This is a genomic window from Blastococcus sp. CT_GayMR16 (genome assembly GCF_004570875.1).
In the GTDB taxonomy this organism is placed as follows: domain Bacteria; phylum Actinomycetota; class Actinomycetes; order Mycobacteriales; family Geodermatophilaceae; genus Blastococcus_B.
Window position 1 is genome coordinate 109,669 of sequence record NZ_SPQK01000002.1, and the last position, 55,166, is coordinate 164,834.

Sequence of the window (55,166 nt, forward strand, 5' to 3'; positions counted from 1 at the left end):
AGAACCGGTACGTGTACATCGAGGTGCGACCCGACCATGCGGGCCATGCGATGCACACGGTCTTCGTCGACGACCTCGATGCCCGTCTCCAGGCGATGTCCGGTCGAGGGATGGAGCCCGCCGAGCAGGAGACCTATTCGAACGGCGTGCGGAAAGCCACGTACCGGGATCCGGACGGCAACGAGTTCGGCTTCGGTGGGGGCCCGGACGACGCGACCTGACGCTCGACCACTCAGCTCCGCTGGCGGAGCGCGTCGAACAGCACCGTCTGCAGGTCGTTCTCGTCGACAGCGGAGTAGGCGTCGCCACCGGTAGCGGCGGCGATCTGCTCGAGCGCGCCCATGTCGGCGTCCGGCCCCAGCGCGATGCCGATGACCTTCACCGGCCGGCTGGGGTCGACCTCGGCGCTGAGGGCCTGCACGAGCGCGTCGAGCCCGATGGTGTCCTCGTCCTCGTCCTTGCCGTCGGTGACGATGACGACGCTGGTGACGGCGGTCGGGTCGAAGTTCGCCCGGGCCGCGCGCACGGCGGCGAGCGTCGTGTCGTACAGACCCGTGCCGCCGGGTGAGAGCCGGTCCGGGATCGAGTCCAGCTGCTCGGTGAGGACGTCGCGCTGCGGACGTCCCCCGGCGTCGGCGGCCAAGGTGCGCGTCGGCACCAGCTCGACCCAGTCGGTGTCACTCCCCAGCCGCCGGGCGAAGGCCCACAGGCCGATGGCGGCGTTGTCCGGGAACAGGGCGAGGGCGCTCTTCGCGGCGTCCCGGGCGAGGGTGGCGCGCGTGCCGTCGCCGACCGGTGCCCTCATCGACGTCGAGACGTCGAAGACCGCCAGCAGCCGGGAGGGCTTGGCCAGGCTGGACAACCGCGCGAACAGTCCCTGCACCTCGGCGGGGTCCAGGGTCAGCGTCGCCGGGGCCGCCTCCTGGATGCCGGTCTGACCGCCGGCACCCGGCGGTGGCGCGCCGTCGCTGCCGCGGAAGCCGGCCTCCTGGACCAGCGTCAGCGCCCGGTCGGAGGTCAGGGTGCGGACGACGGCGTCGGCCGCGGCGCGCTCGGTGCCCGACCGCTCGCCCACGCGGAGCACGGGGTAGTCGAGGAACGGCGAGCCCTCCGCCGGATAGACCGCGATGAGCGAGGGGTTCTCGGTGCCCTGGTTGATCCGGAACACCTCCTGCTCGCTGACCGGCACCACCGGGGCGTCGTCGGCACCGGCGGCGCCGGCCGCGAGGGCGTCGGCGGGCGTGATCGGCGTCGCCCGGGCCGCGGCCAGGACCGCCTCCACGACGGCGTTGTCGGCGTCCTCACCCCCACCCAGGGACGACCGGACGGCGGCCAGCGCGGACAGTCCCTCGGCGCTGCTGGCCAGGTCCGGCACGGCCAGGGGCCGGTCGGTGGCCAGCGCCTGGCCCCAGCTCGGGACCTGCGCCGTCCAGCCGAGGGCGTCGCCCACCGCGCGGCTGGTCGCCAGCACGACGGGGGAGGAGCCCATGGAACCGGCGCCCTCCAGGGGTGCCTCGCCGGCGCGGCCGGCCCACAGCGAGGAGTCCGGCACCCAGACGCCGGGCAGCGCGTCGGCATCGAGCGCCCCGAGGTCACCGACGGTCTGCAGCGGCTCCTGGGCGGTCACGTCCGGGACGGCGCAGAGGCCGTCGTCCAGGACGATCGGGTCGGCGAGGAGCTTCCCGGCGACGTCGCCCAGCTCGGGAGCCACGGTCACCCCGACGATCTGCCGGGTCTCGCACTCCTCGCCGGAACCGGCGATCCACCAGACCAGGCCACCGGCCAGGAGGACGGCGACGATGCCGGCCGCGATCAGGACGACGGGCGCCGGACGGCGCGCGGGGGCAGTGGGATCGGCGTGGCGGCCCATGCTCTCTCTCTGTTGCTCGACTCGGGGGGTGGCGCGGCTCCCCCGAGCCCGCAGCGACAGAGTAGATGGCTGCCGGGTCCACCCCTGTCAGCCGGTTGTGGGCAGAACGGCGACGGGCCGCCGGCCTCCGCGAGGAGACCGGCGGCCCGCCGTCACTGCTGGGTCCTACCTCAGTTGAACGGCTCCTCGTCCGGGATGCCGCTCTCCGGCGGGGTCGCGTGCTCGGCCTCGGACTCCTCGATGTCGGCGTCACCGATGTCGGTCACCAGGATGCCGGTCTGCGGATCGGCAGCGGTGCCGGCCAGCTGGACGACCTGCATGCCCGAGATGCCCAGGTGGCTGTCCGTCGAGTAGCGGAACGGGGAGAACGCGGGGCCCTCCCAGTCGGCGCCGACGGTCTCGACGGCCTCGATCAGGTCGTCGCGGGTCGGGTTCTGGCCTGCAGCCTGCAACGCCTGCACCATCGTGTACGCCTGCGCCATGCCGTAGATCCGGTAGTTGGTGAGCTCACCCTCCTGGCCGGACTCGTCCCAGACCTTCTGCCACAGCTGAACCCACGGGTCCTCGGGTGCGTCGACGCCGGGCATGTACTCGGTGGTGATGACCCCGTCCAGCAGGCTGGCGTCGCTCACCGCGCCCTGCGAGAAGCGAGCCAGGAGTGAACCGACCAGCGCCGGGTCCGAGCCCACGTTGGAGTAGATCCACTGCGACGGCTTGAAGCCCAGCTGCAGCGCGGTCAGCTGCGTCAGGGCCGTGTAGCTGGGCGTGTTGAAGCCGACGACGACGTCGGCGCCGGAAGCCTGCAGAGCGGCCATCTGCGGAGCCACGTTGGTGTTGCCCGAGGTGTACCGCTGGGTCTCCACGACCTGGTCCTCGATGTACTGCATCAGGCCGGCCTCGCCGTCCTCGCCGAAGTCGTCGTCCTGGAGGAAGAGTCCGACCTTCGCATCGGGGAGGTTGTCGGCGATGTACTGGCCGATGACCTTCCCCTCGCTCTCGTAGTCGGTCTGCCAGCCGAAGGAGTACGGGTTGGTGTCCGGGTCCTCGCCCCAGAGCAGCGAGCCGGAGGCCACGAACAGGTCGGGCACGCCCTCGGTGTTGAGGAAGTCGAGCACCGCGCTGTGGGTCGGGGTGCCCAGGCCGCCGACGATCGCGAAGACCTCGTCCTCGAGCACCAACTGGTTGACGACCTGGCTGGTGTTGGTCGGGTTGTAGGCGTCGTCCTTGTAGATCCACTCGATCTCGCGGTCGTAGACGCCGCCGGCCTTGTTGACGTAGTCGTAGTACGCCTGCGCGCCGGTGGGGATCTCGCTGTACCCGGGCGCTGCGACGCCGGTCAGCGGGTAGTGGGCGCCGAGCTTGATGGTGTCCTCGGTGATGCCGGGCGCGGAGGCCTCGTTCGCGCCGCCGGTGCTCCCGCCACCGCCATTGTCGTCATTGCTGCCGCCGCATGCGGCGACGGTGGAGACGACGGTGGCTGCGGCGAGCAGGCTCACGAGACGTCGGGAGGATCTGGACAACTGTTCTCCTCTGGTGCGGCCCGGGCTTCGGTGCCCGGGAGTCGGGGTGGGGATGGGCGGCCGGAGCCGTCGGTTCACTCGGGCCTCACCCCCTGTCGGCGGCGCGCCCGGCAGTGGCGCGCTTGGCGCGGGCGGTCATCCAGCGGAGCCGGAGGGTGCCGACGAAGCCGGCGGGAGCGAAGATCATCGCGACGATCAGGACGACGCCGTAGACGAGCGGTGCGATCTGGGCGGCCTCGGTGCTGTCCAGCCCGAGGTCGGCGCCGAGGTCGGTGACGAACGGGGGCAGGAACACCAGCAGAGCCGAGCCCAGCAACGCCCCGAGCAGGCTGCCGAGGCCGCCGAGCACGATCGCGGTGAGCAGCGCCAGCGAGAGCACGAGGGTGAAGTTGGTCGGTGCGGCCAGGCGCACCACCAGTGCCATCACCCCACCCGCCAGACCCGCGGCAGCTGCGCTGACCACGAATGCCAGCACCCGCCAGGTGCCGAGGTTGATGCCGGCCAGCTCGGCGGCCACCTCCTGGTCGCGGACGGCCCGCCAGGTGCGGCCGATCCGGCTGCGCATCAGGTTCGCCAGCAGGAAGTAGGTGATGAGCAGGCAGATCGTGCCCAGGTAGGCCAGCCACTTGGTGCCGGTCGCCGACGCGCCCGAGACGAGGTCGATGAAGTTCGTGAACACGTCGGGCGGCTGCGGAGCGCGCACACGCAGGCCCTGGTCGCCGCCGAACGTGCCCTGGAAATACACGGCGAGGCCGGGCAGGCCGACGGCCAGCGCGAGCGTCGCGCCGGCCAGGTAGGGCCCGTGCAGGCGGGCCGCGGCCACGCCCACGAGTGCTCCCACGACCGTGGCCGTCAGCACCGACACCAGCAGGATCAGCGGCAGGGGGAGCGGGTCCTCGCCGCGTTCGGTCTGCAGGAACAGTGCCGTCGTGTAGGCGCCGACGGCCATCAGCGCGCCGTGGCCGAGGGAGATCTGGCCGTTGAGCCCGGTCAGGACGGTGAGCCCGCCCGCGGCGATCGCGTAGTAGGTCAGCGAGGCCAGCTGCGAGTTCGTGAAGGGGTCGGTGACCTCCAGCAGGATCACCGCACCGACAGCGGACAGCAGCACGATCAGCAGGTGCCGCAGCAGCGTGGACTTCGGGAGGAAGGAACGGCCGCCGGCTGCCTGGGCGGACGGGACGTTCGCGGCCGCGGTCGCCGTGAACGGCGCCTCCTCGATCAGCTCCTCGGTCGTCCGGCCTGGGCCCGCGGCGGGGGCAGGGGTCTTCGACTCGCTCATCGTCATGCCCTCCGGGCCGTGCTGCTGGCGAACAGACCGCCGGGTCGGACGAGGAGCACGACCATCAGGATCACGAGGGCGGAGACGTTGACGAGGGCGCTGCCGCGGTCGACGTAGCCGCTGATGTAGCTCAGCGCCAGGCCGAGGATGAGCCCGCCGACGATGGCGCCGATCGGGGAGTCGAGGCCGCCGAGCACCGCGGCGACGAAGCCGAAGACGATCAGGCTGTCCATGTAGGCCGGGTAGACGAACCCGCCGCCGGCGATCAGCAGCCCCGACAGCGAGCCCACCACCGCGGCCAGGCCCCAGCCGAGCGTGAGCATCCGGCCGACCCGGACGCCGAGCAGACGGGCCACCTCCTGGCCGAAGGCCGAGGCGCGCATCGCCAGACCGGTTCGGGTGAAGCGGAACAGCGCCACCAGCAGCGCCATGACGACCAGCACGGAACCGATCACGTAGAGGCTCGTCGGCGTCAGCGCGATGGTGGTGTCGCCGATCGTGAACCCGCGGACCCCGAAGGGCGTCGGGAACGACTGGAACGAGGACCCCGCGATGATCGCGATCAGGGCCTGGATGGCCACGAAGAGGCCCAGCGTCACGATCACCGCGTTGAGCTCGGGACCACCTTCGACCGGCCGGATGATGATCCGCTCGACGAGGGCTCCCATGACGAAGCCGGCGATCAGGGCCACGACCAGCGCCACCCAGTAGGACGCGCCCGCGTTGATGATGGCCAGGGCGATGAACGCCGTCGCGGCGGCCATCGAGCCCTGCGCGAAGTTGACGATCCGGGTGGACCGCCAGATCAGCACCAGGGCCAGCGCGAACGCCGAATAGATCATGCCCTGGGTCAACCCGCTGAGGGTGACGTTCACGAACTGCTGCACGACGAGGTGCCTTCCTCGAGCGGAGTGGGCGGGGGCGGTCGGGCGGGCCTGCGGTTCAGAAGCCGAGGTAGGCGTGCCGGAGGCCTTCGTCGGCCATCAGCGACCGGGCCTGGTCGGTGACCACGACCCGCCCCAGGTTCAGGACGACGCCGACGTCGGCGACCGACAGCGCGCTGCGGGCGTTCTGTTCCACCAGCAGCACCGACAGGCCCTCGGAGTCGACCAGCTTGCGGAGCAGCCCGAAGATCTGCGCCACGATCCGCGGCGCGAGGCCCAGGGACGGCTCGTCCAGCAGCAGGATGCGGGGCTGGGCGAGCAGGGCGCGGCCGATGACCAGCATCTGCCGCTCACCGCCGGAGAGGGTGTGCGCCGCGTTGTCCCGGCGTTCGGCGATCCTCGGGAAGATGTCGTAGACGCGGTCGAACTCGCTCCGCTCCACCTTTCCCCGGAACAGCGAGCCCACCCGCAGGTTCTCGTCGACGGTCAGCTCGGCGATGACGCCGCGCCCCTCGGGCACGTGCGCCATGCCCTTGCCGACCATCGCCTCGACCGGGGCCCGGGTGATGTCCTCGCCGTCCAGCGTGACCCGGCCGGCCTGGGGGCGGACCAGCCCGCTGATCGTGCGGAGCAGGGTGGTCTTGCCCGCTCCGTTGGCGCCCAGGACGGCGGTGATCCGGCCGGCCTCGGCGCTCAGCGTGACGCCGTCGAGCGCGCGGACCGGGCCGTAGGCGGAGGTGAGGCCATCGACCTCGAGCAGCGCGGTACCGGGGGCAGCGCGCCCACCTGCTCCCGCTGCCGCGCCGGCGGAGACCGCGGTGCTGCCGTGCGCGTCAGTCATTCGCCCGCCCTCCGTCGGTGGCGGCCAGCTCGGCGGCGTCGGCCTCGACGTCGACGTCGTCCCCGAGGTAGGCCTCGGTGACCGCCGGGTCGGCCTGGACCTCGGCCGGTGTGCCGGCGGCGATCTGCTTGCCGGAGTCCAGGACGGTGATCCGGTCGCAGACCTTCATCACCAGATCCATGTGGTGCTCGACCAGCAGCACGCTCATCCGCGAGGACAGGGCGCGGATCAGTTCGCCGAGCTCGTGCATCTCGTCCTCGGCCAGACCACTGGCCGGCTCGTCGAGCAGCAGCAGCTCGGGATCGGCGACCAGCGCCCGGGCCAGGGCCACCCGCTTCTGCACCGGATAGGGGAGGCTGCCGGGATAGCGGCCGGCGTAGCCCTCGGCGCCCAGCTCGACCAGCGCCTGGGTGGCCCGCTCGCGGAGCAGTCGGTCGTCCTTGTCGGCAGTGGGCAGCGCCAGCAGCGCCGAGAAGAACCCGGCCTTCGCGTGCCGGTGCGCACCGACCATCACGTTCTCCAGCACGGTCAGGCCGGCGAACAGGCCCACGCCCTGCAGGGTGCGGGAGATGCCGAGCTTGCTCAGTTGGCTCGGCTTCAGCCGGCGCAGCTCCTGGTCGCGCCAGGTGATCCGGCCCGCGTTGGGGCGCACCAGTCCGCAGGCGACGTTGAACAGGGTCGTCTTGCCGGCGCCGTTCGGGCCGATGAGCCCGTGCACCTGGCCGGGCTCGACGGCGAGCGAGACGTCACTGAGCGCGGCCACGCCGCCGAAGGCGACGCTGATGCCAGTCATCTCGAGCCGGGCGGTGGGCGTTCTTTCCTCGAAAGGCTGGCTGCCGGAGTGCGGAGGCGGCTGCGCCAAGGGGCCCACTTCTCCTCTTCGTCGGGGAGGGTCGTGCGCCTGGCCAGGTTCGGACGGCGACGATTGGGTCACGAGTACGTCCCGCTGAGCCTGCCGGGTCGTGGTGCTCGTCACAATGGGCGCGCTGCACAGTGATCGCAAGTTCGTGTTGTGCTGGGTGCGGCGCGTCACGAGGAGGTGATCGAGTGCAGCCCTTCCGACCGGAGGTCACGGCCCGGCTTGCCGAGCTCGCCCCGCTCCTCCTCGACCAGCTCGACTCGATGACCGACCGCATGATCGACGTCCTCGTCCGCACCGAACCCGCCTACCGCGAGCTGCTCGGTCACGGCGAGGAGGAGATGCGGACGACGACCCGCGCCAACCTCGAGCGCGGCATGCAGACCCTGATCGGCGCCGCGAACAGCAACGGCCGCACCTCCCAGCGCGACGCCCGCGACGTCGGTCGCCGACGGGCCGCCCAGGGCATCCCGCTGGAGGCCGTGCTGCGCGCCTACCGGCTCGGCGGGCAGGTGACCTGGGAGGCGCTGCTCGAGGTCTCCCGCCACGCCAGCCGCGAGCACGATGCCCTGCTGCTGGAGGTCGCCGGCTCGGTCTGGCGGACCAACGACGGGGAGTGCTCCGCGGTGGCCGAGGGCTACCGCGAGGAGCAGCGCCGGCTGGCGGGGGTGGACGACGAGGCCCGCCAGCAGGTGCTCGACGGGCTGCTGGACGGCCGCGGGGGCGATCCGGCGTTCGTCCGGACGGCGTCGGAGCTGCTCGCCGTCCCGCTGGCCGGCCGGCTCGTCGTGGTCGTGGCGATGCCCGACCCCGACGGTGTCCCCGCCCTCGACGCGCCCGCGGCGGACCTGCTCAAGCGGGGTGTCCGCTCGGTCTGGGGTGTCCGGTCGGGCGCCCAGGTGGGCATCGTCGCCCTCGGACAGCTCCCGGGGTGCGAGGTCATGGCGTGGCTGCGGGGGATGGCGGCCGGTCCGGTCGGGCTCTCCGCGGTGGTCGTCGGCGCCCCGGCCGCGGCGTCGGCGTACCGGCTCGCGGAGACCGCCGCCCGCACCCTGCCGCCCGGCTCGGGACGAGTCGTGACGATCGACGAGCGGCTGCCGGAGGCCCTGCTGAGCAACTCGCCCGAGATCAGCTCGCGGCTGATCGGCCAGTCGCTGGGCGGGCTGCTCCAGCTGCCGGACGACGAGCGTGAGGTCCTGCTCGACACGCTGGCGGCGTTCCTGGCCTCCGACGGGTCACCGACGCGGGCGGCCGACGAGCTGTTCTGCCACCGCAACACGGTCATGCACCGGCTGCGACGGATCGAGTCGGTGACCGGCCGCAAGCTGACCGACCCCCGGTCCCGGTTGCTCTGGCAACTCGCGCTGCTGGGCACCGAGCACCGGAGGCCGGTGCAGCCACGATCGGCCTGACCTACTGCAGGTAGCCCTCGACCGTCGACTCCGGCCGCACCTGCGCCTCGTCGGGGTTCTCGTCGTACTGCCGCTTCGCCCGCCGCTGCCGCAGCAGGTCCCAGCACTGGTCCAGGTCCGCCTCGAGCTCGCCGATCCGGGTGCGCTGCTCCTCGGTGTGCTCGGTGGTCTCGCGCAGCTTGTGCTCCTCGTCCACCAGCGAGTGGATACGGCTGAGGATGTCGGTCTCGTCCATGCCCGACAGCCTGCCTTGCGGTGAGCTCGCGAAACAGGGGGGTCAGGTGGTCTCGGGCACCCAGCCCTCGACGAAGGCGGCCAGCCGGCTCGTGACGGCGCCCCCCGCGCGCCCGACGGCGAGCAGGGCGGCCCGCTCCAGCGGCACCCGGACGGCGCGCCTGGCGGACTGCCGGGTGGCGACGGCGTGCCCGACGGCGATCAGCTCGGGCCAGGGGCGGTCCAGCTCGGCCTGCACCCGGGCGAGCGCCTCGGCGGTGGGACCGGCGTTGCCCTCGACCATGGCCGTGACGAAGACGGGGTCGCTGCCGATCACGCGGGTGCCGTCGCGGAAGCTGCCCGCGGCCAGGGCGAGCGCCAGCGGGCCGCTGTCAGCGGCGGCCGCGGCGAGGGCGGCGGCCAGCAGGTGGGGGACGTGGCTGATCGCGGCGACGGCGTCGTCGTGCTCGGCGGCGGTGACCGGCACGACCTCGGCGCCGACCGCGAGCGCCACTTCGGCCACCCGCAGCCACCGGGGCAGCTCGGTGCCCGGCTCGAGGCACAGCGCCCAGCGGGCACCGGCGAACAGGGTGAGATCGGTTGCGGCGTGACCCGAGCGTTCGGTGCCGCACATCGGGTGCCCCCCGACGAAGCGGCCGCCGAACGCCGCCTCCAGCGAGGCCACGACCGGCCGCTTCACCGAGCCGAGGTCGGTGATCGTGGCGTCGGGGTCGATCGTCAGCCCCTCGAGCGCCGTGTTCATGGCCGACAGCGGCACGGCGAGGACGACGATCCCGGCCAGCTCCCGGGTGATGGTGACCCCGCGCGCGGCGGCGGCCTCCCGGGCCTCGGGGTCCACGTCCCAGCCGCTGACCTCCCGACCGCCGGCGGCCAGCGCCGCGGCCAGCGACCCGCCGAGCTGCCCGAGGCCGACGACGGCCACCGGCGGCGCGGGCATGGTCGGTACCGGGAAGCTGGTCATGCCGGCACGTCCGACCACGGGCGGTCGGTGCGGAACACCCGCGCGAGCGCGGTGGCGACCAGCCGGTCGTCCTGCGCCCGCGCCTCGATCCGGTAGACGGCGGTGCGGCTGCTGCGGTGGACCTCGACCCCCTCGGCCTCCAGGCGGTCGCCGGCGCGCCCGGCGGCGAGGAACTCCGTGTGCACGTCCTGAGCGATCGCCACCGTGCCGTGGCTGTTGCTGACCGCCGCGTGGACGACGTCGAGCAGCGCCATCGTGGCCCCGCCGTGCGCGGTGCCGACCGCGTTGAGCAGCGCCGGCCCGACGGTCATCGAGGCGCGGGCGTAGCCGGGGCGGAGTTCGTCCAGCGTGATGCCCAGATGGGCCGCCAACGGGTCGGCGGCGAGCCGCGCGAACAGCTCGGCCGGGACGTCGTCCTGCGGGTCCGCCATGATCGGACCCTATGACGCCCCGGTCGTTCCTCCTCACGGCAGAGCTCGCCGACTACGTCCGCGCCTCGTCCGAGCGGCCGGACGACGTGGCAGCCGACCTGATCGCCGAGACCGCGGCCATGGCGGAGCGTGGCGAGGTGCCGGGGACGATGCAGATCGCGCCGGAACAGGGCGTGTTCATGCAGCTGCTGGCCCGCGCGCTCATGGCGCGGCAGGCGATCGAGATCGGCACGTTCACCGGGTACTCGGCACTGTGCATCGCCCGTGGGCTGGCCGAGGACGGGTCGCTGCTCTGCCTGGACCGCAACGCGGAGTGGACGGCGGTCGCCCGCCGGTTCTGGGAACGGGCGGGGCTGGCCGACCGGATCGAGCTGCGACTCGGCGACGCGCTGACCACGCTCCGGGGCCTCCCCGCCGTCGAGACCTTCGACCTGGCCTTCATCGACGCCGACAAGACCGGATACGCCGCCTACGTGGAGGAGCTCTACGACCGGATGACGCCCAACGGTGTGGTGCTGCTGGACAACACCCTCTGGTCGGGGCGGGTCCTGGACCCGCGGGCCGAGGACGACCACGCGCTCGTGGCCCTGAACGCCGCGCTCGCGACCGACCCCCGCTGGGAGACCGTCCTGCTGCCCCTCGGCGACGGGCTGACCATGCTGCGCAAGCGATGAGCGGCCCCGATCCCGGGCGGACGAGCTTCGCGGTGCGGGTGAGCCGGCCGGCCTCCGGCTGGCAGGTCGAACTGCTGGCCGACGACGCCGGTGACGAGCTCCCGGTGCTCGAGCGGGCGCTGGGGGAGCCCGGTGCCGACGGCTGGCCGCCGCCCTTCGTCCTCGTCGTCGACTCGCGGCTGTACTTCGTGGCCCTGCGGCACGGGCCCGGTGGCATGGTGCGCGCGCTGATCTCCGACGCGACGATGCTGGAGTGGGTGCTGGCCGCGGAGGTGGTCGAGCGCTACGGCATCGGGGTGGACACCGAGGGGGCGTTCGACGACGACGAGTCCGGCTGGCCCGGCGGTGACCTCGACATCTTCGCCGACGACGGGCTGCCCCACGCCGACCTCCGGACGATCGTGACCGCCGACGACCTCTGGGCCGACGAGATGGTCGAGCGCATCGCCCGCCGGCTGGGGTTCGCCGACGAACTGGCCGCGGCGGTGGCGACATGACGGTGACGGCGGTGGTCTTCGACCTGGGCGGGGTGCTCACTGAGAGCCCGATGACCGCGTTCGCCGCGTACGAGGCGGAGGCCGGGCTGCCGGACGGGCTGATCCGGCAGCTCAACTCGACCGATCCACACACGAACGCGTGGGCGCGCTTCGAGCGCAACGAGCTCGACGTGGCGGGATTCTCGGCGGCGTTCGAGGCCGAGGCACTGGCGGCCGGTCACCGGATCGAGGCCGCCCGGGTGCTCGAGGCACTGCGCGGGGAGCTGCGCCCGTCGATGGTGGCGGCCGTGCACCGGCTGCGCGAGGCCGGGCTCCCGCTGGCGCTGCTGTCGAACAACGTCGCGCCGATGGAGCGGACCGGGGAGCTGGGGGAGCTGCTCGGTCTGTTCGACGCGATCGTGGAGTCGTCGGTCGAGGGGGTGCGCAAGCCCGAGCCGGAGATCTACCGGCGGGCGCTGACCCGGCTGTCCCGGGCCGTCGGCCGCCGGATCGAGGCCGCGGACTGCGCCTACCTCGACGACCTCGGCATCAACCTCAAGCCGGCCCGCGCGCTCGGTTTCTCGACGATCAAGGTGGTCCACCCCGCCGACGCACTGCGTGATCTCTCGGCTCTGGTCGGCTTCTCCGTGGACGGACCGGCGTGACGCTCGTCGGCAGGTTGCACCTGGGAAGCTCGTGCTCTGCTTCGCACTGTAAGCAGAGCACGAGCTTCCGGAGATACACCCTGTGACCGCCGACCTCGACGCGGCGATGGGCCGTGCGCTCGAGCTCGCGGCGGCCGCGCCGGAGTGGGGCGACACCCCGATCGGCGCCGTCGTCCTCGGGCCGGACGGCGCGGTGCTCGCCGAGGCGGCCAACGAGCGGGAGAAGCGTGGTGACCCGACCGCGCACGCCGAGATCCTCGCCCTGCGGGCGGCGGCGCAGGTGCACGGCGACGGCTGGCGGTTGACCGGCGCGACCCTCGTGGTCACTCTCGAGCCGTGCACGATGTGCGCCGGCGCCAGCGTGCTGGCCCGGGTGGCGCGGGTGGTCTACGGCGCCGACGACCCGAAGGCGGGTGCCGTGGGGTCGCTGTGGGACGTCGTCCGGGACCGCCGGCTCAACCACCGTCCCGAGGTGACGGCCGGGGTGCGGGCCGAGGAGTCCGCGACAGTCCTACGCGCGTTCTTCCGCGCCCAGCGGGGCCTGTAGTCTCTCCGGCGGTGGCGTGTCCGAGCGGCCGAAGGAGCACGCCTCGAAAGCGTGTGAGGGCAACCCCCTCCGTGGGTTCAAATCCCACCGCCACCGCCAGTACGACAACGGCGGCGCCCGGCAGTCGACCTGCCCGGCGCCGCCGTTCGCGTATGGGTCAGTCCGCGATCCGGTCGTCGAGCAGCAGCAGCCGGCCGTCGTCGCCGGCCACGAACCGAATGCGGTGGGGCTCGGTCTGGCTCGGCCCGCCGGACACGTAGGTGATGTCGAGCAGGGCGGTGGTGTCGTCCTCGGCGCGCACGTTGGAGATCTGCACGCTGGAGAAGTCGCCCCAGAAGCCCGAGAAGTTCTCGAACGGATTGTTCGCCTGGAACTCCGGGCTGGTCAGCTGGTAGGCCGCGGTGAGGTTGCCAGGGATCAGCGCGAAGAAGTCCGTCGCCGCCGCTGCCGGGTCCTGAGCGCCTGCTACCTCCGGCGCGGACGGTTCGGACGACGTCTGGGTGGCAGCCGAGGATTGCGGCGCGGTGGTCGCGGCCGTGGTCGCACTGCTCTCGGCCGCGCTGGTCGCCGCTGCCGTGTCGCCCGGGTCGGACGGGTCGTCGTCCAGCACCACCGTCCAGAAGACGATCAGGCCGGCGAGCACCGCGGCCACGAGTCCGGCGGCCACCCAGAGGGCGCGTCCCCGGCGCCGCCCCGGCTCGCGGGGAGGCGGCGCGACGGTTCGCTCGGGCGTGGGGGTGGCTGCCGCCACCGGTGCCGGCGCGGGCGCCGCAGGGGCGAACGCCGCAGGTGAGTTCGTGTAGGTCGGCGGTGGCGGAGGCGGGGGATTGGCCGGCGCCGCAGCGGGTGCCGGCGTCGCACCGTCGGAGGTCGCGGCCGCAGCAGCGGCTCCGGCGGGAAAGCTCGAGGTTCGGGTGCGCCCGGGAGTCGCCGAACCCAGGTCGGTGCGGGCGAGCAGGATCGTCGTGGTGTCGCCGTCCCGTCCGGCAGCGAGCTTAGCGAGCTCGTCCCGGACCTCCGGCATGGTCGGCCGATCCGTCGGATCGGCCGCGAGGATCTTCTTCAGCGGCTGGGTGAGGGATCCCGATCGGCGGGGCGGCACGATGTTGCCGCCTGCGACCCGGTGCAGCATGCCGAGCGCGTTGTCCTCCATGCCGAACGGCGGGGCTCCCTCGAGGCAGGTGTACAGCGTCGCGCCGAGGGAGAAGACGTCGCTGGCCTCGGTCATCGGATGGCCCTGTGCGACCTCGGGTGCCAGGAAGGCCGGCGTCCCGGTGATCTGTCCGGTCTGGGTGAGCGTCACGTCCCCGCTGGCGTGCGAGATCCCGAAGTCGGTGATCTTCACGACGCCCTCGACCTGGCCGCCCTCGCCGATGAGGATGTTCGCGGGCTTCACGTCCCGGTGCACGATCCCGGCGGCGTGGGTCGCGGCCAGCGCGTCGGCCACCTGGGCGCCCACCTGCGCGACCTGGTCCACCCGCAGGACGCCGTCCTCACTGAGCACTTCCGCCAGGCTGCGGGAGGGCAGGTACTCCATGACCAGCCACGGCTGGCCGTGCTCCAGGGCCACGTCGTAGACGCTGATGGCGTGCGGATGGCTCAGCCGGGCGGCGATGCGGCCCTCACGGAGCGCGCGCTTGCGCTGCTGGTCGGCCTCCTCCGCGCTGACGCCGGGCGCGGTGAGCACCTGCTTGAGCGCGACCCGTCGTCCGAGCAGCTCGTCCTGGGCCAGCCAGACAGCCCCCATGCCGCCCCCGCCGATCTGCGACTGCAGCCGGTAACGCCCCGCGACCAGGCGGCCGGGAGCGGTCAGGGGACGGGTCATGGGTGCGGCGGGTCCGGGCTTCAGACGCCGGACGGGACGCCGAAGCGGCGCACGTACTCTTCCTGGGCGCCGGCCGGTAGGGCGTCGTAGAGGGTGCCGAGCTCCTCGTGCACCGACGGGTCGAGGTCGTCGAAGATCTGCTTCCAGCTCGGCGCCTCGTCATAGCTGCGGGTCAGCAGCAGCTCCCACGCCTGCGACTGCCGGTCCCGCTTGCCTCGCTCGGCCACGAACTCCGACAGGTAGGCGTCCTTCGCGGCTGCCTTCTCCTCGGCCGTCGCGCCGGGAGGCAGTGCCGCGGCATCGCCGCCCCTGAGGACGCCGACGATGGCCTCGACCACTTCCGGCCGCACCTCGCTCGGTTCGCTCATGTCCTGCCTCCTCTCTCGTCGCCCCCGCTTGCGGGCACTTCCCCGGCGGCCGGAAGATCAACCGCCTGCGGTGAGGATGCCGCACGCCCGCTCGTCCGGCGCCCCCGGGCGGTGTGGCGGCAGCACCTCATCCGGTCGCCCGGTACGATCGCCGTGCACGTTGGAGGATTCGCCTAGTGGCCTATGGCGCTCGCTTGGAAAGCGGGTTGGGATAAAACCCTCGGGAGTTCGAATCTCCCATCCTCCGCAGTCGCGACGGTGGTCTCGCACCGAACCGTCGCCGAACCGGTATCGCCCCGGTGGCCGCCGCGCCACCATGGACGGCCATGGACACGGTCGTGATCGACGTGGCCCGCGTGCCACTGACGGACCTGCTGAGCATCGCCCGGGGCGCGTCGGTCGGGCTGGCCGACGGTGCACGTGAGCGGATCGCGTCCGGACGGCGGGTCGTCGACGGAGTCCTGGCCAGCGGCCGCGCGGTCTACGGGCTGACCACCGGCGTCGGTCACCTCCGGGACGTCCGCGTTCCGGACGGCGAACTCATCGGGCAGCAGTACATGATCGTGATGACCCACTCCGGAGGCTTCGGTCCGCTGCTCCCGACGGAGGTGGTCCGGGCCGCGATGGCGGTGCGGCTGGTGGGCCTGACGCGCGGCGGGTCAGGTGCGAGCCCCGCAGTCGCCGAGTCACTGGTCGGCCTGCTGAACGCGGGCGTCCATCCCCTGCTGCCGCGGACCTCCTCCGTCGGAGCCGGTGACCTCGGCGCGATGGCGCTGGTCGCCCAGGTCGCGATCGGAGCGGGTCGCGCGGAGTACCTGGGCGAGCTGCTCAGCGGCGGCGAGGCGCTCGCCCGGGCGGGGATCGCACCGCTGGTCCTGCAGGCCAAGGACGGACTGGCGATGGTCTCGGCCAACGGGGTGTCGGTCGGGCAGGGTGCCCTCGTCGCGGAGCGGGCCGGCGTCCTGGCCGACGCCGCCGAGCTGGTCGCCGCCCTGTCGATGGAGGCGACCCGCGGGAATCCCTCCGTCGCGCTGCCGGTGGTCGCCGAGGGCAAGCCGTTCCCCGGCCTGGCGGAGTCGTGCCGGCAGCTGCGCGAGGCGCTGTCGGGCAGCTACCTGCTCGGCTCCGGCGTCCCGGCCTCGGTGCAGGACCCGCTGTCCTACCGCGTCGTCCCGCAGGTGCACGGGGCTTTCCGCGACACCACCGCCTTCGTCGCGCAGACGGTCGAGACCGAGCTGAACTCCCAGGCGGACAACCCGCTCGTGTCGCCGTCGGACGGCACGCTGGTCTCCAACGGCAACTTCCACCCGGTGCTGCTCGCCGTTGCCTTCGACGCCCTGCGGGTGGCGATCGCGCACGTCGGCCAGCTCAGCGACCGGCGTCTCGGGCACCTCTGGGCGGCGTTCTTCGAGGCGATGTCCGGCGGGAGCCCGTCGTTCGAGGGCCCTCCGCCGGACCTGCCGGGGATGCACCTGCGCTACGCCGCGGCCGCCGCCTACGCGGAACTGCGCCAGCTGGCGGCTCCGGTCAGCCTCGACGTCGGCGTCCTCGACCAGGGCGTGGAGGACCACTCCACCGCTGCTCCGCTGAGCGTGCGGAAGGCCGACGAGGCGCTCGACCTGCTGGCCGACATCCTGACGATCGAGCTCCTCCTGGCCGCCGACATCCTCGACCTGCGGCCGGAGCTGCCGACCCTGGGCGCGGGGACGGCGGTGCTCTACGGCTCGGCGCGCGGCGCGATCGCCGCGCTCTCCGACCGGTCCACGGACGCCGTCCACGCGGCCGTCCGCGCCACCCTGTCCGCGTCCGGCGTCCGCAGCCGTCGCAGGTAGAGGCCCGCGACGGCGGCGAGCACCAGCAGGCCACCGGCCAGGGCGGCGGGGGCGAGGCGCTCGCCCAGGAACGCCGTCGCCAGCGCGGTCGCGGTCAGCGGTTCCAGCAGCGTGACGATCGAGGCGACCGCACCCGGCACCGTCCGCAGTCCCGTGAAGAACAGCGCGTACGCGAGCGCGCTCGGCACCAGCCCGAGGTAGAGCAGCACGGCCAGGGCGACCGGGTCGGTGGTGAACCGCAGCCCGACGATCAGTGCGACCGGCGTGAGCAGCACGGCCCCACCCGCGAACCCCGCCAGGGTCACCGGGATGCCGGCCGGCACGCCCGCTCCGGCAAGGGTGACCACCGCGTAGCCGAGCGCCGAGCCGACCGCCATCAGCGCGCCCAGCACGACCGTCGTCCCCGTGTCAGCTCCCGCGGAGATCCCGACGAGCAGCACCAGCCCGGTCAGGGCGACGACGAGGGCGACAACGGTCGCCCGGTCCGGCCGGCCGTGGCCGAGGAGCGTGGCGCCCACCGCGATGAGTAGCGGTGCCAGGCCGAGGGCGACCAGCGTCGCGATGCTCACCCCGGCCGTGGCGACAGCGGCGAAGTAGGCGAGTTGGTAGGCGGCCAGCCCGGCACCGACGAGGAGCAGCCGGACGGCTGTGCCGCGGGTGATCGGGCCCGTCGGCGCGCTGCGACGGCGCCAGGTGAGCGCCGTGCCGATCAGCAGGGCGACCGCGCCGATCGCCATGCGGTGCCAGGCGATGTCGAGCGGGCCGAGGCCGGCGCGGTCGGCCACGATCTGGCCGCTCACGCCGGAGGTGCCCCAGCACAGTGCGGCCAGGACCACGAGCAGGAAGCCGCGACGGGACGCGGGCGAGGCGAGGGGGGAGGACATGACGCTCCTGGATCGGTTCCGATGGGGGACTCGGATCCGGAGCACGGTGCGGCGGCAGGCGCGTCAGCGTCTGCGGCGGTGCGGGAGAGCTCCCGCGGTGCTCCGGGTCAGGAGCGGGGAGGGGGCAGAACCAGGGCGTGCCGCGGCGTCATGGCCGGGGAGCGTAGCGGGAGGTGTGCGGGGAGCGCTGTCACATTCCTCTACAGTGGAGTCCAGACCCCTCGTGTGGCGTCATCCTGTGAACCTCCCCAGGGCCGGAAGGCAGCAAGGATAAGCGGGCTCTGGCGGGTGCGCGGGGGGTCCCTTTCTTTCCCCGGACGTGCGAGATCGCCGATCTCGCACGTCTTCGTGGCTCGAAGCATGCGAGATCGGCGATCTCCGGCGGGTAGGGCCGGTCAGCCGACGACCACCGAGGCGATCAGGTCGCGCGCCATCTGTTCACCCGTCGATCCCGGGACGAGCTGAGCCCCGAGGCTGATGCGGCGGCCTCCCGCCAGGATGTCCAGACCAACGACCGTCTTGTCGACCGTGCTTCCAGACAGGTCACCGGGAGTCCCGGCCGAGATCCACATGTACGCCAGTTCGGCGCCAGGAACGGTGACCGCTTCGACCCCGTCGGTCGGGGGGAGGCCGCCCTGGAACGTGTTGAGAATCTTGACGGACACGAAGGAGTACTCGTCCCCGCCCAGAGACGGCCCGTTCCAGGTCAGTGAAGGACCGTCCATCCAACTCGACACCGGGGTCGTGTCCACCGTGTCCGCGGCGCGGGCGCCCGGCGGGACCGCGAACGTGACGCCCTGGAACGCGCGGGGTTCCCAACGTTCCGCGGCTTCCTGCTCGGCCCGCCGCGCGGCTTCCTCGGCGGCCGCGGCAGCTGCGGCCTCCTCGGCGGTCGGGGCCGCGTCGGGTGTCGAGGGAGCGGTCGTGGTGGTGACGATGCCGTTGCGATCCGCCACGTCACCGTCTGCACCTGCCGACAGCAGGCCGGCTGCAGCCGTTGTACCGACGACCACAGCCGCGGTCGCGGTCGCGACGGCGACGAGAACGAGGCGTCCCCGGCGCTTCCGCTTGTGCTGGGCCCGGGCGGCCGCTACCTGCCGGCGCGGGTCGACGGCGGGGGTCAGTTCGTCGGCCAGGGAGTGCAGGCGAGCGCTGAGGAGGGACGTGTCCAGCTCGTTCATCGGGTGCTCCCCGTGGTCTGCGAGAGGTTGTCGACGGCGGGGTTCATCAGGGCGCGGAGCGCGGACAGTCCCCGGGTGACGTGGTTGTTGACGGTGCTGCGCGAGCAGCCCATGAGCGCGGCGGTGTCCGCCTCGCTGAGGTCCTCGAAGTACCGGAGGACGACGGCCGTGCGGACCCGTGGCGACAGCTGCAGCAGTGCCTGGCGCATCTCGTCGGTCTCGGCATGGGCGGACTGGTGATCGCCCGTCCCGGCGTCCGGGAATCGCTCGAGGGGCCGCTCGGTGTTGGTGAGCCGGCGCAGCCAGCTCAGGTGCGTGTTGATCATCAGGCGCCGCACGTAGGCGACCGGATGGTCGGCCCCGCGCACCTTGGCCCAGGCGCCGTAGGCCTTGGTGAGTGTCGTCTGCACCAAGTCCTCGCCGAGGTGTGAGTCACCGGTGACGAGGCACGCCGTGCGCAGCAGTTGTGCGCCGTGGGCGGCGACGAAGTCGGTGAACTCGTCGTCCTTCTGGTCGATCACTGGTTCCTCCGGGTGTTCGCTGTCAGGAGGAAGACGCCCCGAGCCGCCGGTCTCGCCCCATACCGGTATGTATCGGTTTCATAAAGGGGGGTCGGTACCTGACCGCGCCGGGGCGTCGGTGGGTGCACGTAACCTCGCGGCGTGGCTCTGGCGCTCTACCGCAAGTACCGTCCGGCGACCTTCGCCGAGGTGGTCGGGCAGGAGCACGTCACCGCACCGTTGATGAACGCGGTCGACGGCGGACGGATCAACCACGCCTACCTGTTCAGCGGCCCACGCGGCTGCGGGAAGACGTCGTCCGCGCGGATCCTGGCCCGGTCGCTGAACTGCGAGCAGGGGCCGACGTCCACCCCGTGCGGGGTCTGCGGGTCCTGCGTCGCGCTCGCGCCCGACGGCCCCGGGTCGCTCGACGTCATGGAGATCGACGCGGCCAGCCACGGAGGTGTCGACGACGCCCGTGACCTGCGGGAACGCGCCTTCTTCGCCCCCGTGAACAGCCGCTACAAGGTCTACATCGTCGACGAGGCGCACATGGTCACCACGCAGGGCTTCAACGCCCTGCTCAAGGTGGTGGAGGAGCCGCCGGAGTTCCTCGTCTTCGTCTTCGCGACGACGGAGCCGGACAAGGTCCTGCCGACCATCCGCTCGCGTACCCACCACTACCCGTTCCGGCTGGTGCCGCCGACGATCCTGCGCGGCCTGCTGGAGAAGACCTGCGCCGCCGAGGGCGTCACCGTCGAGCCGACGGTCTTCCCGCTGGTGGTCCGGGCCGGCGGCGGTTCGGTCCGCGACTCGCTGTCGATCCTCGACCAGCTGCTGGCCGGCGCCGGGCCCGAGGGCGTCACCTACCGGACCGCCGTCGGCCTGCTCGGGGTCACCGACGACGCGCTGCTCGACGAGACCGTCGACGCGCTGGCCGCCCACGACGCGCCCGCGGTGTTCCGCGCCGTCGACCGCGTGGTCGAGGCCGGGCACGACCCGCGGCGGTTCGCGACCGACCTGCTCGACCGGCTGCGCGACCTGATCGTGCTGGACGCGGTCCCCGACGCCGGCGGCAACGGCCTGCTCGACACCCCGCCCGACCGGCTGGACCTGATGAGCCAGCAGGCCTCGGCGCTGGGCTCCGCGACGCTCTCGCGGATGGCCGACACCGTGCATGCCGGGCTGACCGACATGCGGGGGACGACGGCGCCGCGGCTGCTGCTCGAGCTCGTATGCGCCCGCATGCTCCTGCCTGCCACCGACGGGTCCGCGGCGGCGACCCTCCAGCGGCTCGAACGCCTCGAGCGCCGGATGTCGATCGCCGGCGAGAACCCCGGCCGGCCGTCCGGGGAAAGAAGCGTCGAGGCGCCCGTCCGCGAGGCCGCACCTCGGGAGGCCCCGCCGCGCCCGGCACCTGTGCCCGCGCCCGCCCCGGCAGCGGCTCCCGTACCGGCTCCCGAGCAGGACGCCGCCGCACGCAAGGAGTTCGTCCGCCGATCGCAGCGCAGCGAGACCCCGGCCCCGCCCCGGCCCGAGAGCGCGCCCGCAGCGGCACCCGCACCGGCCGCCGACGACTGGCCCGAGACGGTGCAGCCGGGATCGGGCAGCAAGTCCGCACCCGCTCCTGCGTCGACCCCGCGGGCGGCACGCGCGACCACCGAGCCCGATATCCCGCTGCCCCAGGAACCGACCGACGACGAGGACTGGCCGCACCCTGCCAGCCCCGCCGCCACCCGTGCCGCCGCGGCCCGCACCGAGGCCGCCGAGAACGGGCAGGCGCCGCCCCCCCCGCCGCGGGCGGCCGCCGAGTCCTCACCGGCTCCTCGTGGCGGCGAGCCCACCCCGGTCGTCTCGGCGAACCCCGAGCCGGCCGCCGAGGGCGAGCTGAACACCAGCGACGTCCGGCGGGTCTGGCCGGAGCTGCTCGCCGTCGTCAAGCGGCACAAGCGCACCACCGAGGCGCTGCTGAAGAACGCCCAGGTGCACCAGCTCAACAACGGCGTCCTGACGCTGGCGACGTCGTCCCCGGCGCTGGCCCGGCGGCTCGGCGACGACCTGAACAAGGACGTCATCCGCGAGGCGCTCAACGAGCTGCTGGGGGTCCGCTGGCGGGTGGACGCCGTCGTCGAGGGTGCCGCCGCGTCGTCCGGTCCGCCCGTCGCCCCGGAACAGGCCCGGGAGGCGGCCCGCGCCGCCGAGGCCGCGGAGGCCACCGAGCTCATGGCCGAGCGGGCCGCGGAGACCTCGGCCGGCGGCGACCGCGAGCCCGAGCCCGCCGTCGACCCGGAGCAGGCCGCGCTGTCGCTGCTGCGGGCCGAGCTCGGCGCCCGTCCCGTCGACAGCTAGCTGCCGAGGAACGCCAGCACTCCAGCGGTGAGCTGCGCGGCGATCGCGTCCCGCCCGGCGGGGTCGGACATCAGTGCTGCGTCGGCCGCGTTGCGCATGTTCCCGCACTCGACGTAGACGGCGGGCACGGTGTTGAGGTTCAGACCGGCCAGGTCCGGGCGGGCGTCGAGCCCGTCGGCGCCCGTGTAGTCGCTCACCGGCTGGACGGCGGTCATCGCGTCCCGCATCGCGCCGGCCAGCGCGGCGGTCGCGGCAGCGACCTGCGGCCCGGCCAGGTCCAGGGACGACGTGATCACGTGGAAGCCGCGGCCGCCTGCACCCGCGCCGTCCCCGTGGATGCCGACGAACGCCGCCGCCCCGACCTGCCCGGCCAGCTGCCCGCGCACGTCGACGCACGGACCCACGCCGCCGTCGTCCTCGCGGGTGAGGACGACTGTCACCCCGGCGGCGCTCAGCCGGTCGCGCATCCGCAGGGCGACGTCCCAGGTGAAGGCGTGCTCGGCGAACCCGGCGTTCGTCGCCGTGCCGGTGGTGTTGCACGGCTTGGTCCCGCCGGTGCCGTCGGGCACGGGGGCGTTGACGACCTCCGGATGGGCCGCGTTGCCGCCGTTGTGCCCCGGATCGAGGACGACGACCTGCCGCGGCGCCGGAGGCGGCGTCGGGGCCGGTGCGGGTGGTAGCGAGGGCACGACCGGCGCCGACGAGACCGGAGGAACCGACGCGGCCCGACCGGACGTGCCGCGAGACGTCGCATCCGTCGGGTCCGCCGACGACCCGGCAGCCGAACAACCGGTGGCCAGGACGGCTGCCAGCGCGAGGATCGCCAGTGACCTGCGCATCCGGCCAGCGTGTCACTCCGCTGACGTATCCGCGGCCTACTCTCGTGGCATGTTCCCCGGAGGCCAGCCCGACATGGCGCAGCTGTTGAAGCAGGCGCAGCAGATGCAGGAGCAACTGGTCGCCGCCCAGGAGGAGCTCGCCCAGCGCGAGGTCACCGGATCGGCCGGGGGCGGCCTGGTCACGGCCACGATGACCGGCAGCGGGGACGTCACTGCCATCACCATCGCGCCGGCCGTCGTCGACCCCGACGACCTGGAGACGCTGCAGGACCTGGTCGTCGCGGCCCTGCACGACGCCAAGCGCGCGGCCGACGAACTCGCCGCGTCCACGATGGGTCCGCTCGCCGGCGGCCTCGGTGGCGGGGCCGGCGGCGGCCTCGGCCTCCCCGGCTTCTGACCGCGGATCGACGAGGAACACCGTGTACGAGGGTGCCGTCCAGGACCTGATCGACGAGCTCGGCCGGCTGCCCGGCGTCGGGCCCAAGAGCGCCCAGCGGATCGCCTTCCACCTGCTGGCCGCCGAGTCCGCCGACGTCACGCGGCTGGTCGCGGCACTCGTCCGCGTGCAGCAGGAGGTCCGCTTCTGCGTGACCTGCTACAACGTCGCCGAGGCCGAGCAGTGCCGCATCTGCCGTGACCCGCGCCGGGTGGACGACGTCCTGTGCGTGGTCGAGGAGCCCAAGGACGTCGTCGCCATCGAGCGCACCCGTGAGTTCCGCGGGCGCTACCACGTGCTCGGCGGCGCGATCAGCCCGATCGACGGCGTGGGCCCCGACGACCTGCGGGTCAAGGAGCTCATGACCCGGCTGATGAACAGCGCCGTCACCGAGCTGATCATCGCCACCGACCCGAACCTCGAGGGCGAGGCGACGGCGGCCTACCTCGCGCGGCTGGTCTCCCCGATGGGCCTCGCCGTCTCCCGCCTTGCCAGTGGACTCCCGGTCGGCGGTGACCTGGAGTACGCCGACGAGGTCACGCTGGGCCGGGCGTTCGAGGGCCGCCGGAGAATAGACGCCTGATCCGTCCGGTATCCGGCGGTCTGCTCGGCAGTCACGACCGGGTAACAGTGCCTTCGCCGAACTTCTTACTGCTGAAATACCGTGTTAGACCTGTTTCCTCCATTGGCCAGGTGGCCGCAGTGGCGCTTCTTCCCGTGCCCGCGAGTCGCCGTCTGAAGACGAGGTAACGGATGAGACCCGGTTCGAGCAGCCGTCGGCGCGTTGTCGCCACGGCGGGCGTTGCGGCGACGGCCCTGGTGCTTGCTGCCTGTGGGGGCGGCGGCAACGACGACGAGGGCGGATCCGGCGGCGGCAGTGGCGGCACGCTGACCATCGGTACGACCGACAAGGTCACGACCCTCGACCCCGCGGGCTCCTACGACAACGGCTCCTTCGCCGTCATGAACCAGGTGTTCCCGTTCCTGATGAACACCCCGCTGGGCTCCCCGGACGTCGAGCCGGACATCGCCGAGTCGGCCGAGTTCACGTCGCCGACCGAGTACACGGTCACCCTGAAGCCCGACCTGAAGTGGGCCAACGGCAACGACCTGACCTCCTCGGACGTCAAGTTCACGTTCGACCGCCAGCTGGCGATCGCCGACGAGAACGGCCCGTCGTCGCTGCTCTACAACCTCGACAGCGTCGACGCCCCTGACGACACCACGGTCGTGTTCACCCTGAAGTCGGAGAACGACCAGGTCTTCCCGCAGATCCTGTCCAGCCCGGCCGGCCCGATCGTCGACGAGGACGTCTTCTCGGCCACCGAGCTCACCCCGGACCAGGACATCGTCGACGGCGAGGCCTTCCACGGGCAGTACACGATCACCAGCTACGACCTGAACAACCTGGTGTCCTACAAGGCCTACCCGGACTACCAGGGCCTGCTCGGTGCGGCGAAGACCGAGACGGTCAACGTCAAGTACTACGCCGACGCCTCGAACCTGAAGCTGGACATCCAGGAGGGCAACATCGACGTCGCCTTCCGCAGCCTGTCCGCGACGGACATCGAGGACCTCCGCGGCAACGACAACGTCCAGGTCGTCGACGGTCCCGGCGGGGAGATCCGCTACATCGTCTTCAACTTCAACACCCAGCCGTACGGCGCGCAGACGCCCGAGGCCGACCCGGCCAAGGCGCTCGCCGTCCGCCAGGCGGTCGCGAACCTGATCAACCGCGAGGAACTCGCCGACCAAGTCTACAAGGGCACCTACACGCCGCTCTACTCCTTCGTCCCCGAGGGTCTGACCGGCGCTGTCGAGCCGCTCATGGAGAAGTACGGCGACGGCAGCGGTGCCCCGGACGCCGACAAGGCGGCCGCGGCGCTGCAGGCAGCCGGTGTCACGACGCCGGTGCAGCTGAGCCTGCAGTACTCCAACGACCACTACGGCCCGTCCTCGGGTGACGAGTACGCGCTGATCAAGGACCAGCTGGAGTCCAGCGGGCTGTTCACCGTCGACCTGCAGACCACGGAGTGGGTGCAGTACTCGGAGCAGCGGACCGCCGACGCGTACCCGGCCTACCAGCTCGGCTGGTTCCCGGACTACTCGGACGCGGACAACTACCTCACGCCGTTCTTCCTCACGGAGAACTTCCTGAGCAACCACTACACCAACCAGCAGGTCAACGACCTGATCCTCGAGCAGGCCAGCACCGAGGACCCGGCAGCGCGCACGGCCATCATCGAGCAGATCCAGGAGCTCGAGGCCGACGACCTGTCCACGGTGCCCTACCTGCAGGGTGCTCAGGTCGCCGTCGTCGGGACGGACGTGTCGGGCACCGAGGACACCCTCGACCCGTCGTTCAAGTTCCGCTACGGCGCACTCAGCAAGGGCTGATCGCGGGAACGGCGAACAGCTAGAGCACACTCCGGCCCCGGGTGATCCGCGCAGAGCGGGTCACCCGGGGTCGGACATGTACGGGGCCGAACGACGGCAGGAGACATGACCACGACAGCGACCGAGCTGACCGGTACCGACGAGAGCGGCGTACCCGTACCCGGGCGGAAGATCCGCGGCGGGGGAGGGCTGGGCAGCTATCTGCTGATCCGGTTCCTGCTGATCTTCCCCACGGTCTTCATCCTGGTGACGACGGTGTTCGTCCTGATGCGCTCGACCGGTGACCCGATCACCGCCGCGCTCGGCGGTCGGCTCACCGCGGCCGAGCTGGCCGCGCGCGTCCACGAGGCGGGCTACGACCGGCCGATCCTCGTGCAGTACTTCGAGTACCTCGGCAACCTCCTGAGCGGGGACTTCGGGACGGCGGTCAGCGACCGCCGACCGATCACCGAGGTGCTGACGACGTTCGGCGCCGCCACGCTCGAGCTGTCGTTCTACGCGCTGATCGTCGCCTTCGTCGTCGGCATCCCGCTCGGCCGGCTGGCCGCCTACTTCCGCGACCGGTGGTCCGACGCCGCGCTGCGGGTCTTCGCGATCCTCTGCTACGCCACGCCGGTCTTCTTCTTCGGTCTGCTGCTCAAGCTGGTCTTCTCCATCCAGCTGGGCTGGCTGCCGGTCGCGGGGCGGGCGTCCACCGGCGCGGAGATCCAGCTGCAGACCCTCGACAGCTCGACCGGCATCTACCTGATCGACGCCATCAAGCTGGGTGATCCGGAGGTGATCGCCGACGTCCTGGAGCACGCGGTCCTGCCGGCCGTCGCGCTCGGGCTGCTGACCGCCGGCGTCTTCCTGCGGCTGGTGCGCACGAATGTCATCGGGACGCTCGGCATGGGGTACGTCGAAGCTGCCCGCTCCCGTGGGGTGGCCGAGAGACGGCTGCTGAAGAAGCACGCCTACCGGCCGGCGCTCATCCCGATCGTCACGGTCATCGGTCTGCAGGTCGCGCTGCTGCTGAGCGGCGCGGTGCTCACCGAGACGACCTTCGAGTGGAAGGGCCTGGGCTTCCAGCTCGTGGAGTACGTGCAGGCCCGCGACTTCGTCGCCGTCCAGGGCATCGTCGTCATGCTGGCGGTCATCGTGGCGCTCACGAACTTCATCGTCGACGTCATCGCGGCCCTCATCGACCCGCGGGTGAGGTACTGATGGCCACCGTCGCAGTTCCCCCGGGTACCCGTCGCCGGGGCTGGCGCGACCTGCCCGTCATCCACCAGCTGCGGCAGAGCGTCGGCCTGCAGCGCGGGATGCTGGTCGCCGGCCTCCTCCTGACCGGGATCTTCCTGTTCACCGCGATCTTCGCGCCGCTGCTCGCGCCCTACGAGTACAACCAGCTGCGCGACCCCTCCGGCCCGTTCGGCGCCCAGCAGGAGCCGTCGTCCGCGCACTGGCTGGGCACCACGGTCGGCGGCTACGACGTGCTCTCCCGGGTGATCTGGGGAACGCGGACCGCACTGTTCGTCATCGTCGTCGCCGTCCTGCTGTCGATCGTGCTCGGCGTGCTGCTGGGCCTGGTGTCCGGGTACTTCGGTGGCTGGCTGGACCGCGTCCTGGTCGTCATCTGCGACGCGGTCTACGCGCTGCCGTCGCTGTTGCTGGCCATCGTGGCGGCCATCGCGATCAGCGGCGGTGAGTCCAGCCTGGTCGGTGGCGTGCTCGCCGCGGCCATCTCGATCACGGTCATCTACATCCCGCAGTTCTTCCGGGTGGTGCGCGCCGAGACCGTGCGGGTGAAGTCGGAGGCGTTCGTCGAGTCGGCGAAGGTCATCGGCGCCGGGCACTGGCGGATCATGACCCGCCACGTGTTCCGCAACGCCACCCGCACGCTGCCGCTGATCCTCACGCTGAACGCCTCCGAGGCGATCCTCACCCTCGCCGGTCTCGGCTTCCTGGGGTTCGGCATCGAGCCCACGTCGGCCGCCGAGTGGGGATACGACCTGCAGAAGGCGCTGTCGGACGTCACCAGCGGCATCTGGTGGACCTCGGTCTTCCCGGGCCTGGCGATCGTGCTGGTGGTGCTCGGCCTGACGCTCGTGGGCGAGAGCCTCAACGACCTGGCCGACCCGCGGCTGCGCACGCGCCGGCGGGCGGGGGCCGACACCGCCATCCCCGTCGGGGAGGTACCCGTGGTGCCCGGCGGGACGCTGGGTGCCGGACCGGGTGGGCTCGCCGGGCTCGAGGGCCGCGGCGAAGGAGAGTGGGAGCAGCGATGAGGGCCGCGAAGGCGACGCGCGAGCGAGCATCGCAGGGAGCGCCGGCGACCGAGGAGCGGAACGAGTGCGGAGCCGAGCAATGAGGGACGTCGTCGACATCGACAACCTGTCGGTCAGTTTCGCTACCGACGCCGGCTCCGTCACCGCCGTCCAGGACGTCAGCCTGTCGGTGCAGGCCGGCGAGGTGCTCGCGATCGTCGGCGAGAGTGGCAGCGGCAAGACCGTCACCGCGCGCAGCATCCTGGGTCTGCTCCCCGAGACCGCTACCACCCGCGGCGCGGTCGTGCTGACCAGCAAGGACGGCGGCAGCACGCACGACGTCGTCACCCTCAGCGGGGCGCGGCTCGGGAACGTGCGCGGCCGGGACGCCGCCATGGTGTTCCAGGAGCCGTCGACAGCGCTCAACCCGGTCTTCCCGGTGGGCTGGCAGATCGCGGAGGGCCTGCGCGCGCACGGCAAGTACAGCAAGAAGGAGTTGCGCGCCAAGGCCGTCGACGTGATGCGAAGGGTCGGCATCCCCGACCCCGAGCACCGGGTCGACCACTACCCGCACCAGTTCTCCGGCGGGCAGAAGCAGCGCATTGTCATCGCCCAGGCGCTGGTCCTCGACCCCGGCGTGATCATCGCCGACGAGCCGACCACCGCCCTCGACGTCACCGTGCAGGCGGAGATCCTCGACCTCCTGCGCCGCTGCCGCGACGAGTTCGGCACCGCGATCGTGCTGATCACCCACAACATGGGTGTCGTCGCCGACCTCGCCGACCGGGTCGCGGTCATGTACCAGGGCCGGATCGTCGAGGAGGCCGACGTCCGGACGCTGTTCTCCTCCCCGCAGGACCCCTACACCCGGCAGCTGCTCGCCGCCGTGCCCCGGCTCGGCCAGGGCGTCGCCCGCACGCAGGAGCGCGCCGCGGCGCGGCCCCAGGGCTGGGAGAGCGCCGCACCCATCATCTCCGCCAAGGACCTGCGGATCGTCTACCCGGGACGGCTGCGCCAGCCGGACTTCGTCGCGGTGGACGGCGTCAGCTTCGACATCCGCCCAGGCGAGGTGCTCGGCCTCGTCGGCGAGAGCGGCAGCGGCAAGACCACCATCGGGCGGGCCATGGCCGGCCTGACCCGCGTCACGGGCGGGTCGCTGCAGGTGCTCGGCACGGAGATGAACGGCGTCAAGGAGCGTTCCTTCCGCCCGGTGCGCGAGCGGATCGGCTTCGTCTTCCAGGACCCGGCGTCCAGCTTCAACCCGCTGCTCACCATCGCCGAGGCGGTCGCCGAGCCACTGGTCGTGCACAAGCGCGCCGACAGCCCGGCGGCCGCGCGCGGCCGGGTCGACGAGCTGCTGGAAGCCGTGCAGCTGCCGAAGTCCTTCGGCGACCGGTTCCCGCACGAGCTGTCCGGCGGTCAGCGCCAGCGCGCCAGCCTGGCCCGCTCGCTGGCGCTCAACCCGGAGCTGCTGATCGCCGACGAGCCGACCTCGGCCCTCGACGTATCGGTGCAGGCGCGGGTGCTGGAGCTGTTCGACGAGATCCAGCGCGAGTTCGGCTTCGCGGCGCTGTTCATCAGCCACGACCTCGCCGTCGTCGACCTGCTCGCCGACCGGATCGCCGTCCTCTACAAGGGCAAGCTCGTCGAGGAGGGCACCGGCGCCGAGGTGCTGGGGGCGCCGAAACACCCGTACACGCAGCGCCTGCTCGCCTCACTGCCCGTGCCCGACCCCGACGAGCAGGCCACCCGCCGCGGTCTCTGGAACGACCTCCGGGCGGCGGACTAGCTACTCGAGGACGACGTCGTCGCCGTCCCGCACCGCCCGGCGCACGCGCAGCCTGGCGAGCTTTCCCACGGCTGCGATGAGCTGGGTGTAGAGCGGCGTCGGCCCGTGGTAGCCGAGGAAGCCGCGCGGGCCCTCGACCATCTCGCCGGTACGGACGTCGTAGCGGCTCTGGTGCCAGGGGCAGACCAGACAGCCGTCGGCGTCGATGCTGCCGTCGGCGAGGTCGGCCAGCTGGTGCCGGCAGCGGCGGGAGACCGCGAAGTACCGGTCGTCACCGCGGTTGCCCACCGCCCAGTCGCCGTGCCCGCGGACGGCTCCCGGTGGCAGGTCGGCGGCGGGGATCCGGTCGGCGCTCTCGTCGCTCACGAGCCGACGGTGCTGGCTCGGCGGCAACCTCGCAAGCCAGGCCGGTCGGTACTGTCGATCTTCCGAACTGATTCCACCAGGAGGTGGCCGTGCGACGGCTCTTCGTCGTCCTGGGCGCAACCGCCCTGCTCGGCCTCGCCGGCGGGCCGGCGCTCGCCGAGGAACCGTTCCGTCTCGACGACCAGGTGGTCGACGAGGCCGACGTCCTGGGCGACGAGACCGAGATCGACGCCGCCCTGGACGAGCTGCAGGCCGACGACGGCACGCAGCTGTTCGTGGTCTTCGTCGACAGCTTCGACGGCCTGACCTCGAGCGAGTGGATCACGCAGACCGGGCAGCTCTCCGGGCTCGGCGGCTCCGACGCGATGCTCGCCGTCGCAGTCGACGACAGCAACTACGGCTTCGCGCTGCCCAACGGCGCCGAGGTGACCGAGACCGAGGCCGACCAGCTGGCCGGGCAGGCCGTGGAGCCGGAGTTCGGCGACGAGAACTGGGCAGCCGGCGTCGTGGCGTTCGCCGACATCCTGCGCACCGGCGAGGCGCCCGACTCCGGGGACTCCGGCGGCGGTGGTGCGCTGCTCGTGGTCGGCGCGATCGCGGTCGTCGGCGGGGGTGGCTACCTGGTGGCCCGGTCCCGGCGGCGCAAGAAGGCGGCGCTGCCCCCGCCGGTGCAGCGGATCGAGAAGCCCGACCCCTACGCCGGGACGACGACCGAGCAGCTGCAGGGCAGGGCGAGCAATGCCCTCCTGCAGCTGGACGAGGCCATGAAGACCTCGCAGCTGGATCTCGACTACGCCCGCGCCCAGTACGGCGAGCAGGCCGTCATCGGGTTCGACCAGGCACTGTCGGAGTCGCGCGACGAGCTGTCCCGCGCGTTCACGCTGCGCCAGCAGCTCGACGACGACGTCCCGGAGGACGAGCCGACCACCCGGACGATGCTGGGGGAGATGCTGCGGCTCACCGAGTCCGCCGCCGCCCGGCTGGACGGGCAGGCCGCGGCGTTCGCGCAGCTGCGCGACCTCGAGAACACCGCTCCCCAGGTGCTCGACGGCCTGGCGCCCCGGATCGCCGAGCTGCACTCCCGCATCCCGCAGGAGGAGCAGCGCCTCGCCCAGCTGGGGCAGCGCTACGCCGCCTCGGCGATCGCTCCGGTGGCGGACAACGTGACCGAGGCGCGGGCGCGGCTCGCCGCGGCCGAGCAGGAGGTGCAGGAGGCACGCACGGCCCTCGCCTCGGCGGAACCGGGCACCGCCGTGGGCGACATCCGGGCCGCCGAGGACGCCGTTGCCCAGACCGCCACCCTGCTGGATGCGGTGGGCCGGCTCGGCGCCGATTTCGACGCGGCAGGAGCCCGGGTCGCCGAGGTGCGGGCCGAGACGGAGAAGGACCTCGCGGAGGCCCGGTCGCTCACCGCGACCGGGGACCCCAGCGGCCTGCGTCCGCAGATCGCCCGCGCGGAGTCCGCCCTGACCTCGGCCGACGCCGCGCTCGCGGGCGGGCAGCCGGATCCGCTGGCCGCGCTGCGGCAGCTCGAGGAGGCCGATATCGCGCTGGAGCAGGCGCTGTCGGTCGCTCGCGACGCGCAGGTGCAGACCCGGCGGGCGGCCGCGTCTCTCGAGCAGGCGCTGATGACGGCGCGCTCCACGATCGACGCGGCCGGCGACTTCATCAACACCCGCCGCGGAGCCGTGGGTCCCGAGGCCCGCACCCGGCTCGCGGAGGCGCAGCGGCACTTCGACCTCGCCGTGGAGCTCGGTCGCGACGACCCGGTCCGCGCGCTCCGGGAGGCGCACCAGGCCGGCTCCCTGGGGCAGAGCGCACTGCAGGCGGCGCAGGAGGACGTCTCCGGCTGGGGCGGCGGCATGGGCGGCGGCCCGGGGGGCTTCGGGGGCGGGTACGGCGGGGGCTACCGCCGCGGCGGCGTCGACCTCGGCAGTCTCGTGCTCGGCGGCATCCTGCTCGGCGGCATGGGCGGCGGCCGAGGTGGTGGCGGCGGCGGGTTCGGCGGTGGTGGCGGCTTCGGCGGCGGTGGGGGCGGTGGGGGCGGCGGTGGCGGCGGTGGCGGCTTCGGTGGCGGAGGCATGGGCGGCGGTCGCTTCTGACGGCGGGGAGGGAGTCCCGGGGAACTGTCAGCTCCCGGTGGGACGGTGTCCTCCCCGATCCCACGAGGAGGAGTCATGCCCGCCCGTGACACGCCCTGGCCCAACGGCACACCCTGCTGGGTCGACTACGGCGCCGCCGACCTCGACGCCACGAAGACCTTCTACGCGTCGCTCCTCGGCTGGGAGTACACCGGCGGTGAGCCGCAGTTCGGCGGCTACCTGACGGCGACCGTGCAGGGCGAGCAGGCGGCCGGCCTGGGTCCGCAGCAGGATCCGGACGACCCGCCCCGCTGGACCACCTACTTCGCCGCCGACGACGCCGCCGCCACGGCCGCCCGCGTCACGCAGGCCGGGGGCACAGTGCTCGTCGCGCCGATGGAGGTGGGACCGATGGGCACGATGGTCATCGCGCTCGATCCCCAGGGCAACCCGTTCGGGCTGTGGCAGTCCGGGCTCAACACGGGCGTCCGGATCCACAACGAGCCGGGCGCCCTGGCCTGGAACGAGGCCGCGGTCGACGACCCGGACGGGGCGCGCGCCTTCTACAGCGCAGTGTTCGACTTCCGCTTCGACGAGATGCCCGGATCCGGCGGCTACACGACCTTCACCACCGGCGACCACCCGCTCGGTGGGCTGGGAGCGCATGCACCAGGATCGCCCAAGGGCTGGACGACGTGCTTCGCGGTCGCCGACACCGACGCCGCGGTCGGCACGACGGAGGCCGCGGGCGGCAAGGTGACGATGGCACCGATGGACACCGAGTTCGGCCGCTTCGCCGTCCTCGAGGACCCGTGGGGCGCCCCGTTCTCGGTCATGGAAGACCCGCCCGCGAGCAAGTGAAGGCCCTCGGTCAGGCGGGGAGCTGGCCGTAGGTGTGCTCGGCCCGGAAACGGACGACGAGGCGACGGTCGGCCACCATCGCGGCGCGGTACTCGTCCCAGTCCGGGTGCTCGCCGTTGATCCCGCGGTAGTAGGTGACCAGTTCCTCCACGGTCGGGTCGTTCGGATCGGCGGCCACGGGCGTGAGTTCGGCGGTGCCCTCGACGGCGACCCAGGTCCAGAAGTCCTTCGACGCCACGTGCAGGGTCACCCGCGGGTCGCGCTCGAGGTTGCGGGTCTTGGCGCGGTCGGCCGTCACCGACACCCGGAACAGCTGCGTCTCCGGGTCGTAGGAGTAGCCCACGTTGGACAGCTGAGGACGACCGTCGCTCTTGATCGTCGCGAGCACGCCCCACTTCTGCTGCGCGACGAACGCGAGCATGCGCGTGTCGGTGCTCAACGCTGCCGACCGCGGGCCTTGAGCGGGACCGGCGGGAGCGGTGGGGCCTCCAGGCGGGCGCCGTCGAAGCCGACGACGGCGCCGAAGCGCTCGGACTCGGAGTTCCACTGGTCGGCGTAGTCGGCGATCTCCTCGCCCGACCGGCCGACGAAGTTCCACCACATGACCAGGTGCTCCTCGAACGGCTCGCCGCCGAGCAGCAGCAGGCGGGTCGGTTCGGCGGCGGTCAGCCGCAGCGACCGCCGGCCGGTGCCCAGGTAGAGCATCGACCCTCGCTCCAGCGGGGCGCCCTCCACCGATGCCGCCCCGGAGGAGGCCAGCAGCCCGTACTCGAAGTCCTGCTCGAGCGGCACCTCGACGTCGGCGCCCGCCGCCAGGGCGAGGTCGACGCCGACCAGCGGGGTGTACGCGGTGCCCGGGGAGGTGGCACCGCCAAAGGTGCCCATGAGCACCGTCGTCGTCAGCCCGTCGGAGGTCCAGCCGGGCAGCGTGGCGTGGTGCTCGAAGGCCGGGACGGCCTCCCGGCTCGCGTCGGGGAGCGCCACCCACAGCTGGGCGCCGTGCAGGTACCGCGGATGCGGGTGAGGGGACTGTTCGGAGTGGGCGATGCCGTGCCCCGCGGTCATCAGGGCCAACTGCCCGGGGCCGAAGGTGACGTCGCTGCCGAGGGAGTCCCGGTGGTGGACCTCGCCCTCCAGCAGCCACGACACCGTCTGCAGCCCGGTGTGCGGGTGCGGCGCCACCTGCATGCCCGAACCGGCCGCGACGTCGTCCGGGCCGTAGTGGTCGACGAACGCCCACGCACCGACCAGCCGGCGGCCCAGGGTGGGCAGCAGCCGGCGGACGCGGGTGCTCTCGCCGAGCAGCACCTCCTTGCCGGGCAGCAGGTCCAGTGCCGGCCCGGCGGCGGTGGCCTCGAGGCCACCGAGTTCACGGGCTGCCGGATGGCGGTCGAGATTGCTCATGGCGGTCCTCCGGTCCGGTCGGGACGTCAGGCTTCCGGCGTCTGCCCAGTCTCGCCCCGGACGGCGGAGTGGGGAACGTACTGCGCGGGAATCGAGCCGAGCCGGCCGGCCTGGAAGTCGGTGAACGCGTCCATGACCTCCTGCCGGGTGTTCATGACGAACGGCCCGTACATGGCGATCGGCTCGCGGATCGGGGCGCCGCCGAGGACGACGACGTCCAGCGCCGGCGTCCGCGACTCCTGCTGGACGGCCCCGTTGATGGTGATCGTGTCGCCGGGACCGAAGACGGCGAGCTGGCCGGTGCGCACCGGGTGACCGTCGATGCCGACCGAACCCGCGCCGGAGAGCACGTAGACGAGGGCGTTGAAGTCGGGTCGCCACGGCAGGTCGAGGGTGGCGCCTGGGGCGACGGTGGCGTGCACCATCGCCATCGGCGTGTAGGTGGAACCGGGGCCCGTGTGGCCGGCCACGTCACCGGCGATGACCCGGAGGAAGGCGCCGGCGTCGGGGCTCGCCAGCAGCACGGACTCGTCGGCGCGGAGGTCCTGGTAGCGGGGCTCGACCCACTTCTGGGCCTGCGGCAGGTTCACCCACAGCTGGAGCCCGTGGAAGAGCCCGCCGCTGAGGACGAGGTGCTCCGGGGGCTTCTCGATGTGCAGGACGCCTCCGCCGGCGGTCATCCACTGGGTGTCGCCGTTGCTGATCGTGCCGCCGCCGCCGTGGGAGTCGGCGTGCTCGAAGGTGCCGTCGATGATGTAGGTGACGGTCTCGAAGCCGCGGTGCGGGTGCCAGCTGGTGCCCTTGGGCTCACCCGGCGCGTACTCGACCTCGCCCATCTGGTCCATGTGGATGAACGGGTCGAGATCGCGCAGGTCGACGCCGGCGAACGCGCGGCGGACCGGGAAGCCCTCACCCTCGAAGCCGGACGGCGCGGTCGTGACCGAGCGGACCCGGCGGCGGACCGTCCCGGGTGCGGGCACGGGGACGCGCGGCAGAGTGGTGGTGTCCTCGACGGTGACGGCAGGCATGCAGGGCTCCTTGGTTGAGTTCTCAACTAGCGGTGACTGTAGCGCTGCCGGCCCCCGATGTCTTCCCTCGCCGGTCAGGGCGGGGTTTCGCGGCGGGCGCCGGGGGCAGGCTCCCGGGATGCAGCCCGCGTCCGACGTCCCCCGGGTGGGCTGTCCGAAGCGGATGGTGTTCGGCCCGTGCGGCGGGGTCCGGGACGACGGGCGGTGCGAGCTCAACGAGGACCCCTGCGTGTTCCTGTCGGATCCACTGGTGCGCTGGCCCGGGCCGCCGGTCCAGCCGAGGACGCCGTCGACGCTCCTCGATCGAGCGACGCACGCCCCGGTGGTGCTCGCGGACCTGTCCGTCATCCCCTTCGACCCGGCCTCGGTGCGCCGCGTCGTCGACGTCCTCGCGCCGGTCGCGGACGGCCTGCTGGTCGGCGAGCACGCGAACCGGCCCGACTTCCCGCCGACGATGTTCGCGGCCGAGGTCATCGGAGCAGGCGGTCGCGTCTGGACGACGCTGGCCTGTCGTGACCGCAACCGCGTCGTGCTCGAGCAGGAGCTGGCCGGGCTGGCGGCGGTCGGCGTCGACGGCGTCCTCTGCGTGACCGGCGACGGCCGCGGCGCGAGCGTCCGACCGGGCGTCACCCAGGTGTTCGACCTCGACGGCATCCGCCTCGCCGGCCTCGCCGCGGGGATGGGCCTGCCGGTCGCCGTCCCGGAGTCGCCGGAGGCGCCGCCGGTGGAGCTGCGGCCCGCCCGGGTCGCCGAGAAGCAGCGGGCCGGCGCGCAGCTCTGCGTGCTGAACCACGTGAGCAGTCCCGCCCGGGTGGCGGCCTTCGTCGAGGCCGCGCGCGGCGCCGGGGCGACTCTGCCGTTCATCGCCGGCGTCGCCGTCTACACCGACGAGCCGTCGGCGCGGGTGCTGCAGCGCTTTCCCGGTCTCCGCCTGGACGGCGCTGTCGTCGAGCGGGTGCTCGCCGCGCCGGACCCCCGCGTCGCGGGGATCGCGGCGGCGGTCGCGGAGGCTCGGGCGCTGCTGGCGATCCCGGGCGTCGTCGGCGTCAACCTCTCCGGCACGGGGTCGAGCAGCGGCGTGGACGACGGTGCGCAGGTCAAGGCCGAGGTGGCGGCACTTCTGAGGGGGGCACTGTGACCGGGCTCGGGAGCGAGGCGATGGAGGCGGAGTTCGACACCGTCGCCGGGTGGACGGAGGAGGCGGTCCGCGCGCTGGGGCCCGAGTACGCCGTCCCCGCGGGATGCCGGGGCAGCGGCAGTGAAGGGGCCCTGCGCTGGCTGGCCGACCGGCTCGAGCTCGGTCCCGGCACCCGGATGCTCGACTCGGGTGCCGGCGTCGGCGGCCCGGCCGGGTGGCTGGCGGCCGAGCGGGGGCTGCGACCGTTCTGCGCCGAGCCCATGGCCTCGGCGGTGCGGGCGAGCCGGCGGCTGTTCGGGCTGCCGTCGGTGGTCGCCATCGGCCAGCAGCTGCCGTTCGCCGACGACGCCGTCGACGCGGCCTGGTGCCTCGGCGTCCTCTGCACGACCTCGGACAAGGCGGGAGCGCTGGGGGAGCTGCGCCGGGTGCTGACCGACCGCGGCCGGCTGGGCCTGCTCGTCTTCGTCGCCGACCGGCCGCTGCCGCCGCCGCTGTTCGTCGGTGACGATCCGCAGCCGGCGCCGCTGCCCGACGGCAACGAGTTTCCCTCGGAGGCGGAGCTGCGCGGCCTGCTGGCCGAGGCCGGGTTCGCCCTCGGGGAGACCACCGACGTCGACCTCGGCGACAGTCCAGCGGTTTGGAGCGAGCGGGCCGACGCCGTGGCGGCCGAGATCGCCCGCCGGCACGGAAACGATCCCGCGTTCCGGCAGGCGGAGGAGAACTCCAGCCGCGTGGGCCGGCTGCTCTCCGACGGCGATCTCCGGGCCTGGCTGGGCGTGGCCACCGCCGTCTGACCCAAGAGTGCAAAGAAAGTCTTGCAAAGAAGTCTTTGCACTTCTACCGTCGCCCTATGCCCGACGAGACGCCGCTGGAGCCCGCCGTCCAGGTGACGGACGTCCGGGCCCTCCGCGCGCTGGCCCATCCACTCCGCAATCGCCTGCTGGGGCAGCTGCGCCTGAACGGCCCGGCCACCGCCAGCCAGCTCGGCCGGGTGGTCGGGGAGAGCAGCGGGTCGACCAGCTACCACCTGCGGCAGCTCGCCGAGTACGGCTTCGTCGAGGAGGTCGAGGGCCAGGGCACGGCCCGGGAGCGGTGGTGGCGCGCCCGGCACCGGATGACCAGCTGGCAGGTCGCTGACGTCCTCGAGCAGGAGGGTGGTGCCGAGGTCGAGGACGAGCTGATCCGGATGCAGCTCGACGTGCACGGGCGGATCCTCGGCGCCTGGCAGGCGCAGCGGGCCGAGCTCGGTCCGGCGTGGACCGCCGCGGCCTCGCTCAACGACTTCGTGCTCCGCCTGCGGCCGGAGCAGGCCCGCTCGCTGGCGGACGAGTTGCTGACGGTCCTGTCGCGCTGGATGGGGGAGCACCCGAGCGACACCCCCGCCGATGGCACCGAACTGGTGTCCGTCCTCCTGGACGTCGTCCCGCTGAAGGAGTGGCCGTCATGAGCGCGCCGACGACGGTCCGCTCGGCCACCCGGCGGCTGGTCGGGCTCACCGTCCTGCGGTGGCTGCCGGTCGGCCTGACCACGCCGATCACCGTGCTCCTCGCGCAGGCCCGCGGGCTCTCCCTCGCCGAGATCGGCCTGCTGTTCACGGTGCACGGGATCGTGGTGATCGTCCTCGAGCTGCCCACCGGCGGGCTCGCCGACGTGCTCGGCCGCCGTCCGGTCGTGGTGGCCGGCGCCGTGCTGCACCTGGCCTCCTGCCTGGTGTTCGCGACGGCGACGGGCTTCCCCGGCTTCCTGGCCGGGATCCTGCTGATGGGCGTGGGCCGGGCACTGGACAGCGGCCCGGTCGAGGCCTGGTACGTCGACACGGTCCACCGCATCGACCCGGCGGCCGACGTCGCACCCGGCTTGTCGAAGCACTCGGCCGCGGACGGCGGGAGCCTGGCTCTCGGCGCGATCGTCGGTGGGTTCCTGCCCGCGGTCCTCGGCGGATCAGGCGCGCAGGCGCTGGCCCTGCCCTACCTGGGTGCCGCGGCCCTCGACGTCGTCTTCGTCGTCGCGGTCGTGCGCCTGCTGACCGAGGAGCGGCGGCCGCGCCAGGGCAGCGTCGGGGCGGCGGTCGCCGCAGGCATGCGCGAGATGCCGGCCACGGTGACCGGAGCGGTCCGGCTGTCGGTCACCGACGGGCCGATGCGGCTGGTCCTGCTGCTGACCGCGGTCGGCGGGGTCGGGCTCGTCGCCTGCGAGCTGCTCGGGCCGGTGCGCTTCGCGGAACTGGCGGGCGGGCGCGACGACGGCGCCGCCGTGTACGGGACGGTCCTCGCCGTCTCGTTCGGGGTCGCCGCGGTGGGGGCGATGGCTGTCACCGCGCTGCGCCGGCTCCTCGGCGGCTCGACGCGGCTGACCTGCGCACTGCTGTTCGCGATGGGCGCCGCGGCGATGGCCGTGCTGGCCGGTCCGGACGTCCTGCTCGTGGCCGGCGCCGGGTTCGCCGTCTACTACCTGGCGCACGGCTCCACGTGGCCGCTGCTCAGCGCCGTCCTGCACACCCGCGTCGACGCGGCCCGCCGTGCGACCGCGGTGTCGGCGATGTCGCTGGCGATGGCGCTGGGCGGGATCCTCGGCAACCTCGCCGTCCCGCCACTCGCCGCCGCGCTCGGCACCGGGGCCGGCTTCCTGGCCGTCGCCGTCGTCGTCCTGCTGGGGGCGGTGGCCTGCCTCGCGCTTCCTCGGGCGACGGTGCCCGTCGGGCCGGACGACGCGCTCGAGGAGACCGGACACGTCCATCCGGGCGCGTGATGCCTCCGCGGCTCGAAACGCGCGAGACACACGTCCTCACTAGGTTCGACGCATGGCGGATCTCTTCGACGGCTACCCCCTCGGCGAGGTCTGGGACGAGATGTTCGGCGGGGTGGGTCAGCCGCGGGCGGCCTACGCCGGCCTCTTCGCGTCGATGCAGCCCATCGACGGCGAGGAACTGGCCGCCCGCGCCGACGTGCTGAGCCAGACCTACCGCGACGCCGGGGTCACCTTCGCCCACGCCGGTGAGGAGCAGCCCTTCCCCCTCGACATCGTGCCGCGGGTCATCGGCGCCGACGAGTGGGCGGTCATCGAGCGGGGCGTGGAGCAGCGGGTGCTCGCGCTGGAGGCGTTCCTCGCCGACGTCTACGGCGCCGGCCAGGTGTTCACCGACCGGATCGTGCCGCGCAGCGTGATCACCACGAGCGCCCACTTCCACCGGCAGGCGCACGGCCTGGTGCCGCCCAACGGCGTCCGCGTGCACGTCTCCGGCATCGACCTGGTGCGCGACGAGACCGGTGACTTCCGCGTGCTCGAGGACAACCTCCGTTCGCCGTCGGGGGTCAGCTACGTCATCACCAACCGAGCCGCGATGAGCCAGGTGCTGCCGGAGCTGTTCGCCGACCACCGGATCCAGCCGGTCGCCGACTACCCGAGCAAGCTGCTGGCCGCCCTCAAGGCTTCCGCGCCGCCGAACGTGGCCGACCCGACGGTCGTCGTCCTCACGCCCGGGGTCTACAACTCGGCCTACTTCGAGCACGCGCTGCTGGCCCGCCAGATGGGCGTCGAGCTGGTCGAGGGCCGGGACCTGATCTGCGCGGGCAACCAGGTCAGCATGCGGACGACGGACGGCCAGCAGCGGGTCGACGTCATCTACCGGCGGATCGACGACGAGTTCCTCGATCCGGTCCACTTCCGTCCCGACTCGGTGATCGGCTGTGCCGGCGTGCTCAACGCGGCGCGCGCGGGCCGGGTCACGATCGCGAACGCGGTCGGCAACGGGGTCGCCGACGACAAGCTGCTGTACACGTGGGTGCCCGACCTGATCCGCTACTACCTGGGCGAGGAGCCGGTGCTGGCCAACGCCGACACGTACCGCCTCGACCAGCGGGACACCGTCGAGTGGGTGCTGGAGTCGCTCGACCAGCTGGTGCTCAAGCCCGTCGACGGGTCCGGCGGCAAGGGCATCGTCATCGGGCCGCGCGCCGATGAGAAGACGCTGTCGGACCTCGCGGTCAAGGTGCGGGCCACGCCCCGGGACTGGATCGCGCAGAAGCCGATCGGGCTCTCGACCGTCCCGACGCTGGTGGGTGGCCGGATCGCGCCGCGGCACGTCGACCTGCGGCCGTTCGCGGTCAACGACGGCAGCAAGGTGTGGGTGCTGCCCGGTGGGCTGACCCGTGTCGCGCTGCCGGAGGGGGAGCTGGTGGTCAACTCCAGCCAGGGCGGCGGCTCCAAGGACACCTGGGTGATCAGCCCCCCGCGGCAGGCCGCCGACGTCGAGGAGCCCGATCTCACCCGCATCGAGTTCACCGCCGCCGATCTGCCCGAGGACCCCCCGGCGCAGGACCCCGGGCCGCTCAACGACACCGTGGTCGGCCAGTCGCAGCAGCAGCAGCAGGGGTGGTCGACCGAGGTGACCCCGTGCTGAGCCGCATCGCGGAGTCGCTGTTCTGGATCGGGCGGTACGTCGAGCGGGCAGACGACACGGCCCGCATCCTCGACGTGCACACCCAGCGCCTGGTCGAGGACCCGTGGATCCACGAGCGGCGGGCCTGCTCCAACCTGCTCGCGCTGATGGGGTCGCCCACACCGGAGGCCGAGGCCGACACCGAGCGGGTGCTGGCGACCCTCGCCTTCGACCGCACCAGCCCGAGTTCGATCGTCGGCGCGCTGTCGGCCGCGCGGGAGAACGCCCGCGGCGCCCGCGAGGTGCTCTCGGCGGAGATCTGGGAGTCGCTCAACGTCACCCACAACGCCCTGCCGCAGCAGCGCACGATGGCCCGCCGGTACGGGCCGCATTCGCTGTTCCGGTTCGTCCGCGAGCGCTCGGCGATGGTCTTCGGCCTGGCCGACGCCACGATGAGCCGGGACGAGAGCTGGCTGTTCCTGATCCTCGGGCGCTCGCTGGAGCGGGTGGACATGACCTCCCGGATCCTCTCCACCCGCGTGCTCGCCGGTGATGCCGCGCCGTCCTGGACCCTGGTCCTGCGCTCGACCGGCGCCTACGAGCCCTACCTGCGCACCTACCGCGGGATGGTCAACAGCAGCCGTGCCGCGGAGTTCCTGCTGCTGGACCGGCTGTTCCCGCGCTCGGTGTTCGCCGCGCTGGAGCAGGCCGAGGCGTGCCTGGCCGAGTTGGAGCGGTCCACCGTGCGTGACGCGGCCCGCATCGGGGTGACCGGCGAGGCGCACCGCATCGTCGGCCGGGCGCGCACCATGCTGGAGTTCATGGGCACCCCCGAGCTGCTGTCCCAGCTGCCCGCGCGGCTGGAGGAACTGCAGCGCACCTGTTCGGCGGCCAGCGCCGCGGTGACGCACCGCTTCTTCACCGAGCAGGCGCCGCAGGTGTGGGTGCCCGAGGAGGTCGGATGAGCGAGCGTGCGAGCTCATCGAGGGACACAGTGAGACGGCGAAGCCGGTCGACGAGCGCCAGCGAGGAGATCGGGTGAGCCCCCAGAGGCAGTCGCAGTCCCAGACCCGCGAGCCGCAGGTCCGGACGGCGCCGCACCGCTGGCGGCTGCAGGTCGTCCACCGCACCCGCTTCCACTACACCGGCGCGGTGCGCTCCTCCTACAACGAAGCCCGGCTGACGCCGGAGAGCAGCAACCGGCAGACGACGCTGCGCTCCAAGGTCGAGATCGAACCGGCGGCCACCGCCTACGCCTACCGCGACTACTGGGGTTCCACGGTCACCGCGTTCGACCTGCACAGTCCGCACGCGGAGCTGGCCGTCACGGGCACCTCGATCGTCGAGGCCGGGCCCGACCTCGCCGGGCACGACCGGGTGGGCTGGAGCTCGCTGGCCGCCCGCGAGGTGCGCGAGCAGTTCGGCGAGCTGCTGACCCCCACCCCGCTCACCGCCATGGACGACGAGGTGGTGGCCGCCGCACGCGACGCCGTCGGCAACGCCAAGCCGCACGAGGCCGGCGCCGTGATCTGCCGGTTCGTCAACGAGCACATGGAGTACCTGTCGGGCGCGACCAACGTGAAGACCAACGCGATGCAGGCCTGGACCAAGGGAAAGGGCGTCTGCCAGGACATCTCGCACGTGACCGTCGGCCTGCTGCGCGCTCTCGGGCTGCCCGCCCGCTACGTCTCCGGCTACCTGCACCCGAAGCCCAAGGCGGGGATCGGCGAGGGGGTCACGGGGGAGAGCCACGCGTGGGTCGAGTGGTGGGACGGCGGGTGGAACGGCTTCGACCCGACGAACTCCGTGGAGATCGGCACCCGGCACGTCACCCTCGGCCGGGGCCGTGACTACGGCGACGTCCCGCCGTTCAAGGGACTGTTCTCCGGGCCCAAGAGCGAAGGTCACACGGTCACCGTGGAGGTCACCCGTCTCGCGTGAGGGAGACTGGGGGCGATGAGCGCACCCCTGAACCTGGTCAACCTCGAGCGGGTGCACAAGGCACACGGCACGACCGTGATCCTCGACGACGTGTCCCTGGGCGTCGCCGCCGGTGAACGGATCGGTGTCGTCGGCCGCAACGGCGGCGGCAAGAGCACCCTGCTGTCCCTCCTGACCGGCGCCGACGAACCCGATTCCGGGCGGGTCACCCGCCGCAGCGACATGGCGATGGGCGTGCTGGACCAGTCCGGCACGCTCCCGCCGGGGACGACGGTGCGCGACGTCGTCCTCCCGCCGTCGGCGTTCGCCGCCGAGCACGAGTGGGCCGGCGATCCCGCCGTCCGCTCGGTGCTCACCGGCCTCGAACTCGACCGGCTCGGCCTCGACGCCCCGGTCGCCCCGATGTCCGGTGGCGAGCGACGCCGGGTGGCGCTGGCCGCCCAGCTGATCCGGCCGCTGGACCTGCTCGTCCTCGACGAGCCCACCAACCACCTCGACGTCGAAGGTGTCGCCTGGCTGGCCGAGTACGTGCGCGCCCGCGCCGGCGGGATGGTCGTCGTGACCCACGACCGGTGGTTCCTCGACGAGGTCTGCACGACCACGTGGGAGGTCGCCGACGGCAGCGTGCACGCCTACGACGGCGGCTACTCGGCCTACACGCTGGCCCGGGCGGAGCGGGCGCGGATCTCCTCGGTGACCGAGGAGCGGCGGATGAACCTGGTCCGCAAGGAGCTCGCCTGGCTGCGCCGCGGACCGCCGGCGCGCACCAGCAAGCCGAAGTTCCGCATCGACGCCGCGCAGGCGCTGATCGCCGACGAGCCGCCGGCCCGGGACTCGATGGCGCTCAAGGGATTCGCCGCGCGACGACTCGGCAAGACCGTCTACGACGTCGAGGACGTCGACTACGCCGTCCCCACCGACGACGGCCCGCGCATGCTGTTCAAGGACCTGACCTGGCACGTCGGTCCGGGTGACCGGATCGGCATCGTCGGGGTGAACGGCGCCGGGAAGACGTCACTGCTGAAGCTGCTGATCGGGGAGACGAAGCCGGACGCCGGAACGATCGTCGTCGGCCAGACGGTCTCTCCGGCCTACCTCTCGCAGCACGTCACCGAGCTGCCCCCGCGGGCCCGGGTGCTGGAAGCGGTGCAGGACGTCGCCCGGATCGCCCGGATCGGCAACCAGGAGATCTCGGCCTCGACCCTGGCCGAGCGCTTCGGCTTCGCCGCGAACCGGCAGTGGACGCCGGTCGGCGACCTCTCCGGCGGCGAGCGGAGGCGGCTGCAACTGCTCCGGCTGCTCATGGCCGAGCCCAACGTGCTGGTGCTCGACGAGCCCACCAACGACCTCGACATCGACACGCTCACCGCGCTGGAGGACCTGCTCGACAGCTTCCCGGGGACGGTGCTGGTCGTCAGCCACGACCGGTACTTCGTCGACCGGGTCTGCGACAAGGTCGTCGCGCTGCTCGGCGACGGCACGCTCGCCGAGCTGCCGGGTGGGGTCGAGGAGTACCTGCAGCGGCGCGCGGCCGGAGGTGCGCCGCTGACCACTGCTGCCGGTGCCGAGACCCGTGCCGTGGGAGCTCCGTCGACCGGCGCACCGGCGGTCTCGGCGGCCGATGCCCGGGCGGCGAAGAAGGAGGCGTCGCGGCTCGAGCGGCGGATGCTGAAGCTGGACGCCGACGAGAAGAAGCTGCACGCCCAGCTCGCCGCCGCCGCGGCCGACTACGCGAAGGCCGCCGAGCTGGACGCCCAGCTCAACGCGGTGCATGCGGAGAAGGTGCAGGTCGAGGAGGAGTGGCTGGTTGCCTCCGAGCTCGCCGAGGGCTGATCGCGGAGGGCCGGTGGCGCGGGGCCGGTAATCTGGAGTCACCGCCGCCGGTGTCCCCCCGACGTCTGTGGTCGTCCCCGAGCCCATGCCGACTCCCGGAGACCCGTGACCTTCCTGCTCCTCCTCCACCTGCTGGCTGCCCTGCTGGGGCCGGTCCTGGTGCGCTGGTGGGGCCGGCAGGCGTTCCTCGTCCTCGCGCTCGTGCCCGCTATCGCCTTCGGCTGGATGCTCGCGCAGCTGGCCACGGTCACCGGGGGCGGAGAGGTCCGGGAGACGACGGCCTGGGTGCCGACCCTCGACCTGCAGATCTCGTTGCGGCTCGACGCCCTGTCCCTGACCCTCGGGCTGCTCGTCACCGGCGTCGGCGCCCTGGTGCTCGTCTACTGCGCGCGGTACTTCGAGCCGGGGGACGACGGGACCGGCCGGTTCGCCGGCACTCTCACCGCGTTCGCCGGGTCGATGCTCGGCCTGGTCCTCGCCGACGATCTGCTCCTGCTCTACGTGTTCTGGGAGCTCACGACCGTCTTCTCCTTCCTGCTCATCGGCGGCGGGGGCACCCGGCTGGCCGCCCGGCGGGCCGCGAGCCAGGCGCTGATCCTCACCACCGCCGGCGGGCTGGCGATGCTCGTCGGGATCCTGCTCGTGGGCCGGGCCAGCGGCAGCTACCTCCTCTCGGAGGTGGTGGCGAACCCGGGCAGCGGGACGGCGATGGTCGCCGGCACCGTGCTGCTGCTCGTCGGGGCGATCACGAAGTCGGCCATGGTCCCGTTCCACTTCTGGCTGCCCGCCGCCATGGAGGCGCCCACCCCCGTCAGCGCCTACCTGCACGCCGCGGCGATGGTGAAGGCCGGCGTCTACCTCGTCGCCCGCCTCGCGCCGGGGCTGGCCGACGTCCCGGGCTGGCGGCCGATCGTGCTCGGCCTGGGCGCGGCCACGATGGTCGTCGGGGGCTACCGGGCGCTCCGGCAGACCGACCTGAAGCTGCTGCTCGCCTTCGGCACCGTGAGTCAGCTCGGCTTCCTCATGGTGCTCGTCGGCGCCGGCAGCCAGGAGCTCGCCGCGGCCGGCCTGGTCATGACCCTGGCGCACGCCCTGTTCAAGTCCACGCTCTTCCTCACCGTCGGAGTCGTCGACCACGCGACCGGCACCCGCGACCTGCGCCGGCTCTCCGGGCTGGGTCGCCGGCTGCCGGTCGTCGCCGTCATCGGTGGCCTGGCCGCGCTGTCGATGGCCGGCGTGCCCCCGCTGCTGGGCTTCGTGGGCAAGGAGGCCGCGTTCGCCGCGCTGCTGGAGGGTGGCCTGGCCGACCGGACCGCCGCCGTCGTCGTCCTCGTGGTCCTCGTGGCCGGGTCGGCGCTGACCGCCGCCTACACGCTGCGGTTCTGGTGGGGGGCCTTCGCCCGCAAGCCGGACCCGGCCGGCCCCATGCCGGCCGACCTCGTGCACCGGCCGGGCGCACTGTTCCTGGCCGCGCCCGCTGTCCTGTCGCTGACCGGCCTGCTCCTGGGGCCGGCCAGCCCGTTCCTGGAGCCGCTGGTCGCGGCCTACGCCGACACGCTGCCGCTGGTCGCGGAGAGCGCGGAGAAACTGGCGCTGTGGCACGGGTGGCAGCCCGCGCTCGTGCTGTCGGCGGTCAGCCTGCTCGGCGGCGCGGCCCTGTTCGCCGCGCGTCGCCCCGTCAACCGGCTGCAGGGCAGGTTCGCCGTCGGCGCCTCGGCCGACGAGGGTTACTGGAACGTCCTCCAGGGCGTGAACCGGCTCGCCGTCCTGGTCACCGGCACCACCCAGCGAGGGTCGCTGCCCGCCTACCTCGGCACGATTCTCGTGGTTGTGCTCGCCCTGCCCGGCACGCTGCTCATCACCCGCGCGCCCTGGCCCGACGAGTGGCGGCTCTGGGACACCCCGCTGCAGGCGCTGGTCGGCGTCGTCATCCTGATCGCCGCGGGGATGGCGCTGCGGATCCGGCAGCGGCTGTCGGTCGTGCTCGTCGTCGGCGTCACCGGCTACGGCCTGGCCGTGCTGTTCGCCCTGCAGGGCGCCCCCGACCTGGCACTCACGCAGTTCCTGGTCGAGACGCTCACCCTGGTCACGTTCGTGCTCGTGCTGCGCAAGCTGCCGAAGGACATCACCGAGCGGCACCGCCCCCGCGAGCGCGCGGTCCGCGGCGTCATCGCGGTCGGCGTCGGCGGACTGATGGCCGCCGTCGGCGCGGTGGCCCTGGCGACCCGGACGGCGACACCCGTCTCGGCGGACTACCCGCAGGAGGCCTACGACTTCGGCGGCGGCAAGAACATCGTCAACGTGACGCTCGTGGACATCCGCGCCTGGGACACCCTCGGCGAGATCTCGCTCCTCGTCGTCGCCGCGACCGGCGTGGCCAGCCTGGTGTTCCTGCGCCGGCGCACCGGGGGAGTCGACCGCCTGGAGGCCGCGGACCTCGCGGAGATGCCGTCCGCCGCGGGCCGCGCACCCCGGCGCCGCTGGCTGGCGGCCAGCGCGACCCTGCCCCCGGAGCGGCGCTCGGTCGTGCTCGAGGTGATCACCCGGATCCTGTTCCACACCATCCTGGTGTTCTCCCTCTACCTGCTGTTCTCCGGGCACAACGAGCCGGGCGGCGGGTTCGCCGGCGGACTGGTCGCCGGGCTCGCCCTCGTCCTGCGGTACCTGGCGGGCGGGCGCTACGAGCTCGGGGAGGCCGCACCGGTCGACCCGGGCCTGCTGCTCGGTGCCGGGCTGCTGTTCGCCGGGGGCACCGGCGTCGCCGGGCTGCTGCTCGGCGCCGAGGTGCTGCAGACGGCGATCCTCGAGACGACGCTCCCGGTGCTCGGCGACGTCAAGCTCGTGACGTCGCTCTTCTTCGACATGGGGGTCTACCTGATCGTCGTCGGCCTGGTCCTGGACGTGCTGCGCTCGCTCGGCGCCGAACTCGACCGGCAGGAGGACGAGGACGACCCGATCGAGGCCGAGCCCGGCGAGGTGATCGTGCGATGACCCCCACCGTCGTCTTCCCGGTGATCATCGGCGGCCTGTACACCGCCGGCGTCTACCTGCTGCTCGATCGCAGCCTCACCCGGGTCCTGGTCGGTTTCCTGCTGCTGGGCAACGCGACCAACCTGCTGCTGCTCTCCACCGGCGGATACCGGGGGCTGGCCCCGATCCTGGGCTACGCCGAGCCCGAGGAGATGAGCGATCCGCTGCCGCAGGCGCTCATCCTCACCGCGATCGTGATCACCTTCGGCATCTCCGCGTTCATCCTGGCGATGATCCACCGCTCGTGGGCGCTGGCCCGCAACGAGGCGGTCGCCAACGACGAGGAGGACCGCCGGGTCGCCGGGCGCCGGGACACCGATGCCGACGAACTCGACCCCGACGACCTGGCCCCCGGGGACCGCCCGGCCGGTCACTCCGACAGCCTGTCCACCCGCCGCCGCGCGGGCGCCGACCTGCCCGACCTGGCCGACGACGTCACGCTGCCCCTGGCCGGGGAGGACCGGCGATGATCTCCGTGCTGGCCCCGCTGCCCGTCCTGCTGCCGCTGCTCGGTGCCGCGGCCAACCTGCTGGTCGGCCGGCATCCGCGGACGCAGCGCACCGTCAGCCTCGTCGTCCTCACCGCCGTCCTCGTGGTCTCGGTGGTGCTGCTCCTGCAGGCGGACTCCTCCGGGGCCACGGCGATCTCCGTCGGCGGCTGGCCGGTGCCGCTCGGGATCGTGCTGGTCGTCGACCGACTGTCGGCGCTGATGCTGGTCGTCGCCTCGACGGTCGCCCTCGGCGTTCTCTGGTTCGCCGTCGGACAGGGGTCGGCGGACGGGTCGGAGGAGACGCCGCTGTCGATCTTCCATCCGACGTTCCTCGTGCTGATCGCCGGCGTGAGCAACGCGTTCCTGGCCGGCGACCTCTTCAACCTCTACGTCGGCTTCGAGATCCTGCTGATGGCGAGCTACGTGCTGCTGACCCTGGGCGGGTCGGCGCCGCGGGTCCGGGCGGGCATCACCTACGTCGTCGTGAGCCTCACCAGCTCGCTGATCTTCCTGGCGGCGATCGGGCTGATCTACGCCGCGACCGGCACCGTGAACATGGCCCAGCTGGCGATGCGGCTCGGCGATCTGCCCGAGGGCATGCAGCTGTTGCTGCAGTCGATGCTGCTGATCGCGTTCTGCATCAAGGCGGCGGTGTTCCCGCTGTCGGCCTGGCTGCCCGACAGCTACCCGACCGCGCCGGCACCGGTGACGGCGGTGTTCGCGGGGTTGCTCACCAAGGTGGGCGTGTACGCGATCATCCGCACCCAGACGCTGCTGTTCCCGGGCGGCGGGCTCGACGACCTGCTCATGTGGGCGGGCCTGGCCACGATGGTGATGGGCATCCTCGGCGCGGTCGCGCAGACCGACATCCGCCGGATGCTCTCGTTCACCCTGGTCAGCCACATCGGCTACATGGTGTTCGGCATCGCCCTGGGGACGGCGGCGGGGCTGGCCGGGGCGATCTTCTACGTGGCCCACCACATCGCGATCCAGACCAGCCTGTTCCTCGTGGCGGGGCTCATCGAGCGGCAGGGCGGCTCGACGTCGGTGAACCGGCTGGGTGGACTGGCGAAGCGCTCGCCGCTGCTCGCGGTGCTCTTCTTCGTGCCGGCGATGAACCTCGCGGGGATCCCTCCGTTCTCCGGGTTCATCGGCAAGCTCGGTCTGCTGCAGGCCGGCGTGGCCGACGGCAGCGCGCTCGCGCTCACGGTCGTCGCCGGGGGTGTGGTGACCAGCCTGCTCACGCTGCTCGCGGTCGCCCGCGTCTGGACCCGGGCGTTCTGGCGGCCACCGACCCAGGAGCCGCTCGACGACACCGCCGCGGCGGCGGCGAGCGACGCGGGGGTGCAGGCCCGGGAGCCGGTGCCGGTCGGTGCCGGGGAGCCCGGGTCCGGGGAGCTCGAGCCGCCGACCGAGCGGCGCGCGGCGTGGAGCGCCGCCTGGCAGCGGCACGAGGACGTCGCCACCGCGGGGACGTCCCTCCCCGCCACGCGGGCCGCGTCGGTCCGTGCGCTGCGGCCGCTGCCCGGCGTCATGGTCGGTGCGACCGCGGTGATGGTGGCCGTCACCGTGTCGCTGACCGGCATCGCCGGCGCGCTCTACGGCTACACGGACCGGGCCGCCCGCGACCTGCTCGACCGCACGCCCTACGTCGAGGCGGTCTTCGACGGCCCAGTCCCGGCGGAGGAGGGCGAATGAGCGAGCAACCGGTCGCCTCGCGGCTGCGTCACCAACTGCCGTTGCTCGGCTGGCTCGTGGTCGTGTGGATCCTGCTGTGGGGCACGTGGTCGTGGGCGAACGTCCTCTCGGGCCTGACGGTGGCCCTGGTCGTCATGCTGGTGCTCCCCCTGCCGTCGGTGGTGGGCGGGACGCGGGTCCGGCCGCTGCCTCTGGTGCTGTTCGTCGGGCACTTCCTCGTCGACCTCGTCGTCTCCGGCGCGCAGGTGGCCTGGCGGGCGCTGGGTCCGGGCGGTGTGCAGCAAGGGGCGATCGTGCGGGTGCAGCTGCGCGTGGATTCCGACCTGCTGCTCACCGTCGTCGCCGAGACGTTGTCGCTCGTGCCCGGATCGCTGGTGCTCGACCTCGACCGGGAGGCGCGGCTGATCTCGGTCCACCTGCTGCACGTCGCCGACCTCGCGGACGTCGCGGCGCAGAAGGCCGACGTGCTCGCCACCGAGGAGCGGATCGTGCGGGCCTTCGGCACGGCCGACGACATCGCCGCCCTCGGGGCCGAACAGCCTTCCGCGCGGACGACGCGATGACTGTCGACCCGATGACCGTCGTCGCCGTCGTCGCGCACGCCCTGCTCGGCAGCGGGGCACTCCTGGCGCTCGTGCGGCTGGCCCGTGGTCCGTCGCTGCTGGACCGGGTCGTGGCCACCGACACCCTGCTGGTGATCATCTCCGCGAGCCTGGCCGTGCATGCGGCGTTGACCCGCGACCCCACGGTCGTGCCGGTGCTGGTCGTCGTCTCGCTGCTGGCGTTCGTCGGCTCGGTCTCGATCGCCCGCTACGTGGGCGGGATGCTGCTGAGATCGGCGGCCACCGACCAGGCAGCTGAGGAAGGGGAGACCGGGCGATGAGCGTGCTCTCCTCGGTCGCCGACGTCGTCGCGGCCGCCTGCCTGCTGGCGGGGGCGTTCCTGTGCCTGACCGCCGGTGTCGGGCTGGTCCGCTTCCCGGACGTGCTCTCGCGCATGCATGCCGGCACCAAGCCGCAGGTGCTGGGCATCCTGCTCGTGATGGTCGGTGGCGCGATCCGGCTGCAGGGACTGGCGGCCGCGTGGATGTTGCTGCTGGTCGCGGCGTTCCAGCTGCTCACCGCACCGGTGAGCGCACACATGATCAGCCGGGTGGCCTACCGCCGGCGGCACGTGCGCCGCGACCTGCTGCTGGTCGACGAGCTCCGCGACGCCGAGGGGCGCGACAGCGTCTACCGCGGTGACGAGCCCGCGGACGCGCCGCCGGAGCACCCGGCCGAGGCGCTGGTCGAGAGCCGCCGTGAGGACGCCGACCGCGAGCAGGGTCCTCAGGCCAGCTGACCCAGGTAGAACGGCAGCCCCTGGTCGTCCCGGCACAGGGTGGAGAGCCCGTAGGCCTGACGCTCGATCTCGCCGGCCTCGCCTCCGGCAGTGAGGACGGCGGCCACGGCGACCTCGATGTCGTCGACGGCGTACATCGGCACCATGCCGGGCTCGGTGGTGCCGCCGCCGATGCCGATCATCGGGGTCGTGCCCTCGACCTGCCAGCCGTTGGGCACCCGGCCCGGCACGGACGACCAGCCGAGCACCGCCTCGTAGAAGTCGCGGGCGCGGGCGCCGTCGGGCACCTGCAGCGTCAGGTAGACCGCGTCGCCCGGCTTCGGTGCGGGCGTGGCGGCGGCCGCGGCGCTCTGCACGATCCAGCGGTGGCCGTAGGGGTCCAGGATCCGGCCGGTGCGGCCGTAGGGCTCGTCGGAGGCCGCGCGCTCGACGGTCGCCCCGGCGTCCTCGGCGCGGGCCATGGCGGCGTCGACGTCGGGCACCGAGAGGTGCAGGGAGACCGGCGGCTTGCCGTCCCCGGGCCCGTTCAGGCCGTACTCGGGGTAGGGGTCGGCCAGGTAGAGGGTCGCGCCGGCCAGTTCGAGCTCGGCATGACCGATGCGGTCGCCGTCGAGGTAGGGGTCGCCGACGGTGCGTGCGCCGAACGCCTCGGCGTACCAGTTGATGGCGGCTCGGGCGTCGCGGACGACGAGGTACGGGACGATCGCGGACATGGCGGAACTCCTCGGAGCCGGGGGTGGGGAGGGCTGGTGCAGGAGGGCGCGCTCCAGTCGCCGGCGGAGCGCGGCGGCGAACGCCGGGTCGGGCTGGACCGGAGTGGTGGGCCGGGCGAGGGAGCGGAACGGCCGTTCGGCGTCGGTCATGACGCACCTCCCGGCAGCTCGGGGGACGCGGTGGATTCGTACTGCCGCCGGAACGCGCCACGGGCGCGGACGAGCAGCGCCTCGGTCGCGTGCAGCGTGCGGCCGAGGAGGGCGGCGACCTGAGGGACCGGGAGGTCGTCGAGGTAGCGGAGGGTCAGCGCCGAGCGGTGGGCCGGGGAGAGGTGGTCGAGCACCTCGGCGGCGCGGAGGGCGTCGAGCTCGGCGTCCCACGGGTCCTCGGCGCCGGCCTCGATACCGCCGTCGAGCAGGCGGAGGCCGCGTTCCTCGCGCTCGCGGCGGCGCCAGTGGTCGACGAGCTTGTGGCGGGCGGTGCCGATCAGCCAGGGCACCGTGGTCGGCGTGCCGCCGTCGGCCTCCGCGCGCACCGCGGCCAGGAAGGTCTCGGCTGTGAGGTCCTCGGCGAGGGCGCGCTGGCTGCAGCGGGCGAGGAGGTAGCCGTAGACCTCGGGGAGCGCGCGGTCGTAGATCGACAGCAGCCCGGGATCGGGCGGTGGTTCCACCGCACGCGATCCCTGGCTGCCCATGTCCCTCCGTCGTCCGGGAGTCGGATTCTCCGACGCCCTGACGACGAGATTCTTACCGCTGGGCCCGGTTGACCGCCGAGACCACGGCGCGCAGCGAGGCGCTGACGATGTTCGGGTCGATGCCGACGCCCCAGAGGATGCGGTCGCCGACGGCGCACTCGACGTAGGCCGCCGCCATCGCGTCGCCGCCGGTGGACATGGCGTGCTCGGCGTAGTCCAGGACGCGGACGTCGACGTCGAGGCTCTTCAGCGCGTCGACGAACGCGGCGATCGGGCCGTTGCCGCGACCCTCGACGGTGACCGGGACGCCGTTGTCGACGAGCTCGACCACCATCTCGTCGACCTGGTCGCCGTGCGCCTGGTGGCGGTGGCCGGCGAGGGACAGGCGGCCCCACGGTGCGTCCTCGTCCGGCAGGTACTCGCTGCTGAACGCGGCCCACATCTGCTGGGCGGTGACCTCGCCGCCCTCGTTGTCGGTGTGCTGCTGGATGACGGCGCTGAACTCGATCTGCAGGCGGCGAGGCAGGTCGAGGTGGTTCTCGGTCTTCATGATGTAGGCGACGCCGCCCTTGCCGGACTGGCTGTTCACCCGGATGACGGCCTCGTAGCTGCGGCCGACGTCCTTCGGGTCGATCGGCAGGTACGGGACGGCCCACGGCATCTGGTCGACGGTGGTGCCGGCCGCCTGCGCGTCGGCCTCGAGCGCCTTGAAGCCCTTGTTGATCGCGTCCTGATGGGAACCGGAGAAGGCGGTGTAGACCAGGTCGCCGCCGTAGGGGTGCCGCTCGTGCACGCCCAGCTGGTTGCAGTACTCGACGGTGCGGCGGATCTCGTCGATGTCGGAGAAGTCGATCTGCGGGTCGATGCCCTGGCTGAACAGGTTCAGGCCCAGGGTGACCAGGTCGACGTTGCCGGTGCGCTCGCCGTTGCCGAACAGGCAGCCCTCGATGCGGTCGGCCCCGGCGCGGTAGCCCAGTTCGGCGGCGGCGACGGCGGTGCCCCGGTCGTTGTGCGGGTGCAGGCTCAGGACGACGGAGTCGCGCCGGCCCAGGTTGCGGTGCATCCACTCGATCTGGTCGGCGTAGACGGTCGGCTCGGCCATCTCGACGGTCGCCGGCAGGTTGATGATCGCCGGCCGCTCGGGGGTGGGCTCCCAGACGTCGGTGACGGCGTTGCAGATCTCGACGGCGAAGTCGAGCTCGGTGCCGGTGAAGGACTCGGGCGAGTACTCGAAGAAGATCTCGGTGTCGTCCATCTGCTCGGCCAGCTTGCGGACCAGCTCCGCACCGTGGACGGCGATGTCGACGATGCCGGCGCGGTCGGAGTTGAAGACCACACGCCGCTGCAGGGTGCTCGTCGAGTTGTAGAGGTGCACGATCGCCTGCTTGGCGCCGCGCAGGGACTCGTAGGTGCGCTCGATCAGCTCGTCGCGCGCCTGGGTCAGCACCTGGATGGTGACGTCGTCGGGGACGAGGTCTTCCTCGATCAGCTGGCGCACGAAGTCGAAGTCGGTCTGGCTGGCCGCCGGGAAGCCGACCTCGATCTCCTTGTAGCCCAGCCGGACCAGCAGCTCGAACATGCGCCGCTTGCGGTCGGGGGTCATCGGGTCGATCAGGGCCTGGTTGCCGTCACGCAGATCGACGGCGCACCAGCGCGGCGCGACGGTGGTGATCGCGTCGGGCCACGTCCGGTCGGCCAGGACGACGGGGGTGAAGGGCGCGTAGCGGTGGATCGGCATCCGCGAGGGCTGCTGGGGATTGCGCGCGTGCGGGTGGTCGGCGTTCACGATGTGGCTCCTCTGGCGCGGGCTGGACTCAGCTCCGTTGGTGCGGTCAGCGGCGCCAGGAACGCGCGAAACCCCGCGGCGAGGGGGCCGACCTAGGAGAGGGCCTCGCCGCGGCGGGTAAGAAGGAGGCTGCCGCGCACACCGCAACGGTAGCAGCGGATCAGCCCAGCTCGCAGAGACACGGGCATTCCTCGGCGTGGACGGGCCTGCGGGAGTAGTCGTCGAGCTCGTCGCACCGGGGCGGGCAGGAGCAGAGGAACGCGTCGGGAAGGCGGGCCAAGTCCCCGGCGAGGAAGCGCCGCTCGCGCTCCTCGGACCGCTGCCGCCAGTACTCGCGTCGCCGGACCTCGGCCCGGTCGGCCGGTGAATCGCCCGGCTGCGGGAGCTGGTGGTCCTCCGGTGTCCCGTGCCGCCTCCGGTACTTGTCTCGGGTCCAGCGGTCGCGGTCGAACGTGTACCAGGGCCGGTAGCGGCTGTACCGGTGCGGCCCGTGCCACCAGCCCTGGTCACTGTGCCGGGTGTCCAGGTGAGCCGGGAACCGGCGGCCGGCCAAGTCCCGGACCGTGTCGTCGCCCATCCCGACGGTCTCCTGGCCGGTCCCGTCGACCAGGACGAGCCGTAGGCCCGCGACGGCGGCGGCCCGAGCGAGTGCACGCGTCGGAAGGTCGCGCGTCCCTGCCTCGGCGTGGGCGACGGCGGACGGACTGAGCCCGGCGGCGGTCGCCAGTTCACGCTGCGAGAGGTCGGCGCTCCGCCTGATGCGCCGCAGTGCGCCGCACAGGTCGAAGTCGCCCATCCCGGAATGGTCGTCTCCGAACAGGAGCGAGTGCCGAGCCCGGGCGGACATGTGGACGGCCGAGTTGCCTGTGGATCTCGCCCGCGAGCGCCGACCAAGTCCAGGTCCGGGAAGGTCGTGCTCTGCTTACAGGGCGAAGCAGAGCACGACCTTGCCAGGACAGTTGGTCTCGGGCCGGAGTCACGGGGCTCGCGATCGATCGGGCGGCACCGGATCGGGCGACACGACGACGTGTCGTGGCCCGCGCGGGACAGCGAGACCGTACGGTCCGCTCGTGGCGAAGACGGG

At 72.8% G+C, this 55,166-nt stretch carries 54 protein-coding genes, 2 tRNA genes and 1 other RNA gene (2 of these 57 only partly in view); 34 read left to right on the forward strand and 23 right to left on the reverse strand.

From position 1 onward, the window contains the following. On the forward strand, positions 1 to 221 hold the 3' portion of the coding sequence (locus tag E4P38_RS03130; RefSeq protein ID WP_135130267.1) for a VOC family protein. Its footprint begins 130 nt before the window's first position; the window shows 221 of its 351 coding nt (coding positions 131-351); its start codon lies beyond the left edge, outside the window; the stop codon is at positions 219 to 221. Positions 222 to 232: 11 nt separating this feature from the next. Here the strand turns inward: E4P38_RS03130 and E4P38_RS03135 are convergent, their stop codons facing one another. From E4P38_RS03135 to E4P38_RS03160, 6 genes are all read right to left on the reverse strand, one after another. Then, positions 233 to 1,870, reverse strand: a complete 1,638-nt coding sequence (locus E4P38_RS03135; RefSeq protein ID WP_135130268.1) for a substrate-binding domain-containing protein — start codon at positions 1,868 to 1,870, stop codon at positions 233 to 235. 170 nt (positions 1,871 to 2,040) lie between these two features. Continuing rightward, positions 2,041 to 3,390, reverse strand: a complete 1,350-nt coding sequence (locus E4P38_RS03140) for an ABC transporter substrate-binding protein (protein WP_245160746.1) — start codon at positions 3,388 to 3,390, stop codon at positions 2,041 to 2,043. An 85-nt stretch (positions 3,391 to 3,475) separates the two neighbouring features. Then, complete coding sequence (locus E4P38_RS03145) at positions 3,476 to 4,669, reverse strand: branched-chain amino acid ABC transporter permease (protein ID WP_135130269.1); 1,194 nt, start codon at positions 4,667 to 4,669, stop codon at positions 3,476 to 3,478. A gap of 2 nt (positions 4,670 to 4,671) precedes the next feature. Continuing rightward, positions 4,672 to 5,556, reverse strand: coding sequence for a branched-chain amino acid ABC transporter permease (locus tag E4P38_RS03150; protein WP_135130270.1), 885 nt, complete (start codon positions 5,554 to 5,556; stop codon positions 4,672 to 4,674). A gap of 55 nt (positions 5,557 to 5,611) precedes the next feature. Continuing rightward, positions 5,612 to 6,394, reverse strand: a complete 783-nt coding sequence (locus E4P38_RS03155; RefSeq protein ID WP_135130271.1) for an ABC transporter ATP-binding protein — start codon at positions 6,392 to 6,394, stop codon at positions 5,612 to 5,614. Continuing rightward, positions 6,387 to 7,187 (reverse strand): ABC transporter ATP-binding protein, encoded by an 801-nt coding sequence (locus E4P38_RS03160; protein ID WP_167760432.1) that lies wholly within the window; start codon positions 7,185 to 7,187, stop codon positions 6,387 to 6,389. The genes E4P38_RS03155 and E4P38_RS03160 overlap by 8 nt, the downstream gene beginning before the upstream one ends. 254 nt (positions 7,188 to 7,441) lie before the next feature. On the opposite strand from E4P38_RS03160, the gene E4P38_RS03165 reads away from it, so the two are divergent. Beyond that, a complete protein-coding gene (locus E4P38_RS03165; protein ID WP_135130273.1) occupies positions 7,442 to 8,665 on the forward strand; it encodes a helix-turn-helix domain-containing protein in 1,224 nt (407 codons plus the stop codon). A gap of 1 nt (position 8,666) precedes the next feature. Here E4P38_RS03165 and E4P38_RS03170 read toward each other — a convergent pair whose 3' ends face one another. Genes E4P38_RS03170 through E4P38_RS03180 form a run of 3 tightly spaced genes read right to left on the reverse strand, consistent with a single transcriptional unit; the run spans position 8,667 to position 10,291 of the window. Continuing rightward, positions 8,667 to 8,900 carry a DUF2630 family protein gene (locus E4P38_RS03170; protein ID WP_135130274.1) on the reverse strand — a complete coding sequence of 78 codons (234 nt, stop codon included), beginning with the start codon at positions 8,898 to 8,900 and terminating at the stop codon, positions 8,667 to 8,669. A 42-nt stretch (positions 8,901 to 8,942) separates the two neighbouring features. Next, positions 8,943 to 9,860, reverse strand: coding sequence for a prephenate dehydrogenase/arogenate dehydrogenase family protein (locus E4P38_RS03175; protein ID WP_135130275.1), 918 nt, complete (start codon positions 9,858 to 9,860; stop codon positions 8,943 to 8,945). Then, entirely contained in the window at positions 9,857 to 10,291 is a 435-nt protein-coding gene (locus tag E4P38_RS03180) for a hotdog fold thioesterase (protein ID WP_135130276.1), read from the reverse strand. Before E4P38_RS03180 ends, E4P38_RS03175 begins: the two co-directional genes overlap by 4 nt. Before the next feature lie 11 nt (positions 10,292 to 10,302). On the opposite strand from E4P38_RS03180, the gene E4P38_RS03185 reads away from it, so the two are divergent. The 5 genes from E4P38_RS03185 (at position 10,303) to E4P38_RS03205 (ending at position 12,752) form a co-directional block, all read left to right on the forward strand. After that, a complete protein-coding gene (locus E4P38_RS03185) occupies positions 10,303 to 10,965 on the forward strand; it encodes an O-methyltransferase (protein WP_135130277.1) in 663 nt (220 codons plus the stop codon). Beyond that, on the forward strand, positions 10,962 to 11,462 hold the full coding sequence (locus E4P38_RS03190; protein ID WP_135130278.1) for a tRNA adenosine deaminase-associated protein: 501 nt from the start codon (positions 10,962 to 10,964) through the stop codon (positions 11,460 to 11,462). Before E4P38_RS03185 ends, E4P38_RS03190 begins: the two co-directional genes overlap by 4 nt. Next, complete coding sequence (locus E4P38_RS03195) at positions 11,459 to 12,106, forward strand: HAD-IA family hydrolase (RefSeq protein WP_135130279.1); 648 nt, start codon at positions 11,459 to 11,461, stop codon at positions 12,104 to 12,106. Before E4P38_RS03190 ends, E4P38_RS03195 begins: the two co-directional genes overlap by 4 nt. A gap of 106 nt (positions 12,107 to 12,212) precedes the next feature. Next, entirely contained in the window at positions 12,213 to 12,653 is a 441-nt protein-coding gene (locus E4P38_RS03200; RefSeq protein WP_135130606.1) for a nucleoside deaminase, read from the forward strand. A 10-nt stretch (positions 12,654 to 12,663) separates the two neighbouring features. After that, positions 12,664 to 12,752: transfer RNA gene (locus E4P38_RS03205), tRNA-Ser, on the forward strand. Positions 12,753 to 12,810: 58 nt separating this feature from the next. Here E4P38_RS03205 and E4P38_RS23135 read toward each other — a convergent pair. Both E4P38_RS23135 and E4P38_RS03215 read right to left on the reverse strand, forming a co-directional pair. Next, a complete protein-coding gene (locus E4P38_RS23135; RefSeq protein WP_209308913.1) occupies positions 12,811 to 14,478 on the reverse strand; it encodes a serine/threonine-protein kinase in 1,668 nt (555 codons plus the stop codon). A 20-nt stretch (positions 14,479 to 14,498) separates the two neighbouring features. Beyond that, positions 14,499 to 14,846: a hypothetical protein gene (locus E4P38_RS03215; protein WP_135130280.1), complete on the reverse strand. Its 348-nt coding sequence runs from the start codon at positions 14,844 to 14,846 to the stop codon at positions 14,499 to 14,501. Positions 14,847 to 15,008: 162 nt separating this feature from the next. Here E4P38_RS03215 and E4P38_RS03220 point away from each other — a divergent pair. After that, positions 15,009 to 15,093 (forward strand) — tRNA-Ser (locus tag E4P38_RS03220). 79 nt (positions 15,094 to 15,172) lie between these two features. Further along, a complete protein-coding gene (locus E4P38_RS03225; protein WP_135130281.1) occupies positions 15,173 to 16,678 on the forward strand; it encodes an aromatic amino acid ammonia-lyase in 1,506 nt (501 codons plus the stop codon). Here the strand turns inward: E4P38_RS03225 and E4P38_RS03230 are convergent. After that, entirely contained in the window at positions 16,564 to 17,562 is a 999-nt protein-coding gene (locus E4P38_RS03230) for an EamA family transporter (RefSeq protein WP_135130282.1), read from the reverse strand. The two genes, E4P38_RS03225 and E4P38_RS03230, sit on opposite strands and share 115 nt — an antisense overlap. Positions 17,563 to 17,774: 212 nt before the next feature. On the opposite strand from E4P38_RS03230, the gene ffs reads away from it, so the two are divergent. Next, positions 17,775 to 17,870, forward strand: an RNA gene (gene ffs / locus E4P38_RS03235) — signal recognition particle sRNA small type. Positions 17,871 to 17,957: 87 nt separating this feature from the next. On the opposite strand, the gene E4P38_RS22780 is transcribed toward ffs, so the two are convergent. Continuing rightward, positions 17,958 to 18,743, reverse strand: coding sequence for a hypothetical protein (locus E4P38_RS22780; RefSeq protein WP_167760433.1), 786 nt, complete (start codon positions 18,741 to 18,743; stop codon positions 17,958 to 17,960). Continuing rightward, a complete protein-coding gene (locus tag E4P38_RS03250) occupies positions 18,740 to 19,264 on the reverse strand; it encodes a SigE family RNA polymerase sigma factor (RefSeq protein WP_245160748.1) in 525 nt (174 codons plus the stop codon). The genes E4P38_RS22780 and E4P38_RS03250 overlap by 4 nt, the downstream gene beginning before the upstream one ends. Positions 19,265 to 19,405: 141 nt before the next feature. On the opposite strand from E4P38_RS03250, the gene E4P38_RS03255 reads away from it, so the two are divergent. Further along, positions 19,406 to 21,592 carry a DNA polymerase III subunit gamma and tau gene (locus E4P38_RS03255; protein ID WP_135130284.1) on the forward strand — a complete coding sequence of 729 codons (2,187 nt, stop codon included), beginning with the start codon at positions 19,406 to 19,408 and terminating at the stop codon, positions 21,590 to 21,592. On the opposite strand, the gene E4P38_RS03260 is transcribed toward E4P38_RS03255, so the two are convergent. Next, entirely contained in the window at positions 21,589 to 22,431 is an 843-nt protein-coding gene (locus E4P38_RS03260) for an N-acetylmuramoyl-L-alanine amidase (RefSeq protein ID WP_135130285.1), read from the reverse strand. The genes E4P38_RS03255 and E4P38_RS03260 overlap by 4 nt on opposite strands. Before the next feature lie 49 nt (positions 22,432 to 22,480). On the opposite strand from E4P38_RS03260, the gene E4P38_RS03265 reads away from it, so the two are divergent. The 6 genes from E4P38_RS03265 (at position 22,481) to E4P38_RS03290 (ending at position 29,299) form a co-directional block, all read left to right on the forward strand. Further along, positions 22,481 to 22,828: a YbaB/EbfC family nucleoid-associated protein gene (locus E4P38_RS03265; protein ID WP_135130286.1), complete on the forward strand. Its 348-nt coding sequence runs from the start codon at positions 22,481 to 22,483 to the stop codon at positions 22,826 to 22,828. Between the two features lie 22 nt (positions 22,829 to 22,850). Continuing rightward, complete coding sequence (gene recR, locus E4P38_RS03270; RefSeq protein ID WP_135130287.1) at positions 22,851 to 23,450, forward strand: recombination mediator RecR; 600 nt, start codon at positions 22,851 to 22,853, stop codon at positions 23,448 to 23,450. Between the two features lie 170 nt (positions 23,451 to 23,620). Beyond that, complete coding sequence (locus E4P38_RS03275; protein ID WP_135130288.1) at positions 23,621 to 25,264, forward strand: ABC transporter substrate-binding protein; 1,644 nt, start codon at positions 23,621 to 23,623, stop codon at positions 25,262 to 25,264. A gap of 105 nt (positions 25,265 to 25,369) precedes the next feature. After that, a complete protein-coding gene (locus tag E4P38_RS03280; protein ID WP_135130289.1) occupies positions 25,370 to 26,467 on the forward strand; it encodes an ABC transporter permease in 1,098 nt (365 codons plus the stop codon). Beyond that, positions 26,467 to 27,531 carry an ABC transporter permease gene (locus E4P38_RS03285; RefSeq protein ID WP_135130290.1) on the forward strand — a complete coding sequence of 355 codons (1,065 nt, stop codon included), beginning with the start codon at positions 26,467 to 26,469 and terminating at the stop codon, positions 27,529 to 27,531. Before E4P38_RS03280 ends, E4P38_RS03285 begins: the two co-directional genes overlap by 1 nt. Positions 27,532 to 27,610: 79 nt before the next feature. Then, positions 27,611 to 29,299: an ABC transporter ATP-binding protein gene (locus tag E4P38_RS03290; protein WP_135130291.1), complete on the forward strand. Its 1,689-nt coding sequence runs from the start codon at positions 27,611 to 27,613 to the stop codon at positions 29,297 to 29,299. On the opposite strand, the gene E4P38_RS03295 is transcribed toward E4P38_RS03290, so the two are convergent. Next, positions 29,300 to 29,665, reverse strand: coding sequence for a Rieske 2Fe-2S domain-containing protein (locus tag E4P38_RS03295; RefSeq protein WP_135130292.1), 366 nt, complete (start codon positions 29,663 to 29,665; stop codon positions 29,300 to 29,302). It abuts the gene before it with no gap. Between the two features lie 89 nt (positions 29,666 to 29,754). On the opposite strand from E4P38_RS03295, the gene E4P38_RS03300 reads away from it, so the two are divergent. Beyond that, positions 29,755 to 31,767: a TPM domain-containing protein gene (locus tag E4P38_RS03300; RefSeq protein ID WP_135130293.1), complete on the forward strand. Its 2,013-nt coding sequence runs from the start codon at positions 29,755 to 29,757 to the stop codon at positions 31,765 to 31,767. A gap of 75 nt (positions 31,768 to 31,842) precedes the next feature. Then, positions 31,843 to 32,607 carry a VOC family protein gene (locus E4P38_RS03305; protein WP_135130294.1) on the forward strand — a complete coding sequence of 255 codons (765 nt, stop codon included), beginning with the start codon at positions 31,843 to 31,845 and terminating at the stop codon, positions 32,605 to 32,607. 10 nt (positions 32,608 to 32,617) lie between these two features. Here E4P38_RS03305 and E4P38_RS03310 read toward each other — a convergent pair whose 3' ends face one another. The 3 genes from E4P38_RS03310 to E4P38_RS03320 are packed head-to-tail and all read right to left on the reverse strand — an operon-like array spanning position 32,618 to position 35,039. Beyond that, positions 32,618 to 33,046: a PPOX class F420-dependent oxidoreductase gene (locus E4P38_RS03310; RefSeq protein WP_245160749.1), complete on the reverse strand. Its 429-nt coding sequence runs from the start codon at positions 33,044 to 33,046 to the stop codon at positions 32,618 to 32,620. Beyond that, a complete protein-coding gene (locus E4P38_RS03315; RefSeq protein ID WP_135130295.1) occupies positions 33,043 to 34,011 on the reverse strand; it encodes a pirin family protein in 969 nt (322 codons plus the stop codon). The genes E4P38_RS03310 and E4P38_RS03315 overlap by 4 nt, the downstream gene beginning before the upstream one ends. A 26-nt stretch (positions 34,012 to 34,037) precedes the next feature. Next, entirely contained in the window at positions 34,038 to 35,039 is a 1,002-nt protein-coding gene (locus E4P38_RS03320; RefSeq protein ID WP_135130296.1) for a pirin family protein, read from the reverse strand. A 118-nt stretch (positions 35,040 to 35,157) separates the two neighbouring features. Here E4P38_RS03320 and E4P38_RS03325 point away from each other — a divergent pair, with 118 nt between their 5' ends. From E4P38_RS03325 to mnhG, 14 genes are all read left to right on the forward strand, one after another. Beyond that, a complete protein-coding gene (locus E4P38_RS03325) occupies positions 35,158 to 36,177 on the forward strand; it encodes a methylenetetrahydrofolate reductase C-terminal domain-containing protein (protein ID WP_135130297.1) in 1,020 nt (339 codons plus the stop codon). Further along, positions 36,174 to 36,971 (forward strand): class I SAM-dependent methyltransferase, encoded by a 798-nt coding sequence (locus tag E4P38_RS03330; RefSeq protein WP_245160750.1) that lies wholly within the window; start codon positions 36,174 to 36,176, stop codon positions 36,969 to 36,971. Before E4P38_RS03325 ends, E4P38_RS03330 begins: the two co-directional genes overlap by 4 nt. Positions 36,972 to 37,027: 56 nt before the next feature. Then, entirely contained in the window at positions 37,028 to 37,624 is a 597-nt protein-coding gene (locus E4P38_RS03335) for a helix-turn-helix domain-containing protein (RefSeq protein WP_135130298.1), read from the forward strand. Then, a complete protein-coding gene (locus E4P38_RS03340; RefSeq protein WP_135130299.1) occupies positions 37,621 to 38,925 on the forward strand; it encodes an MFS transporter in 1,305 nt (434 codons plus the stop codon). Before E4P38_RS03335 ends, E4P38_RS03340 begins: the two co-directional genes overlap by 4 nt. A 52-nt stretch (positions 38,926 to 38,977) precedes the next feature. After that, positions 38,978 to 40,576: a circularly permuted type 2 ATP-grasp protein gene (locus E4P38_RS03345; protein ID WP_135130300.1), complete on the forward strand. Its 1,599-nt coding sequence runs from the start codon at positions 38,978 to 38,980 to the stop codon at positions 40,574 to 40,576. Beyond that, positions 40,570 to 41,520, forward strand: coding sequence for an alpha-E domain-containing protein (locus tag E4P38_RS03350; RefSeq protein ID WP_135130301.1), 951 nt, complete (start codon positions 40,570 to 40,572; stop codon positions 41,518 to 41,520). Before E4P38_RS03345 ends, E4P38_RS03350 begins: the two co-directional genes overlap by 7 nt. Positions 41,521 to 41,593: 73 nt before the next feature. Then, positions 41,594 to 42,496 carry a transglutaminase family protein gene (locus tag E4P38_RS03355; protein WP_209308914.1) on the forward strand — a complete coding sequence of 301 codons (903 nt, stop codon included), beginning with the start codon at positions 41,594 to 41,596 and terminating at the stop codon, positions 42,494 to 42,496. A 15-nt stretch (positions 42,497 to 42,511) separates the two neighbouring features. After that, on the forward strand, positions 42,512 to 44,329 hold the full coding sequence (locus E4P38_RS03360; RefSeq protein WP_135130302.1) for an ABC-F family ATP-binding cassette domain-containing protein: 1,818 nt from the start codon (positions 42,512 to 42,514) through the stop codon (positions 44,327 to 44,329). Between the two features lie 105 nt (positions 44,330 to 44,434). Next, on the forward strand, positions 44,435 to 47,320 hold the full coding sequence (locus tag E4P38_RS03365; protein WP_135130303.1) for a Na+/H+ antiporter subunit A: 2,886 nt from the start codon (positions 44,435 to 44,437) through the stop codon (positions 47,318 to 47,320). Further along, positions 47,317 to 47,829, forward strand: coding sequence for a Na(+)/H(+) antiporter subunit C (locus E4P38_RS03370; RefSeq protein ID WP_135130304.1), 513 nt, complete (start codon positions 47,317 to 47,319; stop codon positions 47,827 to 47,829). The genes E4P38_RS03365 and E4P38_RS03370 overlap by 4 nt, the downstream gene beginning before the upstream one ends. Then, positions 47,826 to 49,547 (forward strand): Na+/H+ antiporter subunit D, encoded by a 1,722-nt coding sequence (locus E4P38_RS03375; RefSeq protein ID WP_209308915.1) that lies wholly within the window; start codon positions 47,826 to 47,828, stop codon positions 49,545 to 49,547. Before E4P38_RS03370 ends, E4P38_RS03375 begins: the two co-directional genes overlap by 4 nt. Beyond that, the gene (locus E4P38_RS03380) at positions 49,544 to 50,110 is read left to right on the forward strand and encodes a Na+/H+ antiporter subunit E (RefSeq protein WP_135130305.1); all 567 of its coding nucleotides are present in this window, start codon (positions 49,544 to 49,546) and stop codon (positions 50,108 to 50,110) included. Before E4P38_RS03375 ends, E4P38_RS03380 begins: the two co-directional genes overlap by 4 nt. Then, positions 50,107 to 50,430 (forward strand): monovalent cation/H+ antiporter complex subunit F, encoded by a 324-nt coding sequence (locus tag E4P38_RS03385; RefSeq protein WP_245160751.1) that lies wholly within the window; start codon positions 50,107 to 50,109, stop codon positions 50,428 to 50,430. The genes E4P38_RS03380 and E4P38_RS03385 overlap by 4 nt, the downstream gene beginning before the upstream one ends. Further along, positions 50,427 to 50,888, forward strand: coding sequence for a monovalent cation/H(+) antiporter subunit G (gene mnhG / locus E4P38_RS03390; RefSeq protein ID WP_135130306.1), 462 nt, complete (start codon positions 50,427 to 50,429; stop codon positions 50,886 to 50,888). The genes E4P38_RS03385 and mnhG overlap by 4 nt, the downstream gene beginning before the upstream one ends. Here mnhG and E4P38_RS03395 read toward each other — a convergent pair. The 4 genes from E4P38_RS03395 to E4P38_RS03410 form a co-directional block, all read right to left on the reverse strand. Beyond that, positions 50,876 to 51,751, reverse strand: a complete 876-nt coding sequence (locus E4P38_RS03395) for a VOC family protein (RefSeq protein ID WP_135130307.1) — start codon at positions 51,749 to 51,751, stop codon at positions 50,876 to 50,878. The genes mnhG and E4P38_RS03395 overlap by 13 nt on opposite strands. Beyond that, positions 51,748 to 52,272: an RNA polymerase sigma factor gene (locus E4P38_RS03400; RefSeq protein ID WP_245160752.1), complete on the reverse strand. Its 525-nt coding sequence runs from the start codon at positions 52,270 to 52,272 to the stop codon at positions 51,748 to 51,750. The genes E4P38_RS03395 and E4P38_RS03400 overlap by 4 nt, the downstream gene beginning before the upstream one ends. Before the next feature lie 76 nt (positions 52,273 to 52,348). Further along, a complete protein-coding gene (gene leuA / locus E4P38_RS03405; protein WP_348633778.1) occupies positions 52,349 to 54,034 on the reverse strand; it encodes a 2-isopropylmalate synthase in 1,686 nt (561 codons plus the stop codon). Positions 54,035 to 54,242: 208 nt separating this feature from the next. Then, on the reverse strand, positions 54,243 to 54,878 hold the full coding sequence (locus tag E4P38_RS03410; protein WP_167760434.1) for a helix-turn-helix transcriptional regulator: 636 nt from the start codon (positions 54,876 to 54,878) through the stop codon (positions 54,243 to 54,245). 274 nt (positions 54,879 to 55,152) lie between these two features. On the opposite strand from E4P38_RS03410, the gene E4P38_RS03415 reads away from it, so the two are divergent. Continuing rightward, a protein-coding gene (locus E4P38_RS03415; protein ID WP_135130311.1) for a hypothetical protein crosses the window boundary here: on the forward strand, positions 55,153 to 55,166 show its 5' portion. 511 nt of this gene lie beyond the right edge of the window; only the first 14 of its 525 coding nucleotides appear in the window; it begins with the start codon at positions 55,153 to 55,155; its stop codon lies off the right edge, out of view.

What these genes read in the sequence shown, in the direction of transcription:
- E4P38_RS03285 (WP_135130290.1), top strand. Translation starts at nt 26,467, where the DNA reads ATGGCCACCGTCGCAGTTCCCCCGGGTACCCGTCGCCGGGGCTGGCGC.
- E4P38_RS03345 (WP_135130300.1), top strand. Translation starts at nt 38,978, where the DNA reads ATGGCGGATCTCTTCGACGGCTACCCCCTCGGCGAGGTCTGGGACGAG.
- E4P38_RS03195 (WP_135130279.1), top strand. Translation starts at nt 11,459, where the DNA reads ATGACGGTGACGGCGGTGGTCTTCGACCTGGGCGGGGTGCTCACTGAG.
- E4P38_RS03290 (WP_135130291.1), top strand. Translation starts at nt 27,611, where the DNA reads ATGAGGGACGTCGTCGACATCGACAACCTGTCGGTCAGTTTCGCTACC.
- E4P38_RS03335 (WP_135130298.1), top strand. Translation starts at nt 37,028, where the DNA reads ATGCCCGACGAGACGCCGCTGGAGCCCGCCGTCCAGGTGACGGACGTC.
- E4P38_RS03180 (WP_135130276.1), bottom strand. Translation starts at nt 10,291, where the DNA reads ATGGCGGACCCGCAGGACGACGTCCCGGCCGAGCTGTTCGCGCGGCTC.
- E4P38_RS03190 (WP_135130278.1), top strand. Translation starts at nt 10,962, where the DNA reads ATGAGCGGCCCCGATCCCGGGCGGACGAGCTTCGCGGTGCGGGTGAGC.
- E4P38_RS03340 (WP_135130299.1), top strand. Translation starts at nt 37,621, where the DNA reads ATGAGCGCGCCGACGACGGTCCGCTCGGCCACCCGGCGGCTGGTCGGG.
- leuA (WP_348633778.1), bottom strand. Translation starts at nt 54,034, where the DNA reads ATGCCGATCCACCGCTACGCGCCCTTCACCCCCGTCGTCCTGGCCGAC.
- E4P38_RS03280 (WP_135130289.1), top strand. Translation starts at nt 25,370, where the DNA reads ATGACCACGACAGCGACCGAGCTGACCGGTACCGACGAGAGCGGCGTA.
- E4P38_RS03175 (WP_135130275.1), bottom strand. Translation starts at nt 9,860, where the DNA reads ATGACCAGCTTCCCGGTACCGACCATGCCCGCGCCGCCGGTGGCCGTC.
- E4P38_RS03410 (WP_167760434.1), bottom strand. Translation starts at nt 54,878, where the DNA reads ATGGGCGACTTCGACCTGTGCGGCGCACTGCGGCGCATCAGGCGGAGC.
- E4P38_RS03170 (WP_135130274.1), bottom strand. Translation starts at nt 8,900, where the DNA reads ATGGACGAGACCGACATCCTCAGCCGTATCCACTCGCTGGTGGACGAG.
- E4P38_RS03200 (WP_135130606.1), top strand. Translation starts at nt 12,213, where the DNA reads ATGGGCCGTGCGCTCGAGCTCGCGGCGGCCGCGCCGGAGTGGGGCGAC.
- E4P38_RS03215 (WP_135130280.1), bottom strand. Translation starts at nt 14,846, where the DNA reads ATGAGCGAACCGAGCGAGGTGCGGCCGGAAGTGGTCGAGGCCATCGTC.
- E4P38_RS03315 (WP_135130295.1), bottom strand. Translation starts at nt 34,011, where the DNA reads ATGAGCAATCTCGACCGCCATCCGGCAGCCCGTGAACTCGGTGGCCTC.
- E4P38_RS03380 (WP_135130305.1), top strand. Translation starts at nt 49,544, where the DNA reads ATGAGCGAGCAACCGGTCGCCTCGCGGCTGCGTCACCAACTGCCGTTG.
- E4P38_RS03375 (WP_209308915.1), top strand. Translation starts at nt 47,826, where the DNA reads ATGATCTCCGTGCTGGCCCCGCTGCCCGTCCTGCTGCCGCTGCTCGGT.
- E4P38_RS03225 (WP_135130281.1), top strand. Translation starts at nt 15,173, where the DNA reads ATGGACACGGTCGTGATCGACGTGGCCCGCGTGCCACTGACGGACCTG.
- E4P38_RS03395 (WP_135130307.1), bottom strand. Translation starts at nt 51,751, where the DNA reads ATGACCGACGCCGAACGGCCGTTCCGCTCCCTCGCCCGGCCCACCACT.
- E4P38_RS03370 (WP_135130304.1), top strand. Translation starts at nt 47,317, where the DNA reads ATGACCCCCACCGTCGTCTTCCCGGTGATCATCGGCGGCCTGTACACC.
- E4P38_RS03135 (WP_135130268.1), bottom strand. Translation starts at nt 1,870, where the DNA reads ATGGGCCGCCACGCCGATCCCACTGCCCCCGCGCGCCGTCCGGCGCCC.
- E4P38_RS03185 (WP_135130277.1), top strand. Translation starts at nt 10,303, where the DNA reads ATGACGCCCCGGTCGTTCCTCCTCACGGCAGAGCTCGCCGACTACGTC.
- E4P38_RS23135 (WP_209308913.1), bottom strand. Translation starts at nt 14,478, where the DNA reads ATGACCCGTCCCCTGACCGCTCCCGGCCGCCTGGTCGCGGGGCGTTAC.
- E4P38_RS03325 (WP_135130297.1), top strand. Translation starts at nt 35,158, where the DNA reads ATGCAGCCCGCGTCCGACGTCCCCCGGGTGGGCTGTCCGAAGCGGATG.
- E4P38_RS03275 (WP_135130288.1), top strand. Translation starts at nt 23,621, where the DNA reads ATGAGACCCGGTTCGAGCAGCCGTCGGCGCGTTGTCGCCACGGCGGGC.
- E4P38_RS03145 (WP_135130269.1), bottom strand. Translation starts at nt 4,669, where the DNA reads ATGAGCGAGTCGAAGACCCCTGCCCCCGCCGCGGGCCCAGGCCGGACG.
- E4P38_RS03230 (WP_135130282.1), bottom strand. Translation starts at nt 17,562, where the DNA reads ATGTCCTCCCCCCTCGCCTCGCCCGCGTCCCGTCGCGGCTTCCTGCTC.
- E4P38_RS03360 (WP_135130302.1), top strand. Translation starts at nt 42,512, where the DNA reads ATGAGCGCACCCCTGAACCTGGTCAACCTCGAGCGGGTGCACAAGGCA.
- mnhG (WP_135130306.1), top strand. Translation starts at nt 50,427, where the DNA reads ATGAGCGTGCTCTCCTCGGTCGCCGACGTCGTCGCGGCCGCCTGCCTG.
- E4P38_RS03260 (WP_135130285.1), bottom strand. Translation starts at nt 22,431, where the DNA reads ATGCGCAGGTCACTGGCGATCCTCGCGCTGGCAGCCGTCCTGGCCACC.
- E4P38_RS03385 (WP_245160751.1), top strand. Translation starts at nt 50,107, where the DNA reads ATGACTGTCGACCCGATGACCGTCGTCGCCGTCGTCGCGCACGCCCTG.
- E4P38_RS03265 (WP_135130286.1), top strand. Translation starts at nt 22,481, where the DNA reads ATGTTCCCCGGAGGCCAGCCCGACATGGCGCAGCTGTTGAAGCAGGCG.
- E4P38_RS03320 (WP_135130296.1), bottom strand. Translation starts at nt 35,039, where the DNA reads ATGCCTGCCGTCACCGTCGAGGACACCACCACTCTGCCGCGCGTCCCC.
- E4P38_RS03160 (WP_167760432.1), bottom strand. Translation starts at nt 7,187, where the DNA reads ATGACTGGCATCAGCGTCGCCTTCGGCGGCGTGGCCGCGCTCAGTGAC.
- E4P38_RS03305 (WP_135130294.1), top strand. Translation starts at nt 31,843, where the DNA reads ATGCCCGCCCGTGACACGCCCTGGCCCAACGGCACACCCTGCTGGGTC.
- E4P38_RS22780 (WP_167760433.1), bottom strand. Translation starts at nt 18,743, where the DNA reads ATGAACGAGCTGGACACGTCCCTCCTCAGCGCTCGCCTGCACTCCCTG.
- E4P38_RS03155 (WP_135130271.1), bottom strand. Translation starts at nt 6,394, where the DNA reads ATGACTGACGCGCACGGCAGCACCGCGGTCTCCGCCGGCGCGGCAGCG.